The 57,671-nt window shown below is 57.2% G+C and carries 43 protein-coding genes and 4 tRNA genes (2 of these 47 cut by a window edge); 15 read left to right on the top strand and 32 right to left on the bottom strand.

Going from position 1 to position 57,671, the window contains the following annotated elements; translation table 11 throughout:
- The 6 genes from FCS96_RS17770 to FCS96_RS17795 all read right to left on the bottom strand — a co-directional run.
- Positions 1 to 1,537, bottom strand: partial view of an ABC transporter substrate-binding protein gene (locus FCS96_RS17770; protein ID WP_138441705.1) — the 5' portion only. Its footprint begins 206 nt before the window's first position; 1,537 of the gene's 1,743 nt are visible here — the first part of the coding sequence; its start codon is at positions 1,535 to 1,537; the stop codon falls past the left edge of the window.
- Positions 1,538 to 1,722: 185 nt separating this feature from the next.
- Positions 1,723 to 1,998: a DUF2160 domain-containing protein gene (locus FCS96_RS17775; RefSeq protein ID WP_138441706.1), complete on the bottom strand. Its 276-nt coding sequence runs from the start codon at positions 1,996 to 1,998 to the stop codon at positions 1,723 to 1,725.
- Positions 1,999 to 2,010: 12 nt separating this feature from the next.
- The gene (locus tag FCS96_RS17780) at positions 2,011 to 2,817 is read right to left on the bottom strand and encodes a carbohydrate ABC transporter permease (protein ID WP_138441707.1); all 807 of its coding nucleotides are present in this window, start codon (positions 2,815 to 2,817) and stop codon (positions 2,011 to 2,013) included.
- A 10-nt stretch (positions 2,818 to 2,827) separates the two neighbouring features.
- Complete coding sequence (locus FCS96_RS17785) at positions 2,828 to 3,694, bottom strand: carbohydrate ABC transporter permease (RefSeq protein WP_138441708.1); 867 nt, start codon at positions 3,692 to 3,694, stop codon at positions 2,828 to 2,830.
- Positions 3,694 to 4,794, bottom strand: a complete 1,101-nt coding sequence (locus FCS96_RS17790) for an ABC transporter ATP-binding protein (protein WP_138441709.1) — start codon at positions 4,792 to 4,794, stop codon at positions 3,694 to 3,696. The genes FCS96_RS17785 and FCS96_RS17790 overlap by 1 nt, the downstream gene beginning before the upstream one ends.
- Positions 4,794 to 5,888 (bottom strand): ABC transporter ATP-binding protein, encoded by a 1,095-nt coding sequence (locus FCS96_RS17795; protein WP_138441710.1) that lies wholly within the window; start codon positions 5,886 to 5,888, stop codon positions 4,794 to 4,796. Before FCS96_RS17795 ends, FCS96_RS17790 begins: the two co-directional genes overlap by 1 nt.
- Positions 5,889 to 6,221: 333 nt before the next feature.
- On the opposite strand from FCS96_RS17795, the gene FCS96_RS17800 reads away from it, so the two are divergent.
- Entirely contained in the window at positions 6,222 to 8,108 is a 1,887-nt protein-coding gene (locus tag FCS96_RS17800; protein WP_138441711.1) for a sigma-54-dependent Fis family transcriptional regulator, read from the top strand.
- Position 8,109: 1 nt separating this feature from the next.
- Here FCS96_RS17800 and glpK read toward each other — a convergent pair whose 3' ends face one another.
- Positions 8,110 to 9,582: a glycerol kinase GlpK gene (gene glpK / locus FCS96_RS17805; protein ID WP_138441712.1), complete on the bottom strand. Its 1,473-nt coding sequence runs from the start codon at positions 9,580 to 9,582 to the stop codon at positions 8,110 to 8,112.
- A 234-nt stretch (positions 9,583 to 9,816) separates the two neighbouring features.
- On the opposite strand from glpK, the gene FCS96_RS17810 reads away from it, so the two are divergent.
- A complete protein-coding gene (locus FCS96_RS17810; protein WP_138441713.1) occupies positions 9,817 to 10,575 on the top strand; it encodes a DeoR/GlpR family transcriptional regulator in 759 nt (252 codons plus the stop codon).
- A gap of 244 nt (positions 10,576 to 10,819) precedes the next feature.
- Positions 10,820 to 12,349 (top strand): glycerol-3-phosphate dehydrogenase, encoded by a 1,530-nt coding sequence (gene glpD, locus FCS96_RS17815; protein WP_138441714.1) that lies wholly within the window; start codon positions 10,820 to 10,822, stop codon positions 12,347 to 12,349.
- Positions 12,350 to 12,409: 60 nt separating this feature from the next.
- On the opposite strand, the gene FCS96_RS17820 is transcribed toward glpD, so the two are convergent.
- A complete protein-coding gene (locus tag FCS96_RS17820) occupies positions 12,410 to 13,003 on the bottom strand; it encodes a uracil-DNA glycosylase family protein (protein WP_138441715.1) in 594 nt (197 codons plus the stop codon).
- Between the two features lie 85 nt (positions 13,004 to 13,088).
- Here FCS96_RS17820 and FCS96_RS17825 point away from each other — a divergent pair, with 85 nt between their 5' ends.
- Positions 13,089 to 13,823 carry a nitroreductase family protein gene (locus tag FCS96_RS17825; protein WP_138441716.1) on the top strand — a complete coding sequence of 245 codons (735 nt, stop codon included), beginning with the start codon at positions 13,089 to 13,091 and terminating at the stop codon, positions 13,821 to 13,823.
- A gap of 20 nt (positions 13,824 to 13,843) precedes the next feature.
- On the opposite strand, the gene FCS96_RS17830 is transcribed toward FCS96_RS17825, so the two are convergent.
- Together FCS96_RS17830 and edd are read right to left on the bottom strand one after the other, a co-directional pair.
- Positions 13,844 to 14,815, bottom strand: a complete 972-nt coding sequence (locus FCS96_RS17830) for a glucokinase (RefSeq protein ID WP_138441717.1) — start codon at positions 14,813 to 14,815, stop codon at positions 13,844 to 13,846.
- A complete protein-coding gene (gene edd / locus FCS96_RS17835) occupies positions 14,812 to 16,632 on the bottom strand; it encodes a phosphogluconate dehydratase (protein ID WP_138441718.1) in 1,821 nt (606 codons plus the stop codon). The genes FCS96_RS17830 and edd overlap by 4 nt, the downstream gene beginning before the upstream one ends.
- A gap of 168 nt (positions 16,633 to 16,800) precedes the next feature.
- On the opposite strand from edd, the gene gap reads away from it, so the two are divergent.
- Positions 16,801 to 17,805 carry a type I glyceraldehyde-3-phosphate dehydrogenase gene (gap, locus tag FCS96_RS17840; RefSeq protein WP_138441719.1) on the top strand — a complete coding sequence of 335 codons (1,005 nt, stop codon included), beginning with the start codon at positions 16,801 to 16,803 and terminating at the stop codon, positions 17,803 to 17,805.
- 68 nt (positions 17,806 to 17,873) lie between these two features.
- Positions 17,874 to 19,322: a pyruvate kinase gene (pyk, locus tag FCS96_RS17845; RefSeq protein WP_138441720.1), complete on the top strand. Its 1,449-nt coding sequence runs from the start codon at positions 17,874 to 17,876 to the stop codon at positions 19,320 to 19,322.
- 108 nt (positions 19,323 to 19,430) lie between these two features.
- Here pyk and FCS96_RS17850 read toward each other — a convergent pair whose 3' ends face one another.
- The 3 genes from FCS96_RS17850 to zwf are packed head-to-tail and all read right to left on the bottom strand — an operon-like array spanning position 19,431 to position 22,294.
- Positions 19,431 to 20,078 carry a bifunctional 4-hydroxy-2-oxoglutarate aldolase/2-dehydro-3-deoxy-phosphogluconate aldolase gene (locus FCS96_RS17850; RefSeq protein ID WP_138441721.1) on the bottom strand — a complete coding sequence of 216 codons (648 nt, stop codon included), beginning with the start codon at positions 20,076 to 20,078 and terminating at the stop codon, positions 19,431 to 19,433.
- Between the two features lie 34 nt (positions 20,079 to 20,112).
- The gene (gene pgl / locus FCS96_RS17855) at positions 20,113 to 20,832 is read right to left on the bottom strand and encodes a 6-phosphogluconolactonase (RefSeq protein ID WP_138441722.1); all 720 of its coding nucleotides are present in this window, start codon (positions 20,830 to 20,832) and stop codon (positions 20,113 to 20,115) included.
- Complete coding sequence (gene zwf, locus FCS96_RS17860; RefSeq protein WP_138441723.1) at positions 20,819 to 22,294, bottom strand: glucose-6-phosphate dehydrogenase; 1,476 nt, start codon at positions 22,292 to 22,294, stop codon at positions 20,819 to 20,821. The genes pgl and zwf overlap by 14 nt, the downstream gene beginning before the upstream one ends.
- 227 nt (positions 22,295 to 22,521) lie before the next feature.
- On the opposite strand from zwf, the gene FCS96_RS17865 reads away from it, so the two are divergent.
- The 4 genes from FCS96_RS17865 (at position 22,522) to FCS96_RS17880 (ending at position 28,885) form a co-directional block, all read left to right on the top strand.
- Positions 22,522 to 23,394, top strand: a complete 873-nt coding sequence (locus FCS96_RS17865) for a MurR/RpiR family transcriptional regulator (protein ID WP_138441724.1) — start codon at positions 22,522 to 22,524, stop codon at positions 23,392 to 23,394.
- A gap of 280 nt (positions 23,395 to 23,674) precedes the next feature.
- The gene (gene lamB, locus FCS96_RS17870; protein ID WP_228264158.1) at positions 23,675 to 25,000 is read left to right on the top strand and encodes a maltoporin LamB; all 1,326 of its coding nucleotides are present in this window, start codon (positions 23,675 to 23,677) and stop codon (positions 24,998 to 25,000) included.
- Between the two features lie 224 nt (positions 25,001 to 25,224).
- On the top strand, positions 25,225 to 28,365 hold the full coding sequence (pulA, locus tag FCS96_RS17875) for a pullulanase-type alpha-1,6-glucosidase (RefSeq protein WP_138441725.1): 3,141 nt from the start codon (positions 25,225 to 25,227) through the stop codon (positions 28,363 to 28,365).
- An 88-nt stretch (positions 28,366 to 28,453) separates the two neighbouring features.
- Entirely contained in the window at positions 28,454 to 28,885 is a 432-nt protein-coding gene (locus tag FCS96_RS17880; protein WP_138441726.1) for a hypothetical protein, read from the top strand.
- A 75-nt stretch (positions 28,886 to 28,960) separates the two neighbouring features.
- Here FCS96_RS17880 and FCS96_RS17885 read toward each other — a convergent pair whose 3' ends face one another.
- The 6 genes from FCS96_RS17885 to tig all read right to left on the bottom strand — a co-directional run bounded on the left by FCS96_RS17885 (position 28,961) and on the right by tig (position 37,539).
- Complete coding sequence (locus tag FCS96_RS17885; RefSeq protein WP_138441727.1) at positions 28,961 to 30,814, bottom strand: SurA N-terminal domain-containing protein; 1,854 nt, start codon at positions 30,812 to 30,814, stop codon at positions 28,961 to 28,963.
- Positions 30,815 to 30,968: 154 nt separating this feature from the next.
- Positions 30,969 to 31,241, bottom strand: a complete 273-nt coding sequence (locus tag FCS96_RS17890) for an HU family DNA-binding protein (protein WP_138441728.1) — start codon at positions 31,239 to 31,241, stop codon at positions 30,969 to 30,971.
- A gap of 238 nt (positions 31,242 to 31,479) precedes the next feature.
- The gene (gene lon, locus FCS96_RS17895) at positions 31,480 to 33,897 is read right to left on the bottom strand and encodes an endopeptidase La (protein ID WP_138441729.1); all 2,418 of its coding nucleotides are present in this window, start codon (positions 33,895 to 33,897) and stop codon (positions 31,480 to 31,482) included.
- Positions 33,898 to 34,063: 166 nt separating this feature from the next.
- On the bottom strand, positions 34,064 to 35,347 hold the full coding sequence (gene clpX / locus FCS96_RS17900) for an ATP-dependent Clp protease ATP-binding subunit ClpX (RefSeq protein ID WP_138441730.1): 1,284 nt from the start codon (positions 35,345 to 35,347) through the stop codon (positions 34,064 to 34,066).
- A 76-nt stretch (positions 35,348 to 35,423) separates the two neighbouring features.
- Positions 35,424 to 36,059 (bottom strand): ATP-dependent Clp endopeptidase proteolytic subunit ClpP, encoded by a 636-nt coding sequence (gene clpP / locus FCS96_RS17905; RefSeq protein WP_041341765.1) that lies wholly within the window; start codon positions 36,057 to 36,059, stop codon positions 35,424 to 35,426.
- Positions 36,060 to 36,234: 175 nt separating this feature from the next.
- Entirely contained in the window at positions 36,235 to 37,539 is a 1,305-nt protein-coding gene (tig, locus tag FCS96_RS17910) for a trigger factor (protein WP_138441731.1), read from the bottom strand.
- 472 nt (positions 37,540 to 38,011) lie between these two features.
- Between tig and FCS96_RS17915 the strand changes: the two genes are divergently transcribed.
- Positions 38,012 to 40,942 carry a metallophosphoesterase gene (locus tag FCS96_RS17915; RefSeq protein ID WP_138441732.1) on the top strand — a complete coding sequence of 977 codons (2,931 nt, stop codon included), beginning with the start codon at positions 38,012 to 38,014 and terminating at the stop codon, positions 40,940 to 40,942.
- Between the two features lie 141 nt (positions 40,943 to 41,083).
- Here the strand turns inward: FCS96_RS17915 and FCS96_RS17920 are convergent.
- From FCS96_RS17920 to FCS96_RS17935, 4 genes are all read right to left on the bottom strand, one after another.
- Positions 41,084 to 41,168 (bottom strand) — tRNA-Leu (locus FCS96_RS17920).
- Between the two features lie 130 nt (positions 41,169 to 41,298).
- Positions 41,299 to 41,374: transfer RNA gene (locus FCS96_RS17925), tRNA-His, on the bottom strand.
- Positions 41,375 to 41,478: 104 nt separating this feature from the next.
- Positions 41,479 to 41,555: transfer RNA gene (locus FCS96_RS17930), tRNA-Arg, on the bottom strand.
- A gap of 33 nt (positions 41,556 to 41,588) precedes the next feature.
- Positions 41,589 to 41,665: transfer RNA gene (locus tag FCS96_RS17935), tRNA-Pro, on the bottom strand.
- Between the two features lie 231 nt (positions 41,666 to 41,896).
- On the opposite strand from FCS96_RS17935, the gene folD reads away from it, so the two are divergent.
- A complete protein-coding gene (gene folD / locus FCS96_RS17940; RefSeq protein WP_138441733.1) occupies positions 41,897 to 42,754 on the top strand; it encodes a bifunctional methylenetetrahydrofolate dehydrogenase/methenyltetrahydrofolate cyclohydrolase FolD in 858 nt (285 codons plus the stop codon).
- Positions 42,755 to 42,842: 88 nt separating this feature from the next.
- Here the strand turns inward: folD and FCS96_RS17945 are convergent, their stop codons facing one another.
- The 3 genes from FCS96_RS17945 to FCS96_RS17955 form a co-directional block, all read right to left on the bottom strand.
- Complete coding sequence (locus FCS96_RS17945; RefSeq protein ID WP_138441734.1) at positions 42,843 to 45,023, bottom strand: malate synthase G; 2,181 nt, start codon at positions 45,021 to 45,023, stop codon at positions 42,843 to 42,845.
- A gap of 145 nt (positions 45,024 to 45,168) precedes the next feature.
- Positions 45,169 to 46,557: a cysteine--tRNA ligase gene (gene cysS / locus FCS96_RS17950; RefSeq protein WP_138441735.1), complete on the bottom strand. Its 1,389-nt coding sequence runs from the start codon at positions 46,555 to 46,557 to the stop codon at positions 45,169 to 45,171.
- Positions 46,554 to 48,233 (bottom strand): glutamine--tRNA ligase/YqeY domain fusion protein, encoded by a 1,680-nt coding sequence (locus tag FCS96_RS17955; RefSeq protein ID WP_138441736.1) that lies wholly within the window; start codon positions 48,231 to 48,233, stop codon positions 46,554 to 46,556. The genes cysS and FCS96_RS17955 overlap by 4 nt, the downstream gene beginning before the upstream one ends.
- 149 nt (positions 48,234 to 48,382) lie before the next feature.
- On the opposite strand from FCS96_RS17955, the gene FCS96_RS17960 reads away from it, so the two are divergent.
- Both FCS96_RS17960 and lpxH read left to right on the top strand, forming a co-directional pair.
- Positions 48,383 to 48,892 (top strand): peptidylprolyl isomerase, encoded by a 510-nt coding sequence (locus FCS96_RS17960; RefSeq protein WP_138441737.1) that lies wholly within the window; start codon positions 48,383 to 48,385, stop codon positions 48,890 to 48,892.
- Entirely contained in the window at positions 48,889 to 49,614 is a 726-nt protein-coding gene (lpxH, locus tag FCS96_RS17965; RefSeq protein ID WP_138441738.1) for a UDP-2,3-diacylglucosamine diphosphatase, read from the top strand. Before FCS96_RS17960 ends, lpxH begins: the two co-directional genes overlap by 4 nt.
- Before the next feature lie 51 nt (positions 49,615 to 49,665).
- Here the strand turns inward: lpxH and FCS96_RS17970 are convergent, their stop codons facing one another.
- From FCS96_RS17970 to FCS96_RS17990, 5 genes are all read right to left on the bottom strand, one after another.
- Complete coding sequence (locus FCS96_RS17970) at positions 49,666 to 50,376, bottom strand: amino acid ABC transporter ATP-binding protein (protein ID WP_138441835.1); 711 nt, start codon at positions 50,374 to 50,376, stop codon at positions 49,666 to 49,668.
- Positions 50,377 to 50,474: 98 nt separating this feature from the next.
- A complete protein-coding gene (locus FCS96_RS17975) occupies positions 50,475 to 51,560 on the bottom strand; it encodes an amino acid ABC transporter permease (RefSeq protein WP_138441739.1) in 1,086 nt (361 codons plus the stop codon).
- Positions 51,560 to 52,747 carry an amino acid ABC transporter permease gene (locus FCS96_RS17980; RefSeq protein ID WP_138441740.1) on the bottom strand — a complete coding sequence of 396 codons (1,188 nt, stop codon included), beginning with the start codon at positions 52,745 to 52,747 and terminating at the stop codon, positions 51,560 to 51,562. The genes FCS96_RS17975 and FCS96_RS17980 overlap by 1 nt, the downstream gene beginning before the upstream one ends.
- Positions 52,748 to 52,836: 89 nt before the next feature.
- Positions 52,837 to 53,862, bottom strand: a complete 1,026-nt coding sequence (locus tag FCS96_RS17985; protein WP_138441741.1) for a transporter substrate-binding domain-containing protein — start codon at positions 53,860 to 53,862, stop codon at positions 52,837 to 52,839.
- 262 nt (positions 53,863 to 54,124) lie between these two features.
- Positions 54,125 to 55,009, bottom strand: coding sequence for a hypothetical protein (locus FCS96_RS17990; RefSeq protein WP_138441742.1), 885 nt, complete (start codon positions 55,007 to 55,009; stop codon positions 54,125 to 54,127).
- A 197-nt stretch (positions 55,010 to 55,206) separates the two neighbouring features.
- On the opposite strand from FCS96_RS17990, the gene FCS96_RS17995 reads away from it, so the two are divergent.
- Positions 55,207 to 56,259, top strand: coding sequence for a 2-dehydropantoate 2-reductase (locus FCS96_RS17995; protein WP_138441743.1), 1,053 nt, complete (start codon positions 55,207 to 55,209; stop codon positions 56,257 to 56,259).
- A 26-nt stretch (positions 56,260 to 56,285) separates the two neighbouring features.
- Here FCS96_RS17995 and FCS96_RS18000 read toward each other — a convergent pair whose 3' ends face one another.
- A protein-coding gene (locus tag FCS96_RS18000) for a PQQ-dependent sugar dehydrogenase (protein ID WP_228264159.1) crosses the window boundary here: on the bottom strand, positions 56,286 to 57,671 show its 3' portion. Its footprint extends 195 nt past the window's final position; the window shows 1,386 of its 1,581 coding nt (coding positions 196-1,581); its start codon lies off the right edge, out of view; its stop codon occupies positions 56,286 to 56,288.

The following is a 57,671-nucleotide window of genomic DNA, read 5'->3' on the forward strand; positions in this document are numbered from 1 at the left end:
GTCCGTCCAGTGCTTTCTGGGGAGTTGCCTCGCCACTTGCCGCCTGGGCGATATACTGCCACCACAGCTGCGCCAGCTTGGGATAGTCAGGCACGTTGGTACCGGTTGGAGACCATTGCACCCGAGCAGGGCTACGGTAGAACTCAACCAGACCACCCAGTTTGGGTGCCATTTCAGTCATCGCCTCTGACTCGATGTCAGACTCACGAATAGGCGTCAGACCCGCGATGGTCTTTTCCAGGGACACGGTCTTGGACACGGTAAACTGCGCGTAGAGCCACGCAGCCAGACGACGCTTCTCCGGGGTGGACTTCATGAAGGTCCAGGAACCCACGTCCTGATAACCCAGCTTCATGCCCTCTTCCCAGTAGGGTCCACGCGGAGACGGCGCCATCCGCCACTTGGGCGTGCCATCTTCGTTGACCACCGGCAGGCCGTCTTCGATCATGCTGGCCGTGAAGGCGGTGTACCAGAAAATCTGCTGGGCCACGCCACCCTGGGCCGGAACCGGACCGGCTTCCGAGAAGGTCATGCCCTGGGCTTCAGGCGGTGCAAATTCACGCAGCCAGTCGACGTACTTGGTGGTGGCAAAAACTGCGGCCGGGCCATTGGTAGCACCACCGCGGCTGACACTCGAACCTACCGGATGACACTCTTCAACCCGGATACCCCACTCATCAACAGGCAGACCGTTGGGCAGGCCCTTGTCGCCAGCACCCGCCATGGAGAACCAGGCGTCAGTGAAACGCCAGCCCAGTGACGGGTCTTTCTTGCCGTAGTCCATGTGACCGTAGACTTTTTCGCCGTCGATCTCTTTAACGTGGACCGAGAAGAACTCGGCGATATCCTCGTAGGCGGACCAGTTAACCGGTACACCCAGCTCATAACCGTAAATGTCCTGGAACTGTTTCTTCAGGTCATCACGCTCGAACCAGTCGGCGCGGAACCAGTACAGGTTGGCAAACTGCTGGTCTGGTAGCTGGTACAGCTTGCCATCAGGACCGGTGGTGAATTCGAGACCGATGAAGTCTTCAAGATCCAGAGTCGGCAAAGTCAGGTTCTTGCCTTCGCCGTTCATGATGTCCTCAACCGGCATTACCTTCCCGTAGCGGAAGTGCGTACCGATCAGGTCCGAGTCGTTTACCCAGCCGTCGTAGATATTCCGGCCAGACTGCATTTGCGTCTGCAGCTTCTCGATCACGTCACCTTCCTGAATCAGGGTATGAGTCAGGTTGATGCCCGTAATTTCAGAGAAGGCCTTGGCCAGAACGGTGGATTCGTACTCGTGGGTGGCGATGGTTTCCGAGACAACGTTGATGTCCATGCCGCGAAATTCCTTCGCGGCCTCGATGAACCACTTCATCTCCTGCATCTGCTGCTCTTTGGTCAGCGTTGATCGCTTGAAGGAGTTGTTCACCCACTTTTCGGCCGCGTCCAGATTCTCATTGGCACTGGCCTGCAGGCTCAAACCAAGCGCCGCAGCACCGATCGCGGCGCCCAGAAGCATGGTTCGGGGATATTTATTGTTCTTAAACATATCCGACCTCGTTCGTCCTTATTGAATGGAGCGGAACAGCCCCTGCCCCGCTTCCAGAGTCATAGCGCTCCTACGGCGCTATTCTTTCATGTCGAAACCGAAAACTGATCGATTCCGACCATGATCCAGAAATTAGTTCGTTTGCGAAATCTTTACAACCGGGCACCCAGTCTTTTCAGCCCCCGCTAGCCCCAGCGCAACAGCACCAGCAACCAAACCACCGACACCGCCAGCGCAACCAGCAGCGTGATATCACTGACCGCTAGAAAGGTCAGGTGGATATACGCCGCCGACAACAGACCGATAAACAGGCGGTCCCCCCGGGTCGTGGCAATGGGCAGAAAACCCTTGCGCTCGGCGCAGGGTGAAACAATTTCGTAAACGGTCATCACCGCCAGAATGGCTGCAATGACGGCGAAAAAAATGGCAACGGACGGAGTCCAGTTCATCCACGCAAGCATGTCTGTTCTCCTTTAAACGCGTCCAAGAGCGAAGCCAGTGGCAACGTGGTTGCGCACGAACCAGATCACCAGAATGCCGGGGATAATGGTCAGTACACCAGCCGCCGCCAGAACCCCCCAGTCGATCCCGCTCGCCCCCACCGTTCGGGTCATGATGGCGGCAATGGGCTGGGCATCTACCGATGTCAGCGTTCGCGCCAGCAGCAGCTCAACCCACGAGAACATGAAGGCAAAGAACGCGGTCACACCAATGCCGGAACGGATCATCGGCAAAAAGATCTTCACGAAGAACTTCGGGAAACTGTACCCATCAATGTAGGCCATTTCGTCGTACTCGCGCGGCACCCCGGACATAAAACCCTCCAGGATCCAGACCGCCAGCGGTACGTTAAACAGGCAGTGCGCCAGAGCGACCGCAATGTGGGTATCGAACAGGCCGATGGACGAATACAGCTGGAAGAACGGCAGCAGGAAAACCGCGGGGGGTGCCATCCGGTTACTCAGCAACCAGAAGAACAGATGCTTGTCGCCTACGAACTTGTAGCGGCTGAACGCGTAGGCGGCCGGCAGGGCCACCAGAAGCGTGATCACCACGTTGATCGAGACGTACAGCATGGAGTTCAGGTACCCGTTGTACCAGCTCGGATCAGTAAAAATGACCGCGTAGTTGGCGAAGGTGAAATTCTCCGGCCACAGGGTCAGCCCGCTCAGAATCTCCTGGTTAGTCTTGAACGACATGTTCAGCAACCAGTAGATCGGCGTCAGCAGCAGCACGATGTAGATGGTGATCCCGATGTTTTTGGAACGTGTCTGTTTCATCGCGCCCTCCTTATTTTTCTTTGTCGGCGTGAGTGATGGCGGTAAAGAACAGCCAGGAAATCAGCAATACGATCAGGAAGTAGATCAACGAGAACGCTGCCGCGCGGCCCAGGTCAAACTGACCGATGGCCATGGTGGTCAAGGTCTGGCTCAGGAACGTGGTTGAGCTCCCCGGGCCACCACCGGTCAGTACGAAGGGTTCGGTGTAGATCATGAAGCTGTCCATAAAGCGCAGCAGCACCGCGATGATCAGCACGTTCTTCAACCGTGGCAGCTGGATGTAACGGAACACCGCCCACTTCGAGGCGCGATCAATCTCCGCCGCCTGATAAAACGCCTCCGGGATTGCCCGCAACCCGGAGTAGCACAGCAGCGCCACCAGCGGCGTCCAGTGCCATACGTCCATCAACAGCACGGTAAACCAGGCATCGACAGTGTCGCCGGTATAGTTGTAATCAAAGCCCATGGAATTCAGTGCCCAGCCGAACAGGCCGATGTCACCGCGGCCGAAGATCTGCCAGATGGTGCCCACCACGTTCCAGGGAATCAGCAGCGGAATCGCCAGCAGAATCAGCACCAGCGATGCCTTCATACCGGATTTCGGCATCATCAGGGCGATACCGATACCCAGGGGAATCTGAATCATCAGCACGGCCCCGGAGAACAGGAATTGGCGCAGCAGTGAATCCTGCAACCGCTCATTGGTCAGCACCTCTTTGAACCATTCGGTGCCCACGTAGTAGGCCTGGCCCGGTCCGAAGATATCCTGAACCGAGTAGTTCACTACCGTCATCAACGGTACCAAGGCCGAAAAAGCGACCAGAAGGAAAACCGGCAGCACCAGCCACCAGGCACGGTTATTGGGTATTTTGGCCATCACTGCTGCTCCTTGATCAGAAACTCATCCACGTACAGCATCAGCCACTGTTTCGGGAAAAGAAGATGAACACCGGCGCCCACGTCGCTGCGAAAGTCTTCGCTCTGGCGCACTTTCAGCGTCTGGCCGCCCACCTCAACGGTGACGATCTTGTAGGTACCAAGGTCCTCCACGTCCAGAACTGTGGCCTCCAGAGAGTCATCGGATTGGCTCTCGGAAATCTCGATAAATTCCGGGCGGATGCCAATCTTCAGGTTATCGCTCTTCACCCTTTGCAGCAGGCTGTTCTGCCAAGCCTCAAGCGGCACGAACACGCCGTTGAACATGACCCCTTCAGGGCGCCGTTCAACGGGGATCAGGTTCATCCCCGGACTGCCAATGAAAAAACCCACAAAGGTGTGGTTTGGCCGCTCGAACAGTTCCGTTGGCGTGCCGAACTGAACAATCTGACCGCCGTACATCACCGCAATCTTGTCGGCAAAGGTGGACGCCTCAAGCTGGTCATGGGTGACGTACACCATGGTGATGTCGAACTTTTCATGGATCTGCTTGAGCTTGCGCCGCAACTTCCATTTCAGCTGCGGATCGATCACCGTCAGGGGCTCGTCAAACAGGATCGCCGAGACGTCTTCCCGCACCAGTCCACGCCCCATGGACACCTTCTGCTTTTCATCAGCGGTCAGGTTCTTCGCCTTCTTGTAAAGCTTGTCCCCGATTTCCAGAACTTCCGCGATCTCGTGGACCCGGGCCTTGATCTGGGAGGTGGGCACCTTGTTGTTCTTGAGCGGGAACGCCAGGTTATCGAACACGGTCATCGAGTCGTAGATCACCGGGAACTGGAACACCTGAGCGATGTTGCGCTCCCTGGGCGACAGTTCATTGACCCGGCGGCCATCGAACAGTACGTCTCCCTCGGAGGGTGCGAGCAGTCCGGATATGATGTTGAGCATGGTGCTCTTGCCACAGCCCGAGGGACCCAACAGCGCGTAGGCACCCCCCTTCTCCCAGACATGGTCAAGTTGGCGAATGGCGTAGTCTTCAGCACCAGCTGGCGTGGCACTGTAGCTGTGTGCCAGCGATTTCAATTGAATTTCGGCCATCAGGCAGCTCCTCCTGAAACCTGGGTCGGGGTGTGCACCAGCTGTTCGTCGCTGTCGAACACAAACAGCTTATTGATCGGCAGGTAGACCTTGACCGGCGCACCGGTGTGGTAGGAGTGAACGCCCATCAGCTGCAGCACCATTTCAAAATGGCTGTTCTCAACGTGCATGAAGGTTTCCGAACCACTGATTTCGCTCAGCTCCACCTCCATGGACATCTCGAGATCATCATCACTGGTCGGCACCAGGCCAATGTGACTGGGGCGAATACCGAACCAGTAATCGCCCGGCGTCAGCTTCGCCAGCCCCTGTGTCAGGGCGTGATGGGAGTACTCGTCGAAGGTGACTTCGGTGGCGGACACCCGGCCCCGAATCATGTTCATCGGTGGCTCGCTGAACAACTGGGCCGCCAGCGTACTGACCGGCGCCCGGTAAACATCCATTACCGGCCCGCTCTGCACCACCTTCCCCTCGTGCAACAAGGTGGTCGTGCCACCCAGGGCGAGTGCTTCGTTGGCTTCGGTCGTCGCATACACCGCAATGCACTGGCGCTCCCGGAACAGATGACGAAGTTCCGCCCGCAGTTCTTCCCGCAGTTTGTAGTCCAGGTTTACCAGGGGTTCATCAAACAGCACCAGGGTGGAATCCTTGACCAGGGCGCGGGCCATGGCCGTGCGCTGTTGCTGGCCACCGGACAACTCCAGGGGATGACGTTTCAACAACGGTTCGATTTGCAGCATCGACGCGGTTTCCTTCACCCGCCGATCAATCTCGCTCTCGGGTGTCTTGGCCAGGCGCAGGGGTGAGGCAATGTTTTCGTAGACAGTAAGGTTCGGGTAGTTGATGAACTGCTGGTAAATCATCGAAATGTTACGGCTCTGTACTGACTGGCCGGTTACGTCGGTGCCGTTGTAGATCAGGCGGCCGCGGGTCGGCTTATCAAGACCCGCCATCAGGCGCATCAGAGACGTTTTTCCGGCCAGGGTACGGCCAAGCAGGACATTGAAAGAACCCGCCTCAAAGGTGAGGTTGGCATCCCGGATGAAATCGACACCATCGACCTCATGGGAGAGATTCTCCAGTACTAAGGACATAGACCTTCCTTTTTGTTCTTTTACGAACGCTAAGCGGAGTGTGTTGGCGGACTCCGAACACTACAAGCTCGAAACGCCAACGCAATCGATGTACCACTTTTTTGCAGACTGTAAGTGAAAACACGTATTAATCTGTTTTTAAAGAATTTTTTTAAACACTGCCAGAAATCTTCTGCGAATGTTCAGATGTTCGTTTAACACTACTTTGTTCAGCTTGAACATTGACGAGCCGATCAATTGAACACATTATTGAACAACTCACACCACCAAACTGAACAGTTACGGCGCGCTTGGCGAACCAAAAAACTAAAGGCGACCACCGGGACCAGGGTTATGCGAAAAAACGAACGCGCAGAAGAACGACAGCTCGTAACCGACTCCTGGAACCGCTGCCTGGCCTGGGGCCTCAGCCACGATGACAAACCAGTAGCCCGAACCGCCGACCCGGCCTATCTAAAAGACGTCGAGCTGAAGCACACCGAACTGATGGCCAGCACCGCCGCCGAAGTGGTGCCCTATTACCGGAATGTCCTGTCCAGCAGCCGCTGCCTGATCCTGATGACGGACCCGGCCGCCACCATCCTCAAAAGCTGGGGCGACGAACGCGTCACCGACGTCCGCCTTCGACCCTGGCTCCAGCGCGGCGCCAATTGGCAGGAATCCCTTTGCGGCACCAACGCCATTGGCACCGCAATCGCCAACCAACTGCCGGTGCAGGTCCAGCGCAACGAACATTTTCTAAAGCAGTTCCGCAGCCTGATTGGTTCGGCCGCGCCTATCTTCGACACCCGGAAACAGCTCGCGGGCGTGCTCAGCGTGTTCAGCGACGCCTACCTGCCCCAGGCCCACACCCTGGGCATGGTGCGCCTGCTGTCTCAGTCGGTGGAGAACCGGTTGATCATCCGGCAATTTGAAGCCAGCCACGTCCAGATCACCCTGAATACCACCGCTGACAACTTCGACAGCCCCTGGTCCGGCATCCTGATGTGCGACAGTGCGGGCAAGATTGTGGCCAGCAACCAGCGCGCCGACCAACTGCTGGCCACCAGCACGGTCCAGCGTTACCTCGACGATCTGTTCACCAGCTCCCGCCAGCATATCCTGGGGCACCCTGACCACACCGCCATTCAGCTCGTCACCAAGGGCAAAGTACGACTGAGCGCCCGACTGAAGCGACCTTCTGAGCCCGCCCGGGCTACTACCACCACAACAGCTGGCGCCGGCAGCCACGAAAAAACACCGCCCCAGGATCTCTCCAGCCTTGAGTACGGTGACAACTCGGTGCGGCGCTGTGCCGATCAGGCGCTGAAAGTGCTCCAGCGTGGGGTACCGGTACTGATCACCGGCGAAACAGGGGTGGGCAAGGAGGTAATGGTAAAAGCCTTGCATCGTGCAAGCCCGCGCTGCGACGCCCCCCTGGTAGCGGTCAATTGCGCGGCCATCCCGCCTGAACTGGTGGAGTCGGAGCTGTTTGGTTACGAATCGGGTGCCTTTACCGGCGCACGGGCACAGGGCTCACTCGGTTTAATCCGGAAAGCCAACAAGGGCATCCTGTTTCTCGATGAAATTGGCGAAATGCCACTGGCAGCCCAATCCCGCCTGCTTAGGGTACTGCAGGAGCGGGTCGTCACGCCGGTTGGGTCGACCGAGAGTAAGCCCGTAGACATCCTGCTCGTCACAGCGACTAATAGGCCCCTGTCCTCCCGGATCGAGGCCGGCCAATTCAGGGCGGATCTGTTTTACCGGATCAACGGATTGTCGGTAAAGCTTCCGCCACTGCGCCAACGCACCGACAAGCGGGAGCTCATTCAGGATATTTACCGCCAACACCGGGACCCGGGCCAGCGAGAGGAATTAACCCCGCAAGTGCTGTCTGCGCTGGAAAATCATCCCTGGCCGGGCAATATTCGCCAGTTGGTCAATGTGCTGCGGGTCGCTATCGCAATTGCAGACGGCGAAGAAGTGGATATCTGGCACCTGCCGGAGGATTTTCTGGCTGAATACGACACTGTGTCACCCACCCGGCAGAGCCGACCGGATCGTGCCGCCCAAGCCAGCTCGAGCAGTCCGTTGCAAGAGCACGAGCCAACCACCGACCCACTGACCCAAACTCTGCAGGTGTACCGGGAGTGCACAGGTAATGTGTCGGAGACTGCGCGACAGTTGTCCATCAGCCGCAATACGCTCTACAAGCGGCTGCGCGAGCTGGGAATCCGCTGATTCAGAGCCGGCCGATCGCCTCAACCCAGCCCTGGTAGAGTCGGTCCCGGTGTTCCTTGGTCATCACCGGTTCAAAACGACGATCGCATCGCCATAGCCCGGTCAACTCCTCCAGTGAGCCATAAACCCCGGCCCTGAGTCCCGCCAGGTACGCGGCTCCCAATGCGGTTGTTTCGACCACCGATGGCCTGTCCACCCGCGCACCCAGGATATTGGCCAGGAATTGCAACACCCAGTTGTTCGCCACCATGCCGCCGTCGACCCGCAGGTTAATGGCACGGATACCGTCGTGCTCCATGGCCTTTTGCAAATCCTTGGTCTGGTAGCAAACCGATTGCAGACCCGCGGTGACAATTTCCTTGATACCCGTGTCGCGGGTGAGGCCGAAGATCGCACCTCGCGCGTTCGGATCCCAGTAGGGCGCACCCAGGCCGGTAAACGCGGGAACCAGATAGACACCATGATCCAAAGGGGTCTGCTCCGCCAAAGGCTCGGTTTCACAGGCATCCCCGATTAATTTCAAGCCATCCCTAAGCCACTGAATGGCAGCCCCGGCCACGAAGATGCTGCCCTCCAGGGCGTAGGTTGGCCTGCCATTGAGCCGATACGCCACCGTACTCAGCAAGCGGTGCTCTGATGCCAGAGCCTTGTCGCCAGTGTTGAGCATCAGGAAGCAGCCAGTGCCGTAGGTGCTTTTGGCCATGCCCACATCGAAGCAGGTCTGACCAAAAAGCGCGGCCTGCTGGTCCCCGGCAATACCCAGCACCGCCGAACCATTCAGTGCGCCACCCTCGCTGATCTCACCAAAGTCGTCGGAAGAGTCCATCACTTCCGGCAGCAGGGAGGCTGGAATTCCAAACAGGGCCAAGAGCTCCTCGTCCCAACATTGCCGATGAATGTCGAACAGCAGGGTACGGCTGGCATTCGTCGCATCGGTGCGGTGCGATTGTCCTCCGGTCAGGCGCCAGAGCAGGAAGCTATCGATGGTACCGAAGGCCAGTTCTCCCCGTTCAGCCCGCTCCCTAACCCCGTCAACATTGTCCAGAATCCAGCGAATCTTGGTGGCGGAAAAATAGGGATCGATCAGCAAGCCGGTTTTGCTCGCGACCAGAGCCTCCAGCCCTTCCTGCTTCAGGGATTCACAGTAGGCTGCGGTGCGGCGATCCTGCCAGACAATGGCGTTGTAGACCGGCTCGCCGGTTTTTCGGTCCCACAGAACCGTGGTTTCCCGCTGGTTGGTGATGCCCACAGCCAGCACCTGATCATCCCCACCACAGGCCTCCGCCATAACCTGATCGCAAGTTGCCCTGACCGATGCCCAGATCGCTTCCGGGTCATGCTCGACCCAGCCACTGGCAGGAAACTGCTGGGGAAACTCCTGCTGCCGGGTAGCGTGGATCTTTCCGTCAAGGCCAAACAGGATAGCGCGGGAACTGGTTGTTCCCTGATCAATCGAGAGAAGGTACTGGGTCATGGGCTGCTCGTCATCCGGATTCTTTTTATGAGGTTTTCTTGTGAGGTTCTATTTTTTTCGGATTTTTACCTTTTTGAACATAAATGCCAAGTGATTTTGCCAGTCGGGTCTGGCCCAAACGAGACAAGCTATTAAAAAGGCTGCACAAACTGACCTTAAGCACTAAACTTCGAGAATGTTTTCAGACGCTCACTATTTCGCAACAGCAAAAAAGATCACGCGGAGGTAATTGCCATGGCACAGCGGCGCCGACAGGATTTGATCATGGAGCTGATCCAACAGAACGGGTTTGTCACCACCGAGCAACTCGTTGATCAATTCAAGGTGACGCCCCAGACCATCCGCCGGGACTTGAACGAGCTTGCCGAGCAGAACAAGCTTCGCCGTCACCATGGCGGTGCCGGCATCGACTCCAGCACCACCAACACCGCATACCAGGCCCGCAAGATCATGGACCTGGAGGCCAAGGAACGGATCGCGGCCGCTATGGTCAAGATGATTCCGGACAACTCCTCCATGTTCATCAACATCGGCACCACCACCGAGACCATCGCCAAGGCCCTGCTGGAGCGGAAAAACCTGCAGATAGTCACCAATAACCTGCACGTTGCCTCCATCCTCGCTGCGAAAGAGGATTTTCACGTGATCATCGCCGGCGGTGAAGTTCGTAATCGCGATGGCGGCATTGTGGGAGAGGCCACCCGGGACTTCATCAATCAGTTCAAGATGGACTTCGGCATCATTGGCATCAGCGGAATCCACAGCGACGGTTCGCTGCTGGATTTCGATTACCGCGAGGTGCGCGTGGCCCAGGCCATCATCGCCAATTCCAATCAGGTTCTGCTGGCAGCCGACCACACCAAATTTGGCCGCAACGCCATGGTGCGCCTGGGTAACATCACCCAGGCAGACCACGTATTCACCGACAAGCAGCCACCCGCCGAGATCAGCCAATCCCTGGCCGAACACAACGTTGAACTGCACATCGTTTAAAGCATTCCGCACGACGAAGTAGCCTCCAGAAACGGCTCTCCAGAACGCCATTCGCCTGCCCGGGCATCGGTCAGAACCAACCTGAGACTGCGGCTATTTTTTTCGTTTTTTTTCTCTATTTTCCTTTACGAATATGTTCCGCTTTCGCATAATGATCGTATCGTTAAATCTGGTCGAAAAGTGCGCAGGCAGGGAGCGACTTTTCTGGCGCTGACTTTTTGGCTCAGGCAGGAGATAGGCAGCAATGGCTAATGAACACGAACACTATGACGTTGTCGTCGTCGGCGGCGGGGTCAACGGCACCGGTATCGCCATGGATGCGGCAGGCCGGGGCCTGAAGGTACTGCTGTGTGAAATGAACGATCTTGCATCGGCAACCTCCTCCAGCAGCAGCAAGCTGATTCACGGCGGCCTGCGCTACCTGGAGCATTACGAATTCCGCCTGGTGCGGGAAGCCCTGGCCGAGCGCGAGTCACTGCTGCGCAATTCGCCCCACATCATGTGGCCCATGCGCTTCCGACTGCCCCACCGCCCTCACCTGCGTCCGGCCTGGATGATCCGCACCGGCCTGTTCCTGTATGACCACCTGGCCAAACGGGAATTGTTGCCGAGCTCTCGCTCGATCAAGTTCGACAGCTCCGATCCTCTCAAGCCGGAAATTACCAAGGGTTTTGAATACTCGGATGGCTGGGTGGACGATGCTCGCCTGGTAATCCTGACCGCCAAGAAAGCCGAGCAGTCCGGTGCCCGAATCCTGACCCGCACCAAGTGCGTGAAGGCCGAACGCGGCTCCGCCGATTGGAAGGTGACGCTCCGGAACATGGCTGACAACTCAGAAGAGACCGTAACCACCCGGCTGATCGTCAACGCCTCCGGCCCCTGGGTCAGTAGCCTGTTTGGCGAAACCCTGTCGATGCCGGCGCCCAAGATGATCCGCATGGTGAAAGGCAGCCACATTGTCATTCCCAGAATGAACAAGGGCACCGAGGCCTACATCCTTCAGAACGAGGATGAGCGCATCGTTTTTGTGATCCCCTACGAGGATGAATTTTCCCTGGTCGGCACCACTGACGTGGATTACGAGGGCGATCCCAGGAAAGCGAAGATTTCTCCTGAGGAGACGGAGTACCTACTCGATATCGTCAACGCCCATTTCAAGCGGCAGCTGACGGCCGAGGATGTGGTCTGGTCGTACTCCGGCGTGCGTCCGTTGATGGATGACGAGCAGGAGAACGCCCAGAAGGCTTCCCGGGACTACTCGTTTGAGGTCAGTGCCGAGGACGGCAAGGCGCCGCTGATTTCGGTCTTTGGCGGCAAGATCACCACCTACCGGAAACTGGCGGAAGCGGCCACCGACAAACTGTGCCAGTTCTTCCCGAATGCCCGCGGCCGCTGGACCAAGACCGCCACCCTACCGGGCGGTGATTTCGACAATCACGACAGCCTGGAAATCAAAATGACGGCCGATTTCCCATGGCTGGACAAGGCCGTCATCAGCCGCTACGTGCGAACCTACGGCACCAGCTCCTACGAAATCCTGAAACAATGCAGCAGCATGGCGGATTTGGGCATTCATTTTGCCGGCACGCTCTATCAGGCCGAAGTGGAGTACCTGGTGGCTCAGGAATGGGCGCACACCTCCGACGATATCCTCTGGCGACGGACCAAACAGGGGCTCTATGCGAGCGAGGATAATGTCCAGGCGCTGGAGCAGTTCCTGACAGAGCACGCCACCGGCGACAATGGCAGCGGCCCGTTGCACCAACACGCCTGAGGCTTAACCGAACACATCGCTCCGGCCGGATGAACTTCCGCCCGGAGCTTTTTTTGGCGATTATTCTTTCAGCAACTCGGCCACCCTCTCCTGCACGGCCGGCACCACGTCCTGCTCAAACCAGGGGTTTCGGCGTAGCCAGAGGTTGTTGCGAGGGCTTGGATGCGGCATCGGGACCGCCGAAGGCCAATAGTCCTGCCAGTGACGGACCTGCTCGGTGACCGAGCGGGATTTTCCTCCAAGATGCCAGGCGTGGGCATACTGACCAATGACCAGAGTCAAACCGATGTTAGGCAACCGCCTGAGCAGCTCCGAGCGCCAGGCCGGCGCGCATTCCGGCCGCGGCGGTAAATCGCCGGATTTGCCGGTGCCCGGATAGCAGAAGCCCATGGGCAGAATGGCCAGTTTTTGCTCGTCGTAAAACGTATCCCGGGTCACCCCCATCCACTCCCGCAGCCGGTCACCACTGGGATCATTGAACGGCAACCCGGTCTCATGAACACGCCGCCCGGGAGCCTGACCCACGACTAAGATCCGAGACGATTCGGATAGCTGAATCACCGGCCTTGGGCCCAGGGGCAAGAACTCGGCACACAAGGTACACGCCCGCACCCGCGCCACTAACTCTGCAAACGATAACTCGCTCAATTCCATAGGCTTTGCAAAACAGCCTCCTGATCATTGCGTACGAACGGCTTTCGCCTGACTATAGGCTCTTCAGTGTATAGGAGAAAACCCGATGACCTCCACGGCCAGCGCCCTGCCAGACATCGATGTTGAGGAATTTCGGAAAGTGGTCCGCAGCCGCCGTTCCATCCGCCGTTTCAAGCCAGACCCGGTCCCGAGGGACATCCTGAGTGAATGCCTGGAACTGGCGATGTTGGCGCCAAACTCCAGCAATTTGCAGCCGTGGGAGTTTTTTGTGGTGGAATCGGCGAATCTGAGGGCCAAGCTGGCAACAGCCTGCCTGGGACAAAATGCGGCCAAAACCGCACCGGTGCTGATTGCCATCGTCGCCCGCACCGACACCTGGCGCAAACACGCGCGCCAGGCCCTGGACGAATGGCCGGAAGCCTCACTGCCGCCCATTGTCGAGAAATACTACCGCACCGTTGCCCCCATTCATTACAACCAGGGCCCGCTGGGTGTTTTTGGTCTGACCAAGAAAGCCGCTGGCATGGCCCTGGGCGTGCTGCGCCCGGTTCCCCGCGGCCCATCCTCAATCAGTGACATGAAAGTCTGGGCGACAAAATCAACCGCGCTGGCAGCCCAGAACCTGATGCTGGCTCTGCGTGCCCACGGCTACGATTCCTGCCCGATGGAAGGCTTTGACGAGTGCAGAGTGAAGTCGCTACTGAGGATTCACCGAAAAGGCCTGGTCACGATGGTACTGGCAGCGGGTAAACGCGCTGACAACGGCGTTTACAACCGCCAATACCGGTTCGACCATGACCAACTGGTGCATTACCTGTAACAGGCAGCCCCGATCGCCGGTCACACTTCGGGGTTGGCCAGTGCCTCGGCAGCACCCAGTAACCCGGTGTAAGGCTCGGTCACCACGAACACTGGTGTGAACTCCAGCAGTGGTCGCATCCGACCTTTGTCTTCAAACCCCTTCTGGAAGGGACTCTCCAGAAAAAAATCGAGGAACCGGGGCAGAATGCCGCCACACAGGTAGACACCACCCGTACCACCGACCGTCAACACGCCGTTGCCCGCAACCCGCCCCAATATTTCACAGAAGTGGCGAAGGGTGTGACGAGCCAGGGAATCAGCCTGCTCGAGAGCTGCCGCAGTGATCTTTTCCGGCGCATCAAGAGGTGCAGCAACACCCTGGATCTCGGCATGGGCCTGATAGAGATTCAGCAACCCCTGGCCACAGAGGATCCGCTCAACGGACACCCGCCCGAACCGGGCTTTCAGAATCCGCAGGATGGCCATTTCGGTGTCATCGGTGGGGGCAAAATCCACATGCCCGCCCTCGGTCATCAATGGCACCCAACCGTGCTGCAAGGGCACCAACCCGGAGACGCCCAGCCCGGTCCCCGGACCAATGACGAGCCGCGCACGGCGGGGATCGCCCGGTCCGCCACACACCCGCACCAGGTGCTCTTCCGGCACATGGGGTACCCCCAGCGCCATGGCGGTGAAATCATTGATGACCTTGAATGCCCGCCAGCCAAATTGCGCCCGAACCTCTTGGGTATCAAAGCGCCAATGGTTGTTAGTCATTCGGATCTGGGTGCCTCGCACCGGTGAGGCAACTGCAAAACACGCCTCATTCACTTCGCCCATCCCTACCCGAGCAAGGTAGTCCGTCACTGCGCTGTCGATATTGTCGTAGTCACCGCAGCGGAGCACCTCAATGGCCTCTGGGCGAACCTCGCCCTGCTTCACCAAAGCGAAGCGGGCGTTCGTGCCACCAATGTCACCGACCAGTGAATACTGTGTGCCTGTGTCCGTCATGCCTCATGGTTCCAGAAGAAGCTAGCGCCTTGTTCCGGGGTGCTAGCGGAGCGACGCATCCAACCAAACAATTCCCGACCGTAGCCATGATGATACGCGCTCAGGTCCGGCTTGACAGACTCGCGCTTGGCCAATTCCGTATCGTCGATATCGATGCGCAGAGATCCGGCTTTTGCATCAACGCAAATCCAGTCACCGTCTTTGACCCTGGCAAGCGGGCCGCCATCCAATGCCTCCGGATAGACATGAATGGCCGCTGGCACCTTACCAGATGCGCCAGACATCCGACCATCGGTAACCAACGCCACCTTGAAACCACGATCCTGCAACACACCCAAATAGGGGGTGAGCTTATGCAACTCAGGCATCCCGTTCGCCTTCGGCCCCTGGAATCGGACCACTACCACGCAGTCTTTATCCAGGTCACCGGCGTCGAATGCAGCCTTCAGGTCGTTCTGGTCATTCAACACCACTGCCGGTGCCTCCACGATCTGGTGTTCTTCTGCCACAGCGGAAACCTTGATCACACCACGCCCAAGATTGCCATCAAGCACCCGCATGCCGCCATCGGGCGCGAAGGGCTCAGAGGCCGAACTCAGGACATCCGGACGCAGACTCTTTTCCGGCGCAGGCTTCCATACCAGCTTGTCGCCTTCCAGCTCCGGCTGTTGGGTATAACGCTCCAGGCCATGGCCCATCACCGTTTCCACGTCGTTGTGCAGATAGCCCCCGTTGAGCAACTCACGAATCAGGAATGGTGTTCCGCCCGCCTCGTGGAAGGCATTTACATCTTCCTGACCATTTGGGTAGATACGGGTCATGGAAGGCACTACGGAGGACAGCTCAGCGTAGTCGTTCCAGTCAATGATAATGCCGGCCGCCCGCGCAATGGCAATCCAGTGAATGGTGTGATTGGTGGAGCCACCGGTTACCAGTAGTGCAACCAAAGCATTCACGATGTTCTTTTCATCCACCATGTCACCCAGGCCCAAGTTACCACCGTGGGGTTTCGACAATTTGATGACCTGCTCCGTCGCCGCCTGGGTGAGACGGTCCCGCAGTGGGGTGTTCGGATTAACAAAGGCCGATCCGGGCAGATGCAGGCCCATTACCTCCACCAACAACTGGTTGCTGTTTGCGGTGCCATAGAAGGTGCAGGTGCCCGGGCTGTGGTACGACTTGCTCTCAGCTTCCAGCAGTTCTTCCTTGCCAATCTTGCCTTCGGCATAAAGCTGCCGGATACGTTGCTTTTCCTTATTAGGCAGCCCCGAGGGCATCGGCCCCGCAGGCACGAGAACGGTCGGCAGGTAGCCAAAACTCAAAGAGCCAATCAACAACCCCGGTACGATCTTGTCGCAGATACCGAGCAAGAGCGTGGCATCAAACATGTTGTGGCTCATGGCCACGGCGGTGCTCATGGCAATAGTGTCGCGGGAGAACAAACTCAGTTCCATACCCGGCTGGCCCTGGGTAACACCGTCGCACATCGCCGGAGTGCCTCCGGCAAACTGCGCCACCGAGCCCATGTCGTGGGCCGCCTTGCGGATCATGTCAGGGAACTTTTCATACGGTTGGTGGGCCGAAAGCATATCGTTGTATGCCGACACGATGGCGACGTTGGCCTTATTCATGAACTTCAGGGTGTCTTTGTCGCCCTGGCTGCAGGCAGCAAAACCATGGGCAAGATTGCCACAGGAGAGACTGCTCCTATGGGGGGACTGAGCCTTCAACTGATCCATCCGGTCGAGATAGTCCTGCCGGCTGGATCGACTGCGCTCGATGATTCGCTGGGTAACCTTGTCAACAGTGGGATGCATGATGGGGCTCCATTGGTCGTGTAGAAGTCTTGTTAGGTTGAGCGTAATTTTACGTTCTTTTTTGACATCTTTCACCCAAATATCGTTCAAAATTTCTTTTTTTGTTGTTATATTTACTACATTGCACCAAACAAACGTACAAAAAACACCCAATTTAGGAGTCGTAAGATGACTATTCGCATCGCAATTAACGGTTTTGGCCGGATCGGTCGCAACATTCTTCGGGCACTTTATGAAAATAACTACCGCAAACAGGTTCAGGTTGTCGCCATTAATGATCTGGGTGACGCCGAAACCAACGCCCACCTTCTGAAATACGACAGCGTCCACGGTCGTTTCGATGGTGTGGTTGGTCATGATGCGGAATCCCTGACAGTCAACGGCGACCGCATTGCCATCTCCGCCATCCGTTCGCCAGAGGAACTGCCCTGGCGAGATCTGCATGTGGACGTCGTGTTTGAATGCACGGGCCTGTTCACCAAAAGAGACGCAGCTGCCGCACACCTCAAAGCAGGTGCCCGAAAAGTCATTATCTCCGCGCCGTCGCCCGACGCCGACGCCACTGTGGTCTATGGCGTCAATCACCAGAGTCTGACCGGTGAACACGACGTTATCTCCAACGCCTCCTGCACGACCAACTGCCTGGCGCCGATTGTTGAAGCCTTGCACGAAAGTGTTGGCATCGAAAGTGGATTGATGACCACCATTCACTCCTACACCAACGATCAGAAACTTAGCGATGTTTACCACACTGACCTGTACCGGGCCCGGTCAGCTACCCAGTCAATGATCCCGACCAAAACCGGGGCCGCTGCCGCCATTGGCAAGGTGATCCCGGCACTGGATGGCAAGCTCGACGGCCTGGCCGTCCGGGTACCCACCATTAACGTGTCACTGGTAGACTTCGGCTTTATCGCCGGTCGCGATACCACCGTGGAAGAAATCAACACCGCCATTAAAGTGGCAGCCGAAGCTAATCCGGTTCTGGGCTTCAACATCGAGAAGCTGGTCAGTGTAGACTTCAACCACAACGCCCTTTCAAGCGTTTTCGATGCCAATCACACCCGCGTTCTCGGCCGTCACGTGAAAGTCATGGCCTGGTACGACAATGAATGGGGCTTCTCCAACCGAATGCTCGACAACGCAATTGCCCTGATTAAGGCCGGCCAGTAATTCTGGCCGCCTGGCGCAATTCCACTATTTTTAAAGAGACGCACCCGATTAACCATAGGACACCAACCATGCTCAGGCGCACCAAGATTGTCGCCACACTCGGTCCCGCGACCGACTCTCCCGAAGCCCTCGCCGCCATTATCGGCGCCGGCGTCGACGTTACCCGACTGAACTTTTCCCACGGCAGTGCGGAAGACCACATCCAGCGTGCCCGCCAGGTACGCGAAGCGGCTGCCGCGCAGGGCCGGTTCGTTGCCCTGCTGGCCGACCTGCAGGGCCCGAAACTGCGGATTGCCCGTTTCGCCAACCACAAGGTTACCCTGACAGCCGGCCAGAGCTTTGTGCTCGACGCCAACATGGACAAGGAAGCCGGTACCGAAACCCACGTCGGCATCGATTACGAGCAATTGATCGAGGATGTACATCCGGGCGATATCCTGGTTTTGGACGACGGCCGAATCGAGATGGAAGTGCAGTCTGTGGACGACCACAGCATCACCTCCACTGTCCTGATTGGCGGCCCCCTCTCCAACAACAAGGGCCTGAACAAACGCGGCGGCGGCCTGTCGGCGGATGCCCTGACCGAGAAAGACAAACAGGATATCGTGACGGCTGCCCGGCTTAACGCCGACTATGTAGCGGTATCCTTCGTGCGGACCGCCGAGGACATGCACACGGCTCGCCGACTACTTAAAGAAGCAGGCTCCGACGCCGGCCTGGTTGCCAAGATCGAACGGGCCGAACTCGCCCACGACGTGGAAGCCCTGGACGCCGTTATCGAAGCCTCCGATGCGGTCATGGTGGCCCGTGGTGATCTCGCCGTTGAAATCGGCGACGCGGAACTGGTCGGCGTTCAGAAGCACATCATCCAGCGGGCGCGGGTACTGAACCGTGCGGTCATTACCGCCACCCAGATGATGGAATCCATGATCACCAGTCCAATGCCCACCCGCGCCGAGGTGTCAGATGTCGCAAACGCGGTCATGGACTACACCGATGCCGTAATGCTGTCAGCTGAAACCGCAGTCGGTGATTATCCGAAGGAAGCCGTTGAGGCGATGGTTCGCATCTGCCTGGGCGCTGAGAAGCACCCGTCAATGCACCAGTCCAAGCACCGGATTCACGAGAGCATGGAGCGCGTCGACGAGGCTATTGCGCTGTCGTCAATGTACGCGGCCAACCACCTGGAAGGTGTCGCTGCCATCATCTGCATGACCGAAACCGGAGCTACGCCGCGACTGATGTCTCGCATCAAGTCCAGCCTGCCGATTTTTGCCTTCTCCCGTCATCATTCAACTCAGCACCGGGTAGTCATGTTCCGGGGCGTCCAGACCATACCGTTCGACTCTGCCAAGATTCCGAACGAGCAAACCAATGCCCTGGCCGTGTCAGAACTGGTTAATCGTGAGGTTGTTAGCGAGGGGGATCTGGTGGTGATTACCAAGGGCGACTACGTGAATGCCCAGGGTGGTACCAACACCATGAAGATCGTAAAGGTGGGTTCAGAAATCCGCTAATACGGGGATCGATGACCTGTGTTCACACTTCGAACAGAACACTTTGAACGGAGCGTGAACAAACCTTGCGGCCAGCGTTGTTATTGGCGCTGGCCGCAAGGGCACTTCTTACAAGTCCGCGAGACTGTCTCGCGCAATCTTAGTGATCTGCGCCCAATCTTTGGCAGCAACCACATCCGCAGGTGTCAGCCACGAACCGCCCACCGCCTTCACGTTCTTCAGCGCCAGGTAGTCTTTCGCCGTATCGCGACGAATACCGCCAGTCGGGCAGAAAACCACATCACTAAATGGCCCGCTAAACGCCTTCAGCGCAGGCACACCGCCTGACACTTCCGCCGGGAAGAATTTGAACTCGCGGTAACCCAGGGCATAGCCCATCATCAGTTCCGACACGGTTGAAATGCCGGGCAGCAACGGAGCTTCCGAGGTTACGCCAAACTCAAGAATGGCTTCAGTCACACCAGGGGTAATGACAAACTGCGCTCCCGCCGCCTCGACCTGGCGATACTCGGCCACACTGGTGACCGTGCCGGCGCCAACCCAGGCATCAGGAATGGCTTCGCGCACGGCTTTGATCGCGGCGACACCGTGCTCGGTCCTGAGGGTGATCTCAAGCACGTTGATACCACCGTCAACCAGCGCCTGGCACAGCGGAACAGCGTCTTCCAGTTTATTGATCGCGATAACCGGCACCAGGGGCGAGGCCGCCAACACGGCCTGAACGCGCTCGCGCTGGAATTCAGAAAGTTGGGTCATGGGTTTTTACTCCAAAAAATCATTAAAAGCAGACTCAGGGACTCCAGAACACATTGAGTCCAGGCTGAAGAAAAGCGCGCACTGGCATCGCCATCACGTCACTCGGATTGGCAAGTGCCTGCTCCAGAGTCTTGAGCTTGTCCTGGCCCTTCAGGTGCAGAGCGGTAAACCGCGCATCCTTCAGTGCCGGCCAGGTCAGTGTGATTCGTTGCTGGGATTGGGACGGGGGGGTGGCCGCAGCCACCCGGTCCGGGCAGTCAGCACTAATCGCCGTAGCCAGCTCCGGTGCATCCGGGAACAGAGATGCGGTGTGACCGTCGTTCCCCATACCGAGAATCAGAACATCCAGGGGCAGCGCCAAATCGGCCAATTCCGCCTTCACCGCCTCCAGGCCCTCAAGCGGGGTCGCGCCCTGTTGTTTGAGCGACAGGTAGTTGGCCGCTGCAGCCTTGCCCTGCAACAGATGCGCCTTCACCAGCTGGGTATTGCTGGCCGGATCATCCTCGGGAACCCAGCGCTCATCCGCCAACAGCACATCAACCCGCTGCCAGTCGAGCGCCTTCTCAGACAGAGCCTTGAAAAATGGCAGCGGTGTTGAGCCACCGGAAACCACCAGACTGGCGCGGGCAGCCTGCGCCAGACGCGATTCAAGAACCTCGGCGACAGCATCGGCGAGCGCCACTGCTACCTGCTCTGGGGTTTCCCCGGAGCGCGGCTGCATACCCTCAGGCAATTGAATATCAGGCGTCTTCATACCAGCTCCTTCCGTCCCGAGTGATCATGGCGATGGACGCCACCGGGCCCCAGGTACCCGCGGCATAGCGCTTGGGAGGAGCACCACTGTCGCGCCAGTTCTGGATAACCTGGTCAACCCAGCGCCAGGCGTGTTCAACCTCGTCCCGACGGACAAACAGGTACTGATTGCCTTTCATCACCTCCCACAGCAGGCGCTCGTAGGCGTCTGGAATCCGGTCGGTATCAAAGGTCTCCGAGAAGGTCAGCTCCAGCGGGCCCTGGCGCAGTCGCATCCCCTTATCCAGTCCCTGATCCTTGGTCAGGATCTTCAGCGACATGCCCTCATCCGGCTGCAACCGGATAATCAGCTTGTTGTTGGCCAGGTGCTTCTGATCCGGATCGAAGATGTAGTGAGGCGCAGGCTTGAAATGAATGATGATCTGGGAAAGCTTCTCCGGCAGCCGCTTTCCAGTGCGGATGTAAAACGGCACACCGGACCAGCGCCAGTTGTCGATTTCAGCCTTCAGCGCCACAAAGGTCTCGGTATCGCTGCCCTTGTTGGCCCCCTCTTCCTCAAGGTAACCGGGGACCGGCTTGCCATTGCTGGTACCCGCAGTGTACTGGCCACGAACCACGTGGCTTTCCATCATGTCCGGAGTTACCCGCTTCAGCGCCTTAAGCACCTTCACCTTCTCATCACGAATACTGTCCGCAGACAGATCCGACGGTGGATCCATGGCAATGAGGCACAGCAGCTGGAGCAAGTGGTTCTGGATCATGTCCCGGATCTGGCCGGCCTGATCAAAATAGCCCCACCGGCCCTCAATACCCACACTCTCCGCAACGCTGATTTCAACATGGGAAATGTGGTTCTGATCCCACTGAGATGCGAACAGGTTGTTGGCAAAACGCAGGGCGATCAGATTCTGTACCGTTTCCTTACCCAGATAGTGATCGATGCGGAACAGCTGGTTCTCATTGAACACCTCGCCCAGCTCGTCGTTGATCACCTTGGAGGACTCAAGATCGTGACCAATGGGTTTTTCTACCACTACCCTGGTGTTCTGGTTGCAGCAGTTTGCCGCTCGCATGTTACGGGCAATCACACCGTACATGGACGGCGGAGTTGCCATGTACGCGATCAGCTCGTTATGGGTATCATCTCGCCAGTCGTTGAGAACGCTGAAGCCCTCGGGATCACTGAAATCGAGAATCTGATAATCGACCCGCTGCAAAAACTTGTCGGCAACCCCGGCATCAAATTCTTCCGGTTTGACGTGTTGCTTCAGTTTTTCGAGCAATTGCTGCCGAACGCTGTCGGTGTCCGCTTCCGTGCGCGCTACGGCGAGAATGCGGCTGCCGTCAGCAAGCAGCCTGGCCCTCTCCAGTTGGTACAGTGCAGGAAACAGCTTACGCTGAGCGAGATCGCCCAGTGCGCCAAACAGCATAAGGTCACAACGGGTATTGCTTTTATTGGCCATTGGATCCTTCTCTCCGGTGGGTAAGGCGATCACAACGCCAGTCGGCTCGCCTTTGGATGTCGTCGTTCAATGTAGTAATTTTATGCAAATAATGACATCAGGGAACGGGTTTTCCAAGGAAAAAATGCACTAAATGACATTTTTACTACCCAAAAACAAAAAGAAACGCGGTATAATCAGCGCCGTCGAACAACAACGAACGCCAAAGAGTCAGGGAGTACTTTTTAATGGCCGCGAATCAGGCGCACCGTGATGAAAACCTGCTTACCGACATTCAGTCCCGACTGGACAGTCTCAACAAATCCGAGCGCAAAGTAGCAGAAGCCATTCTTCGGGATCCCAGCGCCGCAACTCGCTACAGCATAGCTGCGCTTGCTCGGGCCGCCAACGTCAGCGAACCCACCGTCAACCGGTTCTGCCGCGGCTTTTCCGCCACCGGCTTCCCGGACTTCAAGATTCGGCTGGCGCAGAGCATCGCAACCGGTACCCCCTATGTTGGCCAGAACGTCGAGGCAAACGATACGGTCTCGGAATTTGCCGACAAGATCATGCTCAGCACCATTGCCAGTCTCGACAAGGCCCGCCAGGCGCTGGACCCAAAGGCCCTGGCCTCTGCCATCGATTACCTGATCCAGGCCAAGCAGATCAATTTCTTTGGTATGGGCGGCTCCGCTTCGGTCGCGCTGGATGCCCAGCACAAGTTCTTCCGCTTCAATATTCCGGTGATGTCCTACGATGACGCGTTAATGCAGCGCATGGTGGCAGCCGGTGCCAACGTGGGAGACGTCATCGTTCTCATCTCCTACACCGGGCGCACTCGTGAAACTGTGGATATTGCCCAGGTGGCCCGCGCCAATGGCGCAACCGTGATTGGTATCACCAACCCCGACTCGCCCCTGGCCGCAGTCTGCAGCGTGGTCGTAGGAGTCACCGCACCCGAGGACACGGAGGTATACATGCCCATGTCGTCCCGGATCATTCACCTGACCGTGATTGATATCCTGGCAACGGGTGTCACCCTTAAACGAGGCGCCGATTTTCTTGGCCATCTGAAGAAGATCAAGGAAAGCCTCAAGCCCACCCGACTGCCGTCCGAATAACCCCGCCAACGGGCCTCACGTGTCGATTCAACCGACAGACACGTGAGGCTTACAGATCTACGCCCCTCCTCCCCCTCAAGTCTACCCCCCCAAATTCTTTTGGGCGGAGGATGTACTAACCCCTACGTTACAACACTATGAAATCCGGTTTCCCAATGTCTGATTGGCAGGAGCTGCAATCGCGGGAACCGGAGGCACGGTCTGGCCACGGCTATTCATAGTCTTCACCTGATCATCCGCTTCCCAGACATTTAAAAATGACAAAAAGCACAGGACTCAGATGATGCAGAACAATAAGCGCTTCTCTATTAACAAGCTTCCTCTGGCTGCCGCGGTAACAGCTGCCGTTATGGCCACCCCAGCCATTGCAGTCGACTTTCACGGCTATGCCCGTGCAGGCGCCTCCACCAACCTGAACAGTGGTGGTGAGCAAACTTGCTTTGGTAATGGCGCCGTTGGCCACTACGTTGGTCGACTGGCCGACGAATGCGACACCTACGCCGAAATCGGTCTGGGCGACGAGTTGTTCAGCCAGGACGGAGCCACCTTCCGCTTCGACTCAATGATTGCATACAGCACCAACCAGCAGGGTAACGACTACCAGGCCCTGGACGGCGCCAACAATATCAGTGGCATCGACTTTGCCACCGAAGAAGTTACGCGGAACAGCTCCAACCCTTACGGCGGTGGCGATCTCGCTCTGCGTCAGCTTTACGTATCCGCCAACAACGTCATCGAATCCCTGCCGGGCGCCACACTGTGGGCCGGCAAGCGCTTTTACCAGCGTAAAGACATTCACCAGCTCGACCTGTTCTACGTCAGCAACTCCGGCTACGGTGCCGGTGTCGAGAACATCAAAGCAGGCGCCGGCCGGCTGTCCGTTGCCTACACCAACTCTGACAACAGCGAAAATGACGACATCGTTCAGAACAACAAGATCGATGTTCGCTACTCATTCCCGCTGGCCGGTGGCAACAACCTCGAACTGATCGGCATCTACGCCATGGCGGACCTGACCGACCAGCAAGAAGACGCCGGTTTTGATGACCAGGACGGTTACTTTTTCACCGCTGAGCTGTCGTCAGGCGTGATGGGTGGCTTCAACAAATTTGCTGTCCAGTACGGCGCCGATTCCATGGGCTTTACCAACGCGGAAAACGCCAGTGGTGGTCGCGTGGCCAATAACAACGCCGGCTACTTTGAATCCAGCTGGCGTGTACTGAACCACGGTGTCATCAAGCTGGGTAGCGGCTGGGACCTGGGCCACTCTGTGGTTTATGAGCGCGCCGAGCCCCATGACGCCTCCGCTGACGACGGTGAGCGCCTGAGCATTGTTGCGCGCCCGGTCTACAACTGGACCAATGTTATGAGTACCGCTATCGAGGTGGGTTACAGCGAAACCGACCGTCCATGGTTTGACGATTCCCAGGATCTCGGCAAGTTCGCCATCGCCCAACAGTGGCAGGCCGGCCCCGGCTACTGGGCACGCCCGGTCATCCGCGCCTACGCAGCCACCTTCTTCGGTGACGAAGCAGAAGCCGCCCGCGGCGGCGAAGGCGTCGACGGCGACGTTCAGATCGGCGCCCAGATCGAAGCCTGGTGGTAAGTCTCTAGAAATCTTTTAGCGTTGTTGGACCTCTTGGGCCGGCTTTATGCCGGCCTTTTTTGTGGCCGACCATCCCTCTACGTATTTCTACTACCCCTACCGCAATCCCCCTACGCCCTAAAAAAAAGTTGGCCGAAGGATGTCCTGGCCGACGCACCGCGCAACCATGACCTTGGCCCCTCTGGGCTGCACAAACAACAACAAGGGAAAAAAGGACATTCTCCATGCCTGATCAAAAACTGATGGCGGGTAGCTTTGCACTGACTATGGTGCTTGCGCTCACCGGCTGCAAAAAAGACGAGGGCGAACAGCCCGCTGAAGCCCTGCTTGAACCGGGTGTCAACGAAGCCCTGCTGTATTACAAGCGGCCCGACGAAAACTACACCGGCTGGGGCCTGCACCTGTGGAACAACGCCGCCGCAGGCTGCGATGGCCTGGCCGAAAACGTACCCACTGACTGGAACACCCCCCGCCTTCCGGACGGCATCAGCGATACCTACGGTGCCTACTACTTCATTCCCATGCGCGAAGCCGGCAACTGCCTGAACTTCATCGTCCACAAAGGCGACGAAAAAGACATTGGCGGCACCGATCACCGCTGGCATTTTGACGATCTCGGCAACCGTATTTTTACCCTGAGTGGCAAGCAGGAGCTTTCCCAAACACCGATAGAAGCGGACAAAATCACCATTGCAGGTGCCCAGGCACACTGGGTGAATGACACCACCCTGGTCTTTAAAGGCACCGAAGCACTGAACCGCATGGAACTCAGGTACGACACCAAGGCCCGGATCAAGATAGACGACCGGAGCAAGGACCTGACCGGCGGCAAGGTGATTGAGCTGCGAGCGACCACTTTGACCCAGTCCCTGAAAGACAAATTTCCGCACCTGAGCGGCTGGCCCGCCTATGAGGTAATCGCGGACAACGCCACCATCCGGAAGGCACTGAGCGGGCAACTCGTAGCAGCCGCCTATACCGATAGCGACAAACTTCTGATCGCCACCCAGGTACAGATTCCAGGCGCACTCGATGCGCTCTACGCCTACGATGGCGCGCTGGGTGCGGTGGTTAACGGCGGCGAGGTGGATTTTGCTGTCTGGGCGCCCACCGCCCAAAACGTTCGCCTGCACCTGCTCGACGACGCCGGCCAGTTACTTGACACCCATTCGATGACCAACGCCGGCACCGACGGCGTGTGGCGCCACACCGGCTCCAGCAGCGAGCTACTCGGGCAATACTATCAGTATGAGGTGACCGTCTATCATCCGCGGACGAGTGCCATTGAAACCACCATGGTGTCTGACCCTTACGCCCTGAGCCTGTCAGCCAATGGTCAGTATGCCCAGATTGTTGACCTGACCGACCCGGCCCTGGCTCCAACCGGCTGGAGCAGTACCAACCCACCGGCCCTGGCTGCCCCCGAAGACGTGGTGGTCTATGAGACCCACATCCGTGATTTCAGTGCCACCGATGAAACCGTCGCCACCGCATTACGCGGCAAGTACAAGGCGTTCAGCCAACCCGCCGATGGGTCGGTCGACAGTGTCGCCCACCTCAAAGCCATGGCCGATGCTGGCGTAAGCCATTTGCACCTGCTGCCGGCATTCGACATCGCCACCGTCAACGAAAATCCAGCCCAGGTGGTTGATATCGACGACGACTTCTCCCGCCTGTGCGAGCAGTCACCACAGGCGGCCAACGACTACGCGGCCCACTGCAGCGGTGGCAACAGCATTCGCTCGGTGCTCGAATCGTTCGATCCGAAAACCGGCGACGCCCAAGCCCTGTATAACACCCTGCGCGGCCTGGACAGCTTCAACTGGGGCTACGATCCGGTCCACTACACCGTCCCCGAGGGCAGCTACGCAACCGACGCCAACGGTAGCCAGCGCATTGTGGAATTTCGTGAGATGGTCCAATCCGCCACTAACCTGGGCCTGAACGTGGTGATGGACGTGGTCTACAACCACACCAACTCCTCCGGGCTGGCAGCCAACTCGGTACTGGACAAGCTGGTGCCCGGTTATTACCACCGCCAGAACCCGGAAACCGGCCAGGTCGAGAATTCCACTTGCTGTGAGAACACCGCGTCTGAGCACGCCATGATGGAAAAGCTGATGATCGACTCCCTGGTGACCTGGGCCGAGCATTACAAGATCTCCGGCTTTCGGTTCGACCTCATGGGCCATCATATGCTGACCAACATGACCAAGGCGTTGACCGCCGTTCAGGCGGTCGACCCAGACACCTACTTCTATGGTGAAGGCTGGAACTTTGGCGAAGTCGCCAATAACGCCCGCGGTGAGAACGCCATCCAGGCCAATATGGCCGGCACCGGCATTGGGTCCTTTAACGACCGTCTTCGGGATGCCGTGCGTGGCGGTGGCCCGTTCGACAGCGAGGACGGCATCCGTGCCAACCAGGGCTTCAGTAATGGCCTGTTCACCAACCCCAACAACCTCTCCTCCGGCGCCCAGTCGGAAAAGGATGCGCTCCTGCAACGCAGTGACTGGATTCGCGTGGGCATTGCCGGCAGCCTCGCCGACTATCGGTTTGTTGCTGCTGATGGCACTGAGAAAACCGGTGGCGAGATCGACTACAACGGCCAGAACGCCGGATACACCGCCGACCCACAGGAAATCATCAACTACGTGTCCAAGCACGACAACCAGACTCTGTGGGACAACAACCAGTACAAGGCGCCCTACGCGGCAACCGTGATGGAACGCGCCCAGATGCAGGTGGTTGGCTTGTCCACTCCCATCCTGAGCCAGGGCATCCCCTTCCTGCACATGGGATCGGAGCTGCTCCGCTCAAAATCCATGGAACGTGACAGCTACGATTCCGGCGACTGGTACAACGAGGTGGACTTCAGCTATCAAACATCGGCCTGGAACCGTGGCCTGCCACGGCAGGACAAGGACGGCGCCAACTGGCCGCTGATTCTCCGGGTAATCGAAGGGGCCGGCAGCAATGCCAACCCGACCCCGGGCGCCATCGCCTACACCAACGAACAGGTACAGATGCTGCTGGCAGCTCGTGCAAGCAGCCCGCTATTCCGACTGCAAACCGCCGAGGACGTCCAGCAGCGTCTGCACTTTCTCAATACCGGCCCGGCTCAGATCCCCGGCTTGATCGCCTACCGTTTACTCGACGACGGCAGTAACGGTCTGAGTGACCTGGATGCCGGCAATGACGAACTGGTGGTTCTGATCAACGGCAGCAACAGCGCCCAAACCCTGAGCACCACTCTTACCGGCAGCTTTACCGTCTCTGCGGATACCTCCCCGACCAACGGCGCCGGTGCCAGCAATGGCGACTTTACCGTGCCCGCACTGTCTGTGGCGGTTTTTGCAAAGTGACCCAACCGATTACTTTCCCTTTGTGAGAAGTGGAGAGCCAGGCCGCCGGCATCGTGTCGGCGGCCTTCTATCAACCAGGAGTACGGATATGAACAACAAACTGAAAACCCTGGCGCTGGCGTCAGTAATGGCCTTGTCTGCAGGCTGTGCAACGACAGGCGGCGAACGTGACTACAGTGATTCCCTGTACCTGCGAGGCCAGTTTGCCTGGTGGGATGCCCTGCCGGAGTACAAAGTGAAAAAAGTGGAAGCCGGTCTGTACCGTACCGAAGTCAAGCTGAAGGCCGATGGCCAGCCTTATGAATTCAAATTCGGCGATGCCAACTGGAGCTCCGGCACCAACTGCGGTTACCTGTCAGAGAAGGAAGACGAAAACGTACAACTGGACCAACCAGTCAATGCCAATTGCTCGGCGGTCTTTGAGAACTTCCGCTTCATGCCACCTGAAACCGGCATTTACGGTTTTTACTTTGATACCCGCGGCGAGATCCCGCAAGTGTTCATCAACAAGGCTAACTAACAAGAAAGCCCGGGAAAATCCCGGGCTTTTTAGTGGACTGCAGCGCGCTCTCAGTCGAGCGTTCTGACGACTCGCTTACGGCCGTTCAACTTCCGCACGATTGCGCAGGAACTGCTGGTAGGCGCCGTATTCACGCTGCCCCTCGAGAGACGCCAGGAATTCTTCCAGCTGTCCGAACTCAGCTGAGGTTTCATCCACGGCGCCCTCGTTGACGCCATCGAGCGCTACCACAGCAGCACTGCTGCCACTGACCGACTGGCCATAGCTGACCTCACCTTCGGCAGGACGGGACAGCGAGAATACTGCCCGCATGACAGCCGCTCCGGCATCCTGATCATTACGGGATTTCGCTTCGTAGCGGACCCAGTCGCCGGCACCCAGCTCTGACAGTGACTGGCCTGACTCAAGGCCTGCGATGATCTCTTCAGCACGCTTACTCAAGGCGGCACGAGTTTCCTGAGCTTTCAGAGAGGCACGCACGTCCGCGGCAACCTCTTCCAGGGCCAACTGCTGGGCGTCGCGGTATTCGCGCACACGAGCCACCACAGACACGTTGTCGCCAACATCGATCAGCTCAGTGTTGTAGCCATCTTCAACCACGTCAGTGGAGAACAGCTGGCGCACCAGGCCTTCGTGATCAAAGGGCGCGGTTCCGCCATTACGGGTAATACCTTTGGCTTCGCGCACTTCCAGGCCAAGTTCCTCGGCCGGGCCGGCAAGATCATCGGCGGCGTAAGCGGAATCCGCCAGCTGGGTCCGAATCTCGGCAAAGCGTTCTTCGGCGCGCTCGCGGGCCAGTTCACTGCGAAGCTGACCTTCAATCTCAGACAGCGGTGGTACATCCGAACGGCGCACGTCTTCCAGTTTGATGAGGTGTACCCCGAAGCTGGTTTCGACCGGCTCGGAGACTTCCCCCTCTTCCAGGGCGAACAGAGCCTCCTCAAACGCCCCGTTGTATACGCCACGGCCGGCATAGCCAAGATCACCGCCTTCTTCGGCAGAAACGGTATCAATCGAATATTCCTGAGCCAGATCCGCGAACGAAGCTCCGTCGGCAAGCTTCTGCTGCAGAGTTGCCATGGTCTGGTCAGCGTCCTCGCCATCCTCAATCAGGATGTGCGCTGCACGGCGCTCTTCCCGGGCCAGATCATCAGCACGCGTTTCATAATACGCCTGAAGCTCGTCTTCGCTGATTTCGATGGATTCTGCCAAGGCACCCAGGGACAAGGTGATATAGGCGGCATCGACCTGCTCAGGCTGTTTGAAGGCGCTGCTGTTCTCGTCGTAGAACGCCTGCACTTCGTCTTCAGTTATTTCCACCTGATCGGCGACAGCGCTCTCAGGCACCGTCACAACACGGAAATCCCGGGTCTGGTTCTGGATACGCAGCAAATGGCTGACGTTCTCGTTCGCCGCCACGCCGCTTTGCACAATACCGGCGCGGATTTGGTTGACCACGTATTGCTTACGCATAGCTTCGCGGAATTCCGCCACGCCCATCCCCATATTGCGAACGGTCGAGACAAAGCGGTCACGGTTAAACTGGCCTTCAACCTGGAACTGGGGCATCTGAGTGATCAGCGCGTCGATATCGGCATCGGTCAGGGCCAGGCCCTGGCTGTCGGCGTCCTGGATTAGCACCTGCTGCTGAATCAACGACTCCAGAACGTCTTTGCGAATCTGATCTTCATTCAGTAGAGACGGATCCGGGCTGTCCATGCGGGATAGTCGACGCTGACTTTCCATCTGGACCAGACGGAGAAACTCGCGTTCTGTGATGTCTTCACCGTTTACCGTTGCCACTTCCGGCTCACCGGAGAAGCCGCCGATGATGGCGTCCATTCCCCAAATGGATAGGGACACGATCAGCAAACCGATAATGATTTTGGCAATGGTGCCTTGGGCGTTTTCCCGAATATCTTGAAGCATGTTTCTCCCGAATCCCTGTTCAAGGTCGTGCAGTTTTCAGCGTTTGGCGATAAGCGTAGGGGCACTGAACGTAAAAAGGCGCACCCTATTCGGAATGCGCCTTGAATTCTTGCTGAGCAGCTCCCTGCGACAGGAGCTGCCAGAGAAAGAACCGTTACTTAACGGCGTCTTTCAGGGCCTTGCCTGCTTTGAACCCAGGCACTTTGGAGGCCGCAATCTTGATCTCGGCACCAGTCTGCGGGTTACGACCGGTACGAGCAGCACGCTCTTTTACAGAGAAAGTACCAAAACCGATCAGAGTTACCTGATCACCCTTCTTCAGGGCACCGGTGATGGAGTTGGTCATTGCATCCAGAGCACGACCAGCGGCTGCTTTGGAAATATCTGAGGATTCTGCAATTGCATCAATAAGTTCGGACTTGTTCACACTAAACCCCTTCGATTTCAGGTTGAAGATGTTATAGGTTGGATTGTTTTTTCTAGGACGCTCTCGACTATCGCATAGGCGGTCGGAGAATTCCATTCTTCACTTTTCTTATTCCTTGCGGTTGTTAACCGGTGCTTGGAATAGGCACTTAATGCGCGGGAGCCCTTGGTATTGGCTGCTTCACGGCGAAACAGTTATACCAACGGGCTCTCTGGCATGTCAACAACTCATCAAGGCTTTAATGTGTATTTATGCGCTCTGCAGCGTCGCCTTCTTCGTCACGAGGCTTGCCTGAGCCAGCTTCTGAAGACTCATCTGCAGTGCGCGGCTCCGGCGGGTACGCCAGGGCAATGTCCAACACTTCGTCGATCCATTTGACCGGACGGATCTCCAAAGATTCCTTGATATTGTCCGGTATCTCTTTGAGATCTCGAATATTTTCATCGGGAATCAAGACAGTCTTGATTCCGCCGCGGTGGGCCGCGAGGAGCTTTTCCTTGAGTCCGCCAATGGCCAGAACCCGACCCCGAAGGGTGATCTCACCAGTCATAGCGACATCCGCACGGACCGGAATTTTGGTCAATGAAGAAACCAGCGCGGTGCACATACCAATACCGGCACTTGGACCGTCTTTCGGGGTTGCCCCTTCGGGAACGTGGACGTGCAGATCGTGTTTCTCATGGAAATCGTCCGCAATTCCGAGCCCGGGCGCGCGACTGCGAACCACGGTCAGAGCCGTTTGGATGGACTCCTGCATGACGTCACCGAGGGAACCGGTCTTGACCACCCGTCCCTTGCCCGGTGTCAGCGCACACTCGATGGTCAGCAGTTCACCACCCACCTGGGTCCAGGCCAGGCCGGTAACCTGGCCAATCTGGTTTTTCTCTTCCGCCAAACCGTACTTGAACTTCTTCACACCGGAGTAATCCTCCAGCATGTCCGGCTGAAGTGTCACAGAGGCCTTGTCGTTGGCCTCAACGTGCTCCCGCACCACCTTACGGCAGATCTTCGCGATCTCGCGCTCAAGGCCACGTACGCCCGCCTCACGGGTGTAGTAACGAATCAGGTCCCGAAGAGTTTCCTCAGAAATCACCAGCTCATCCTTGCGCAGGCCGTTGGCCTTGATCTGCTTGGGCAGCAGGTAACGCAACGCGATGTTGACCTTCTCCTCCTCGGTGTAACCCGGGATACGGATAATTTCCATCCGGTCCAGCAGGGCCGGCGGAATATCCATGGAGTTGGAGGTGCACACGAACATCACGTCGGAGAGGTCGTAATCGACCTCCAGGTAATGGTCGTTAAAGGTGTGGTTCTGCTCCGGATCCAGCACTTCCAGTAATGCGGACGCCGGATCACCACGGTGGTCCATGCCCATCTTGTCGATTTCATCGAACAGGAACAGCGGGTTTTTTACGCCCACCTTGGACAGCTTCTGCAGGAGCTTGCCCGGCAGTGCACCAATGTAGGTTTTGCGGTGGCCGCGAATCTCTGCTTCGTCGCGCACGCCACCAAGTGCCATCCGGGTGTACTTCCGGTTGGTGGCCCGGGCGATGGACTGACCCAGCGAGGTCTTACCAACACCAGGAGGGCCTACCAGGCACAACACCGGACCCTTCACTTTCTTGACCCGGCTCTGTACCGCCAGGTACTCAAGGATACGTTTCTTGACCTCGTCCAGGCCGTAATGATCCCGGTCAAGAATCTCGCGCGCCTTTTCGATGTCGTGACGAACCCGGCTGCGCTTCTTCCAGGGAATGGCCAGCATCCAGTCTATGTAGCCACGAACCACCGTGGCCTCGGCCGACATCGGCGACATCATCTTGAGCTTGTTCAGTTCAGCTTCGGTCTTCTTGCGGGCTTCCTCGGGCAGACCGGCTTCTTCAAGCTTCTGCTCCAGCTCTTCAAAATCGTTGTTGCCCTCACCGAGCTGGCCCATTTCTTTCTGAATGGCCTTCATCTGCTCGTTCAGGTAGTACTCGCGCTGGCTGCGCTCCATCTGTTTCTTGACGCGACCACGAATACGCTTCTCGACTTCAATCAAGTCGATTTCACCGTCCAGCTTGCCCAGCAGCAGGTCAACCCGCTTGCGCACATCCAGGGCTTCCAGCAGTTCCTGCTTTTCCGGGATCCGCATTTCCAGGTGCGCAGCCATAGTGTCGGCCAGACGTTCCAGATCTTCGATGCCGGTGAGCGCATTGGATACTTCCGAAGGCACTTTTTTGGAGAGTTTTACGTACTTTTCAAACTCATCCATCAGGGTCTTGATGAGCACGTCCTGTTCACGCTCAGGCAACCCTTCCTCATCCATCAGGGTTGCGCCACCGGACAGGTATTCGCCTTCGGTGATATCACTGATGGTGGCCCGGGCGTTACCTTCGACCAGGACCTTTACGGTGCCATCTGGCAGCCGGAGCATCTGCAGGACCGTTGCCAACGTCCCCATATCAAACACATCAGCGGGGCCCGGCTCGTCGGTCGAGGCGTCGCGCTGGGCAACCAGGAGGATTTCCTTACTGCCTTCCATCGCGGCTTCGAGGGCCTGGATGGATTTCTCGCGGCCCACAAACAGCGGGACCACCATGTGCGGGAACACCACCACATCACGCAACGGCAGCAACGGGTAGTCTTGCACAGTATGTTCAGGTATCCGGGTCATAGGGAATCCTCTGACGGTGTTTCTTTGAGCTTACCACCCTTCATTGGGGCGACCGTAAAAATTGCAATCTCTTTACCATACGAAACAGACTGGAAAAACGGGGATACAAAACGCGAAAAGGGGCGTTTCCGCCCCTTTTCGTTTTAACTTCCGACCAAACGCCGGATCAATCTTCCGGCACTGCCTTGGCGTGGTCATTACTCGCGTAGATCTTGAAGGGTTCGGAATCCCCGTCGATCACACTTTCATCGATGACCACCTTGGCGACGTCATGCTCAGAAGGAATCTGGTACATGGTATCCAGAAGCGTGGCTTCCATGATCGAACGCAGACCACGTGCGCCGGTTTTGCGCTCCATGGCTTTGCGTGCAACCGCGCGCAAGGCGTCTTCACGGAAGTCGAGTTCAACCCCTTCCATATCAAACAGCTTTTGATACTGCTTGGTGAGCGCGTTCTTGGGCTCGGTCAGGATCTGCACCAGCGCGGGCTCGTCCAGCTCGGTCAGTGTCGCCACCACCGGCAGACGACCTACAAACTCGGGAATCAGGCCGAATTTGACCAGATCCTCGGTTTCAACATCCTTGATGATGTCGCCAGTGCTCTTGGTGTCTTCCTGGCTGACCACAGAGGCCGAGAAGCCAATGGAACTGCGCTCGGAACGCTCCTGAATCACCTTATCCAGACCCGCAAAAGCGCCGCCACAGATAAACAGAATGTTGCCGGTGTCCACCTGCAGAAATTCCTGCTGCGGATGCTTGCGCCCACCCTGAGGCGGAACCGAGGCCACGGTACCCTCAATAAGCTTCAGCAATGCCTGCTGCACACCTTCGCCGGAGACGTCCCGGGTAATTGACGGGTTATCTGACTTCCGGGAAATCTTATCGATCTCATCGATATAGACAATACCGCGCTGGGCCTTGTCGACATCGTAATCGCACTTCTGCAGCAGCTTCTGGATGATGTTCTCAACGTCCTCACCCACGTAGCCCGCTTCGGTCAGCGTGGTTGCATCGGCGATGGTGAACGGAACGTTCAGCATCCGCGCCAGGGTCTCGGCCAGCAAGGTCTTACCACTACCGGTCGGACCGATCAGCAGGATGTTGCTCTTGCCAAGCTCAACATCCGCCTTGCCTTCACCGTAACGCAGGCGCTTGTAGTGGTTGTAAACCGCTACCGACAGCACAACCTTGGCGCGATCCTGGCCGATGACGTATTCGTTCAGCGTGTCGCGTATCTCTGCGGGAGTCGGGAGCCGGTCGCTGGCCTCTTCCTGAGAATTCTCCTGAATTTCCTCACGAATGATGTCATTGCACAGGTCAACACACTCGTCGCAGATGAACACCGAGGGCCCTGCAATGAGCTTGCGGACTTCATGCTGGCTCTTTCCGCAAAACGAGCAGTAGAGCAACTTGCCGTTATCGTCGCCTCTGCCGTTTCTTTCATCTGCCATTGAAATACCTCTGATCTTGGTTAGCCGGCGTTACTGGCTATTACGCCGGCCAAGAATGATGCGATTGCTTCCAGTATTATTTATTCGGGACGCGCTTATCAAGTATAGAATCAATCAGCCCATACTCTTTCGCCTGTGCCGGATCCATGAAATTGTCACGGTCCGTGTCCTTGGCGATGGTGTCCAGATCCTGGCCGGTGTGGTGCGCCAGGATTGAGTTCAGGGTATGACGGATCTTGAGGATCTCACGGGTATGGATCTCAATATCGGTCGCCTGACCCTGGTAGCCACCCAGCGGCTGGTGAATCATCACCCGAGAATTCGGCAGGCAGGCACGCTTGCCTTCAGCGCCACCGGCCAGCAAAAACGCACCCATGCTGGCAGCCTGGCCAACACACAGGGTCGCTACGTCCGGCTTAATAAACTGCATAGTGTCGTAGATCGACATACCAGCTGTTACCGAGCCACCTGGGCTGTTGATGTACAGGTGAATATCCTTGTCCGGATTTTCGGACTCCAGGAACAGCAGTTGGGCGACGATCAGATTGGCCATGTGATCTTCAACCGGGCCAACCAGGAAGATCACCCGCTCTTTGAGCAGACGGGAATAGATATCGAAGGAGCGCTCGCCCCTCGCGGTCTGTTCAATAACGATCGGCACCAGGCCGGAATTGGTTACCATTGCGGGACCGTCAATTGGTTTCTGCGTCATGTGCGCCTGAACTCCTTATGGACAATGGGACGTGGACTCGGGCCACGGTGTTCATCACAGGTGTTTTTGCACTTCTTACTTTGCCAGCAGCTGCCCCAGATGAAAACAGCCGGACAAGCCGGCTGTTCTCTGGGGTCGACCAACAGGGCCGGAACCAGCTCCGACCCTGACCGGATCAGCGCTGCTGCTGTCCAGCCTGAACGGCCTCTTCGTACTTAACCTTCTTCTCTTTAACCTTGGCCTTTTCGAGTACCAGGTCAACGACAGCATCTTCCAGCACAGAAGACTCGATCTGCGACTTCTGCTCCGGGTTGCTGTTGAAGTGGGCAACAACTTCCTCAGGCTGTTCATACGTAGACGCGATCTCTTGGATCTTTTCATCGACCTTGGCCGGATCCGCCTTCAGGTCATTCTGTTTGACTACTTCCTGGAACAACAGACCGGTCTTAACGCGACGCTCCGCCTGCTCCTGGAAAATTTCCTTCGGCAGCTGCTGGAAATCTACCTGGCCGCCGAAACGCTGTACCGCGTCCTGACGCAGGCGATCGATTTCCTGGTCGACCAGTGCAGTCGGCACGTCCAGCTCGGTGCTTTCCAGCAGGCCATCAACAACGTCATTCTTGACCTTGTTGGAAACCGCCTGCTTCAGCTCCCGCTCCATGTTCTTCTTCACTTCCTCACGGAACGCGGCTTCGTCTTCAGCCTCGATGCCGAACTTCTTGAAGAATTCGGCATCCAGCTCTGGCAGCTGCGGCTCTTCAACCTTGTGGATCTTGATCTCGAACTTGGCCGGCTTACCCGCCAGTTCTTCGTTGTGGTAATCCTCGGGGAAGGTCACTTCAATTTCCATGTCCTCGCCAGCTTTACCACCCTGAACGGCTTTCTCGAAGCCAGGGATCATCTGGCCGGAGCCCAGAGTCAGCCGGTGACCTTCAGCGGCACCGCCCTCGAATTCTTCACCGTCGATAGTGCCTTTGAAATCAATGGTCAGCACGTCCTTGTTCTTGGACTTGCGCTTGACTTCTTTCATGGTGGCCTGCTGACGACGCAGGTTATCGATCATGTTGTCGACATCTTTGTCAGCGATGTCAGAAGTCAGCTTTTCGACAGAGATTGTGCTCAGGTCGCCCAGCTCGATTTCCGGCAGCACTTCGAAGATGGCAACGAACTCGAGGTCCTTGCCTTCTTCCATGGTCTTCGGCTCAAACTTCGGCCAGCCCGCAGGGTTAATGTCCTGCTCCTGCAGTGCCTTGACGTACTGGTCGCGCATAACCTCACCAACCACTTCCTGGCGGACGCTGTCACCGAAACGACGCTTAACCACCTTCATGGGCACCTTGCCCGGGCGGAAACCATTTAGGCGTACGGTACGCGCAGTTTCCTGCAGGCGCTTCTGAACCGCCTGGTCAATTTCCTGGGCGGGCACACCAATCGTCATGCGACGTTCGATGTTGGAGGTCGTTTCAACAGACACTTGCATGGAAGATCCTCAAATTACAGGTTCAGTATGTGAATGAAATCAAACTCGAAAACCGGTTTTCAGGCTCTTGCTGAAAACAGGCCGAAAATTAAAAGGCGATAGTTTATCACGGTTTGCCCCGGTGAGAGAATCACCCATCTCACGCTTGACTAGCCACATGACACGGACAAACGAACTGTCTTTGGCTGAACTATGGGGACAAAAGATGAAAAAGAAAGGGCCCTACGGGAGGATATTCATTGACGAACACCTCACAGGGTCTTGAAACATAAAATCAGTGGGCGGGACAGCGTTCGAGTTACCAACATCTCTTGCTCACTCGAAAATAGTGTCAGCCCTGTTTACACCCACAGCCACTCAAACCGGCAACCGACTCAAATCCCCCTCTCAAATCATAAAGCTGTGACAGTGGCATTATCTATGCTGCTTTTCTGATCCTGGATAATTCCAAAAACAAGGGAGGGCCTCACTCATGGCGACAGCTGATCACTCCGCTCCCCCCGATTTCAGGCTCATTTCTTTGGCCCCGGTTTTTAGCCTATGGCTGGCCAAGTTTTTCCTGGCAATTGCTGTAGCCACTCTTTCAGTCAACGCTGCTGCGTCCGAGATACTAGTCTCTTCAATTGCCGACAGGTCTGCTCCACAGTCGCTGGAAACCCAGAGCCTCAAAGATGCCGCGTATATCTTTGTCGCTGGAGCTGATGATGCCAACCAGGTTCGTTTTTATCTTGACGGCAACAGGATTCAGACAGAAAACCGCTTTCCCTGGGATGCTGCGGGGACCGCGCCAAACGGTCTTGCCCAGCCGCTTGATACCCGAAACTTTTCCGATGGCAGCTACATCCTGAGAGTAGAAATCCAACCGTCAGAAGGTCCGCTAGAAACGGTGGAAGCGGACCTTCAAATTGTTAACCAGTCACCCCCGGAAGAGGGGTCTGACGCTGCTCAGTTGCATCTGGGCTGGAAAGAAAGCCCAGCCCACTCGTTCAGCATAATGTGGTTCTCCCCGGCATCATCAGAGGCTTCAGTAAAATTCAGACTCACAGGCGAGCAGGCTTGGCAAGTCGCGACCGGCGGGCTAAATCATCAAACCGCAGACGGTCATTATCTGAGCGTTGATGTAAACGGCCTGCTCGCAAACGCCCAATACGAATTTCAGGTATCGCTGGCCCCACAGATCTGGAGCCGATCGTATCGGGCGTCCACCATGCCCGCCTCCGGCCCTCAGAGCTTCACTGCGGGCTTTGTCGCGGATACTGGCCTGAAAGGAAGGCTAGATGGCCTGGCATCTGGCACTCAAGGCGTTATCGATGAATTACAGGCACTGGATCCCGACTTCATAATGCTAGGGGGAGACTACGCTTATTTTGACACCGACAAACGCTTCGGCACTCTTGAGCGCTCGATCTCGGCGTGGTTTGACCAAATGGCTCCGATCGCCCACTCAAAGGTGATGATGCCGGTATACGGCAACCATGAGGTTTTACTTGGCGAAAGTTTTGATGTGTGGTCGCGCTACTTTGCAACCCCCGAGGGCTGGAACGCACGAAGGATGTACAGTTTTGATATCGGGGATGTGCACTTCGTTGCAATTTACGGCCTGGACGAATTTCAAACACTTCCCCAGGACGCTCTCGATTGGATTTCCAGTGACTTACAGCAGGCTTCTCTTCAGGGACAGCGCTGGCTAATCCCATTTTTTCATGCAGCACCTTTCTCAGACGGTAGAAACCACCCATCCGCCAGCTCACTAAGAGCACAGCTCGGGCCAATCTTCGAGGCCGCAGGTGTGAAAGTGGTACTGACCGCGCACGACCAATCTTACGAACGTACCTATCCGCTGACAGATGTGCCAAACAACAATTCGCCCACGTCTGAAAAACGACACTGCTACACCCTGGCTGACGGTGTAAGCTGGCTCAAAGTGGCACCAGGAGGAAAACTAAGCAATATCTCAAAAGGGTTCTCCCCTTGGGCGTCGCCGACACCCCCCTCCTGGACGGTTGCTCGCAATAACTCCCTCCATCACTTTGCCTATATTTCTGTAAATTCAGACGGAATATTGGACGTGGACATCCACGGCCTGGAAGCCACCGGTGCCGCTTCACTTCGCATTGACCGGGTCCGCTATACAACACAGGCGTGCGAGGAGGAAATCAGCGCACTACCGTCCGAGATGTCTTTTGTCCTGGAGCCAGGAGCATCCGAGCAACGTGGTTTGGCCGTTACATCAGGACAAGAAGCCACAAACTTCCGAATTACCCAAATTCCAAGCTGGCTGTCTTTGTCAGCAGTGGCGGGAATAACCCCCACAGAATTAACCGTAACTGCCGACACCAAAGACCTATCCTATGGGCTTCATCGAGGAGTGCTGGAAGTCGCCAGCGATACTGGTACCGCAACCTGGATCCCAATCGCACTCAGGGTTGGCGCCTCAGACTATCAATTGCTGGTTTCCAGCAACGCCCAACGGAGTGCCGCCGTTCCACTTGAAGGCGCAGTACTTCAGAACGACAGCTACATTTTTGTCAGCCCGGAGTCAGATATCACCCGAGTGCGCTTCTATCTTAATGATCCAGAAGCTTTGGGGGCCGTGACCAAAACAGAAAACGTTGCTCCTTTTGATTTGGGCGGCACAGCCTCAAACGACAATGCCCTACCCTTCAACACCCAGTCATTGGCTGATGGCGCCCACACACTCGGTGCTCGCGTGTCGCTCTCGGGCATGCCAGAACTGCTACTGAATTCCAGCTTCCAGGTCGCTAACGACGCCCCAAGACTATCTGCCACACCCAATAGCCTGGCTTTTCGACTAACAACACCCGAGACCGTCGCAGAGCAAAGCGTCCTAGTCCAAATGACGAATGGGCTTACTCCAGCCTACACGGCTCAGACCAACTCAGCGTGGTTAAGTGTAAGCCCACCTGACGGCACCGCACCCGAAACCTTAACCGTGGGCATAAACGCTGCTGGAATTGGGCTGGGATCCTACTCTGGAGAGATAAGCCTGACCGCCGAAACCGGCGAGACGGAATCTATCGTTGTTAGTCTCGAATACGCTGAGCCATCATCGTTGTCCCTGAAAGCAAGCACAACGCCCGACCGAAGCTCACCGTTTAACCTAGAAGGATCGGTACTCTCTGGTGACACATACATTTTTGTGCCAGAAGAATTCGGTGTGACCGAGGTTCAATTCTATCTTGACGACCCCGAGCGTCAAAACTCACCGATACAGGTTGAGAAAAGAGCGCCATGGGATATGGCAGGCACACAATCAACAGCGCCACGCAACGCGCATCCCTTCGATTTATCCGGCCTGACCGGCGAACACCAGGTGACTGCAGTCGTAACAGTGGAGCAAAGCACCCAGGTGCTTCATGCACGCTTCCAAGTGACACCATGAATTCAGATACACAACTGAAGCCGAGAAAAACCCTTCTCGACTTATTTCATCTGGGCGGCAATCCAACATTCGAGCGTTTCCAACACGCCCTACCAGCCATAAAAAAAGCCTCTTAGATTATCTCTAAGAGGCTTTTAAAGTTGGTGCGGGTGGAGGGACTTGAACCCCCACTCCTCTCGGAACCAGAACCTAAATCTGGCGCGTCTACCAGTTCCGCCACACCCGCATAACTTTTAAAACTCTGCACGCTCAGTGCTTTCGCAGCTTGCGCGACTCACTTCTCGCTTTTAAGCCCACCCGTGATAGCAGCAGCTGCCAAGGAGACTCTCATTAAAGCGGGAAACAAAAAAGAAAATTGGGGTGGACGAAGGGGATCGAACCCTCGACCGCAGGAGTCACAATCCTGAGCTCTACCAACTGAGCTACGCCCACCACAAAAGGACTTACTTTCTAGAAACTTCCAGCGCTAGAGATCAGCGACCAGATAGTCAACTTTGCTGCTTACGGTCGCTCCGGCGCGGACCACCAAGATATAATGGCGCGCCCGGCAGGACTCGAACCTGCGACCACCCGCTTAGAAGGCGGGTGCTCTATCCAGCTGAGCTACGGGCGCTTAACCGTTCGCCCACCTGAACATCCAGAAAAGTGGTCGGGGTAGAGAGATTCGAACTCCCGACATCCTGCTCCCAAAGCAGGCGCGCTACCAGACTGCGCTATACCCCGTCTGAACTGAACAACAAGTGCATCAGCAAAGTTGGCGCGCATATTACCGGCGCCAATCGACTCCGTCAACACGGTTTTTAAAATTCGTCAAAATATCATTTTTGGTAAAGACCTTACGGCGCCTGAAAAGTTCCGAAAACCGCCGCCTACGCCCCGTCAATTGGAGTTCTGCCGGAAGCATGAGACAATGCTCGGCCTTCATTTCTCAACGCCCAAGCGACAAGACAAAACATGAGCGCCAAACTGATTAACGGAAAAGAAATCGCCGCCGGTGTCAGGCAGCAGGTTGCCGCCGGTGTAGAAGCTCGAACACAGCAGGGGCTTCGCGCGCCCGGTCTGGCCGTGGTCCTGGTCGGCGAAGATCCGGCCTCCCACGTCTATGTAGGCAACAAGCGCAAAGCCTGCGATCAGGCCGGCATCCTCTCGCTGTCCTACGATCTGCCCGCAGACACCTCCCAGGAAGCCCTCGAAGCACTCATTGATGAGCTGAACGAAAACCCGACGGTGGATGGCATTCTGGTGCAGCTTCCGCTGCCAGAGCATCTGGATGCCGACCCGATCCTGGTCAAGATCCGCCCGGACAAAGACGTGGACGGCTTTCACCCGTACAACATCGGCCGCTTAATGCAGCGCAAACCCTCGCTCAGGCCCTGTACGCCCGCAGGCATCATTACCCTACTGGATAGCATCAACACCCCTTACAAGGGCCAGCACGCGGTCATAGTAGGCGCCTCCAACATCGTCGGCCGCCCCATGAGCATGGAACTGCTACTGAAAGGCGCCACCACCACTGTTTGTCACCGCTTTACCCCAAACCTGGAAAAATTCGTTGGTGAAGCAGACATTCTGATCGCCGCTGCCGGTAAACCCAACCTGATCAACGGGGAATGGGTAAAGCCCGGCGCAACGGTCATCGACGTGGGCATCAACCGAATGGACGATGGCAAACTGCGCGGCGACGTCGACTTCAACGCGGCGGCTGAACGTGCGGCCTACATTACCCCAGTACCGGGCGGTGTGGGGCCGATGACCATCGCCACCCTGCTCCAGAACACGCTGTATGCAGCCAACGTGCTGCACAAGAACTGAGCACTCAGACGCTTAGACCAATGCGCCGCACCACAAGCAGCCACAAAAAACCCCGCACCAGGCGGGGTTTTTTGTGGCTGCTCAGTACTTATGCACCGTACTTGGCTTTTGCCTTCAGACGGTATGCGTGCAGGAGCGGCTCGGTGTAGCCATTTGGCTGCTCACGACCCTTGAGGATCAGATCCATCGCTGCCTGGAAGGCAACACTGTCGTCAAAGTTCGGCGCCATGGCGCGATAGGACGCATCACCGGCGTTCTGCTTATCGACGACCGCGGCCATGCGCTTCATGGTCTCGTCGATCTGCGCCTCGGTGCAAACACCGTGGTACAGCCAGTTGGTCAGCAGCTGCGAGGATATCCGCAGAGTGGCGCGGTCTTCCATCAGCCCGACGTTATTGATGTCCGGCACTTTGGAGCAACCAACACCCTGCTCAACCCAACGCACGACGTAGCCCAGAATACCCTGCGCGTTGTTATCCAGCTCCTGCTGGATCTCCTCGGCAGACAGTGCACCCGGATCGGCCATAACCGGCACGGTCAGGATGTCATCGATGTTCGCACGAGCGCGGCTTTCGATGTCTTTCTGAACGTCGCTCACACTGATCTGGTGGTAATGGGTTGCGTGCAGTGTTGCCGCAGTCGGTGATGGAACCCAGGCGGTGTTCGCGCCGGATTTCGGGTGACCGATCTTGGCTTCGAGCATGCCAGCCATCAAATCCGGCATGGCCCACATGCCCTTACCAATCTGAGCGACACCACGGAAACCAGTCTCAAGACCGATATCCACGTTCCACTGCTCGTAGGCGTTGATCCAGGCTGCCTGCTTCATTTCGCCCTTACGAATGAACGGTCCCAGCTCCATGGAAGTGTGCATCTCGTCACCGGTGCGGTCCAGGAAGCCAGTGTTGATGAATACCGCACGCTCTTTGGCTGCGTGGATACAGGCTTTCAGGTTGACGGTGGTGCGACGCTCTTCGTCCATGATCCCTACCTTCAGGGTGAACTGCGGCAGACCCAGGGCATCTTCTACCCGACCGAAGAATTCGTTGGTGAACGCAACTTCTTCCGGACCATGCATCTTGGGCTTAACGATGTACATGGAGCCCTTGGTGCTGTTCTGGAGACTACCGCCACCTTTCAGGTCGTGGATCGCAATCAGCGACGTGATCAGACCATCCATCAGGCCTTCCGGCACTTCCTGGCCATCGCTCAGCAACACGGCCGGGTTGGTCATCAGGTGACCAACGTTACGGATGAACATCAGGCTGCGGCCTTTCAGGCTCAACTCGCCACCGGCAGGCGCGGTGTAGGTGCGGTCAGGATTCATCTTCCGGGTCAGCTGTTTGCCGCCCTTCTCGAAGGTTTCCTGCAGATCGCCCTTCATCAGGCCGAGCCAGTTGCGATAAGCCAGGGCCTTATCGTCTGCGTCAACGGCGGCAACGGAATCTTCACAGTCCATGATGGTGGTCAGGGCCGACTCCATCAGCACGTCCTTGACGTGGGCGCCGTCGTCTTTGCCAATCGGATGAGTGGCATCGATCTGAATTTCGAAGTGCATGCCGTTCTTCACCAGCAGCACACCGGTCGGCGCATCGGCAGCGCCGGTGTAACCAACAAAGCCAGACTCGTCTTTCAGGCCCGTGGACTCACCGTTCTGCAGTTTGACGACCAGCTTGCCGCCCTCTACAGAGTACTTGGCGGCGTCCTTGTGGCTTCCGGATGCCAGCGGAGCCGAGCTGTCCAGCAGCTTGCGAGCCCACTCAATAACCTTGGCACCGCGCACCGGGTTGTAGCCAGCACCTTTGTCGGCACCGCCCTCTTCGGAGATGGCGTCGGTACCGTACAGCGCATCGTACAAGCTCCCCCAACGGGCGTTGGCGGCGTTCAGCGCAAAACGGGCGTTCATGATCGGCACAACCAGCTGCGGACCCGCCATGGTGGCGACTTCCGGGTCAACGTTGGAGGTGGAGATCTTGAAATCCGCCGGCTCTTCGACCAGGTAGCCAATGTCCTTCAGGAAGGATTTGTACTCGGCCATGTCCAGCTCCTGACCTTTATGGTCGCGGTTCCAGCTGTCCATTTTTTCCTGAATCGCATCACGCTTGGCTAGCAACTCGCGGTTACGCGGGGCCAGTTCGTTCACGATTTTGTCGAAGGCGGCCCAGAATTTATCTGCGTCGACACCGGTTCCCGGGATCGCTTCGTTGTTTACGAAATCATACAGATTCTTCGCGACCTGAATGCCGCCGACTTGTACGCGTTCTGTCATCGTTGTCTGCCTCAGTGGGTTACGTTTCCCGACTCCCCCTTCGTTGAGGGGGCATTCTAATTTGAGCGCCGCATTGTACGGGAAAATGCGTATCAGGTCATTCCCACTTCTACAATGCAGCTTTTGTTTTAGCTTACTGAAAAACTCAGCCCCGCCGCCAGGTTGTGCCTTCGCGGGAATCGTCCAGGATGATGCCTTTGTCCGCCAACTCATCGCGGAGGCGATCGGCTTCGGCAAAATCCCGGGCTTTGCGGGCGTCGTTGCGGGCCTGAATCATTTGTTCAATATCCTCGGCACTGAGTTCGCCGCCGATGTCGGCCTGGAAAAATGCCTCCGGATCCTGCTGCAGCAGCCCCAGAATAGAACCCAGACGGACCAGGACCGCGGCACTCTGCTTGGCTTCCTGTTCGCGCCCGTCACGACGATGCTGATTGATGTCGTTGGCCACTGCATGCAGCACCGCAATGGCACCGGCGGTGTTGAAATCATCGTCCATCACTTCCATGAAACGGCGATCGTGCTCGGTTTCACCCACGTCCGCCGCCTTGGCCGGCACGATACCGCGCAGCGAATTGTATAGCTTGGTCAGGGTGCGACCGGCTTCGGCCAGGTTATCCTCGGAATAATCGACCTGGCTGCGGTAATGGCTGGAAACCAGGAAATACCGGACCACTTCCGCCGGATAGGTTTCGAGAATTTCGCGGATCGTGAAAAAGTTGCCCAGGGACTTGGACATTTTTTCCTTGTTCACCCGGATCGCACCCGCGTGCATCCAGGCCCGGGCAAATTCGTGGCCGGTAGCGCATTCGGATTGGGCGATTTCATTCTCGTGGTGGGGGAACAACAGATCCGGACCACCGCCATGGATATCAAAGGTATCGCCCAGGCACTCGGTCGACATCGCCGAACACTCGATATGCCAACCCGGGCGACCATCGCCCCAGGGTGACGGCCAGCTGACCTCGCCCTCACCTGCGGCTTTCCAGAGCGCAAAGTCCGCTGGGCTGCGCTTGGCTTCCCGGACATCGATGCGAGCACCGGCAACCAGATCTTCGAGCTTCTTTTTGCTCAACTTGCCATAGCCGGTAAATGAATCGACGGCGAAATAGACATCGCCGTTGTCGGCGGCGTAAGCGTGATTACTGGCAATGAGTTTATGGATCATCGCCACAATCTCATCGATATAGCTGGTCGCCCTCGGCTCTTTGGTGGGCGGTAGAACGCCCAACCGGGCCTCGTCCTCGTGCATGGCGCGAATCATGCGATCAGTCAGATCGGTGAAGGCTTCGCCATTTTCCTCCGCCCGACGCAGGATCTTGTCATCAATGTCGGTGATGTTGCGCACGTAGTTCACGGCGTAACCCCGATGCCTCAGGTATCGGGTGATGACATCGAATGCTACCAGCACCCGAGCATGGCCAAGGTGGCAGTAGTCGTAAACGGTCATGCCGCAGACGTACATCCGCACCTTACCCGGTTCAATAGGCTTAAACTCTTCCTTGCGCTGCGAGAGCGTGTTGTAAATGCGGATCACTTGCCCCCCTTACCCCAGGAATCACGAAGCGTAACGGTTCGATTGAAGACCGGCCGGCCGGCGTTCTGCGACAGCAGCTCGTCGAAGAAGAAATAGCCCTCGCGCTCAAACTGGTACGGCAGATCTGTGCGCGGCTGCACCAGGCCCCTTTCAACCCGCGCGCCGTGCAACACAACCAGGGATTCCGGGTTCAGGTGGTCGGTAAAATCGCCATCTTTGTCACTGTCCGGGGACTCGTGATTGAACAGACGGTCGTACTGGTTGATGTCGGCCTCGACGCTGTCAGTCGCCGATACCCAGTGCACCACACCATTGGGCTTGTAGCCTTCCGGATTCACACCCAGGGTGTTCGGATCGTATTCACATTTGAGCTCGACGATCTCGCCACTGGCGTCACGAATGATCTCACGGCAGGTCATCACATACCCGCCGCGCAGCCGCACCGCCTGGTCCGGAGCAAGGCGCTTCCATTTGCGCGGCGGCTCCTCGGCGAAGTCCTCACGATCGATGAACAGGGTCTGGCTCCAGGTGACCTCACGCTCCCCCATCTCCTGATTCTGGGGATGAACCGGCAGCACCAGCGTTTCGGTCTGGTCGGCGGGGTAGTTGGTCAGGGTGACCTTGAGCGGACGCATCACGCACATGGCGCGGGGTGCGCGGGTATTCAGGTCTTCCCGGATGGCGTGCTCTAGCATGCCCACGTCGACAGTACCGCCAGCCTTGTTAACTCCCACCATGTCGCAGAAGGTGCGGATCGATTCGGGCGTGTAACCACGGCGACGCATGCCGGAAATAGTCGGCATCCGCGGGTCGTTCCAGCCTTCCACAAAATTCTCATCCACCAGGCGCTTGAGTTTGCGCTTGCTGGTGATGGTGTAGTTCAGGTTCAGCCGGGCAAATTCAATCTGGCGCGGATGGCAAGGGCCAGAAATGTTGTCCAACACCCAATCATAGAGCGGACGGTGATCCTCGAATTCCAGGGTACACAGGGAGTGGGTGATGTTTTCGATCGCATCCGAGATCGGATGGGTGAAATCGTACATCGGGTAGATGCACCAGTTGTCCCCGGTCTGGTGATGGTCGGCGTAACGGACGCGATAGAGAATCGGGTCCCGCAGGTTGATGTTGGGAGACGCCATGTCGATCTTCGCCCGCAACACCAACTCGCCGTTCTGGTATTTACCGTCGCGCATGTCGCGGAACAGCTGGAGGTTTTCCTCCACTGGACGATCCCGGTACGGACTGTTCTTGCCCGGCTCCTTCAGGCTGCCACGGTACTCCGCCATCTGATCAGCCGAGAGCGCACAGACATAGGCCTTGCCATTCTCGATCAACTCCTCGGCAAAGGCGTACAGCGAGTCAAAGTAGTCCGATGCGTGACGAACCTCGCCCGCCCATTGGTAACCAAGCCAGGACACGTCCGCCTTGATGGCATCGATGTACTCCTGGTTTTCCTTTTCCGGATTGGTGTCGTCAAATCGCAGGTTACATTCGCCGCCAAAGGTCTCCGCAATGCCGAAGTTCAGGCAAATGGATTTGGCGTGACCAATGTGCAGGTAGCCATTCGGCTCCGGCGGAAAGCGGGTTACCACCTTACCGGTGTGCTCGCCCTTGGCGATGGCGTCTTCGATCAGGCTCTGAATAAAATTGTGGGCTTTCTTCGATTCGGCGCTCATACGTTCTCTGTAGAAAAGGGTGGGTCAGAAACCGCCTATTATACTCACAAATCTGAGCCGGACTCATGCATAGCGCGAAACTCTTGCGTACAATGAGCCCTTTAGCCCAACCAATTCTTTTGACCAATTATTCTAAACAGGAACGCCCGATGATTCTGCTGCAAACCAACCTCGGTGACATCAAACTCGAGCTGGACCACGACAAGGCTCCCGAGACCGCCAAAAACTTCGAACAGTACGTTCGTGACGGTTTCTACGACGGCCTGGTTTTCCACCGGGTGATCAGCAACTTTATGATTCAGGGTGGTGGCTTCGAGCCTGGCATGACGCCCCGCAAAACCCGCGACCCGATCCAGAATGAAGCGGATAACGGCCTGAGCAACATGCAAGGTACAGTGGCCATGGCCCGCACCATGGACCCGCACTCCGCCACCGCGCAATTCTTCATCAATGTCGAGAACAACGGCTTCCTCGATCACAGCGCCAAAAACGCGGAAGGCTGGGGATACTGTGTTTTCGGCAAGGTGGTTGAGGGCATGGACACGGTCAACCAGATTCGTGCTGTTCGCACGACCATCAAGGCTGGCCACCAGGACGTCCCGGCAGAAGACGTCATCATCATTTCCGCCAAGGTGCTTGAGGAGGGAGGTGCAGCGTGACCACGCTGTTTATCTCGGATCTCCACCTGGAGGAATCCCGGCCGGACATTACCGATGCGTTTCTCGGTTTCCTGCAGGAAAAGGCCCACGGTGTAGAAAAGCTCTACATCCTGGGCGACTTCTTTGAGGCCTGGATCGGCGATGACGAGCGCACGCCGCTGCAGGAACAGATTGCTGCAGCGCTTCGCGCCGTCAGTGAAAGCGGCACCGAGATCTTCCTGATGCACGGCAACCGCGACTTCCTGATTGGTCACGACTTCTGTGACCGGGCGGGGGCAACGCTGCTTGATGACCCAACCGTCGTTGATCTGTACGGCACCGCTACGCTGCTGATGCACGGTGACAGCCTGTGTACCGCCGATGTGGAGTACCAGAAGTTCCGCGCCAACATGCGTAATCCCCAGTGGCAGCAGATGATCCTGCAGCGCCCGCTGGCTGATCGTCAGCAGATGGCGCGCCAACTGCGGGAAATCAGCATGGCCAAGAACCAGGGCAAGGCGGAAACCATCATGGACGTCACGCCGGAAGAAGTGGTCAAGGACATGGAGGCGCACGGCGTTCAGCGCCTGATCCATGGCCACACTCACCGGCCGGCCGAGCATCATCTGCAGGCCAATGGTCAGCCGGCAAAGCGTATTGTGCTGGGTGACTGGGATACGCACGTTTGGTGGCTAGAGGTGCAGCCCGGCCAAGAGCCGGTGCTGGATAAAAAACCGCTGTAACGAGAAAGGCCGGGCACATGCCCGGCCTTTCTGTTTCTGGCGCTGGGTTTTTTAGTGCGCCAGGATTTGCTTGAGGAACTGCTGCGTGCGCGGCTCCTGCGGGTTGCTGAAGAAGTCGTGAGGCGGCGCCTCCTCGACAATCTCCCCGCCATCCATAAAGATCACGCGGTCTGCCACGGTCTTGGCAAAGCCCATCTCGTGGGTGACGCAGAGCATGGTCATGCCGCTGCCGGCCAGTTCGATCATGACGTCCAGCACTTCCTTGATCATCTCGGGATCCAGTGCCGACGTTGGCTCGTCAAACAGCATGATTTTCGGCTTCATGCAGAGCGCCCGGGCAATGGCTACCCGCTGCTGCTGACCGCCAGAGAGCTGACCCGGGAACTTATGGGCCTGATCCGGAATTTTCACCCGCTCGAGGTATTCCATGGCCGAGGCCTCCGCCTCCTTCCGTGGAATCTTGCGAACCCAGATTGGCGATAGGCAGCAGTTCTCCAACACTGTTAAGTGCGGAAACAGATTAAAGTGCTGGAACACCATGCCAACTTCCCGACGCACGTTATCGATGTGCCGAATATCGTCCGTCAACTCGACATTATCGACAATGATTTTGCCCTGCTGGTGTTCTTCCAGCCGGTTAATGCATCGGATAAATGTCGACTTGCCGGAACCGGACGGGCCACAGATAACAATCCGCTCGCCCTGCTTAATCGTGAGATTCAGGTCCTTGAGGACGTGAAAATCGCCGTACCATTTGTGCATCCCTTCAACCCGGATAATGCCCGGATTCTTCCCCGTCTCGCCCTGAGCGGAGGACTGTACTTCAGAAGTTTGGGTTTGTTCTGTCATTGGGTTACCCATCAGGTTTTGTGACCGGTGTCGAGTTTGCGTTCGAGGTTCTGGCTGTAACGGGAAATGCCGAAACAGAATATCCAGAAACAGAAGGCCACGAAAACATAGCCCTCCACGGCGACGTTCTGCCAGGCCGGGTCCGTAACGGTTGACTGAACGGTGCCGAGAACATCGAACAGACCGATAATCAGGACCAGCGTGGTGTCTTTGAACAGTGCAATAAAGGTGTTCACGATGCCGGGTATAACCAGCTTCAAGGCTTGCGGCAGCACCACAAGCCCCATCTTGCGCCAATAACCCAGACCAAGTGCGTCGGCTGCTTCGTATTGCCCTCTCGGGATGGCCTGCAAGCCACCGCGAATAACTTCAGCCATGTAGGCAGACTGCCAAAGCGTGATACCAATCAGCGCTCGCATCAGCTTCTCAAAGTTCATTCCCTCGGGCAGGAACAGTGGCAGCATGACCGACGCCATAAACAGCACGGTAATCAGCGGCACCGCTCGCCAGACTTCAATGAACACCACGCTGAGACCGCGAATGATCGGCATCTCCGAGCGACGCCCAAGCGCCAGCAAAATACCAATGGGCAACGATGCCAGGATCCCGATATAGGCCAGGATCAAGGTCAGCATCAAGCCGCCCCATTTGGTGCTTTCTACGGCTTCAAGGCCGAAGAGGCCGCCTGGAATCAGGAAGTAGCCAATCACTGGCAGGCCGGTCATGCCGAAGATGCCAAACCATTTACGGGCGGGGAACCGCTCGATGAACTGGGGCACGAAGGCCACTGCCAGCAGCAGGAACATCAGGTCCACACGCCACTGCAGCTCGTCCGGGTAGAACCCGTAAATGAAGAAGTTCAGACGCTGGTCAATGAACAACCAGCAGGCACCCGCACCGGAACAGTCGCTGGCATCAGCGCCCAGGAAGTCTGCATCGAACAGAGCCCAGTTCAGGATCGGTCCAACGCTGGTCACAACCAGGTAGCCGACGACAACCGTGAGCAAGGCGTTGTACCAGGTAGAGAACAGATGCTCGCGCATCCATTTCACAGGCGTGAGGGCCTTTTTAGGTGGTTTCATGGTGGACTCAGTCATCATCGCTCCTTAATCGCCACGGCCCGGTTGTAGATGTTCATGAACAGCGAGATCGACAGACTGATGGTCAGATAAACCGCCATGGTAATGGCGACCACCTCAACCGCTTGCCCTGTCTGGTTCAGGGTCGTGCCCATGAACACGGCCACCAGGTCGGGATAACCAATGGCGGTCGCGAGCGAGGAGTTCTTGGCAAGGTTCAGATACTGACTGGTCAATGGTGGGATGATGACCCGCATGGCCTGGGGAATCACGACCAACCGCAGGGTCAGCCCATTCGACAACCCAAGCGCCTTGGACGCCTCGGTCTGTCCCTTACTCACCGACAGGATACCGGACCGAACAATCTCGGCGATAAAACTGGCCGTGTACAGCGAGAGCGCCAGCCACAGCGCCGCGAGTTCCGGAATGATGGTGATACCACCGCCAAAATTGAAACCTTTCAGTGCCGGAACCTCCCACTCCAGCGGACTACCCGCTACGAAGTAGGCCAGTACTGGCAGGAGCACCAGAATGGCAACACCAACTTTGAAGGTCGGGAAAATCTGGCCCGTCGCCAGTTGCCGTTTCTTGGCCCAGATACGGATGCAAACCACCGCAGCAATGGCGACCAGAAGTGCACCCCAGACCAACCCGAACCCGTCCTGAGTCAGCGGCTCCGGAACGTACAGGCCACGATTGTTGAGGAACATCGTGCCACCCACCTCGATACTCTGTCGTGGTGACGGCAAGGCACCCAAGACTGCGAAATACCAGAAGAAGATCTGCAGCAGCAAGGGAATGTTTCGGATCACTTCGATGTAGAAAAGCGAGACCTTGGCTACCAGCCAGTTACTCGACAGGCGCGCCACACCGATGAGGAAGCCAAGCAGGGTTGCCGCGATAATACCCATGACTGAGACGAGCAAGGTGTTGGTAAGACCAACCCAGAAAGTCCGTCCGTAGGACATGGTGGCATCGTACGGCACCAGGCTCATGATGATGCCGAATCCGGCGGTTTCCTCGAGGAAGCCGAAACCGGTGCTTATACCCCTGCTCTCCATATTTGAAAGCGTATTTTCTACCAGAGTCCAGCCAGCCCAGAACACCGCTGCAATGGCCACGACTTGGAAGAACAAAGAACGTACCCGGGGGTCATACCAGGGCTTTGGCCCCGCAGGCTTTGAGTCAACTGTTTGTTTTTTCATGAAAATTCCCGGAAAGCTTCCCTGCATTTTACTTCGTCAGAGACAACAGCGGGTGCTCAATCTAGAGCACCCGCTTCGGCTTTCAGGTCTTATCGAACCGGCGGTGCATACATGATGCCGCCTTCAGTCCAGAGCGCGTTGATGCCGCGATCGAGACCGAGCGGGGTGTCCGGACCCACGTTGCGATCGTACATTTCGCCGTAGTTACCAACCAACTTCACAACCTTGTGGCCGAAATCAGCTGGCAAGCCAAGCTTGGCGCCCATGTCACCGTCGGTACCCAGCAGACGCTGAATGTTCGGGTTATCGGATTTCAGCATGTCGTCGGCATTGGCGCTGGTCACACCCAGCTCTTCGGCGTTGATCTGCACCGACAGTACCCACTTCACGATGTTGAACCACTGATCGTCGCCCTGACGAACCACCGGGCCCAGAGGCTCTTTGGAGATGGTGTTAGGCAGGATCTTGGCCGACTCCGGATCAGCCAGCTTGGAGCGCAGGGCCGCCAGCTGGGAGCGGTCGGACGTCAGAACGTCGCAGCGACCGGCGGAGAAGCCCTGAACGGTCTGCTCAGAGGTATCAAATACGATCGGTTTGAATTCCATGCCCTTGGCACGGAAATAGTCGGACAGGTTCAGCTCAGTGGTGGTACCTGACTGGATACACACGGTAGCGCCGTCCAGCTGGGTAGCGTCATCAACACCAATGTCCTTGTTGATCAGGAAGCCCTGGCCGTCGTAATAGTTCACGCCGGCAAAGTTCAGACCCAGTGAGGCGTCACGGGTGAGCGTCCAGGTGGTGTTGCGGGAAAGCATGTCGATTTCACCTGACTGCAAGGCAGTAAAGCGCTCTTTCGCAGTCAGCGGTGTGAATTCAACGGCCTTGGGATCGCCAAAGACAGCGGCGGCAACGGCACGACAGGTATCGACATCGATGCCGGTCCAGTTACCTTTCTCATCAGGCTGGGAGAACCCGGGCAGACCACTGGTAACGCCGCACTGAAGATGCCCCTTTTCCTTCACATTTTCCAACGTCGTTGCAGCCATCGCACTGCTGGCCGCAAACGCGCCAGATACCAGTGCCATTCCCAGGACAATCGATTTCGTCTTATTCATTATCGGATCTCCGAACTTCGGTTGGTTGCTTCGCGATGGGTTCAGCAAATTGTGAGCCATGCAAGCTATGTTATTGATATATTGTATTTATTTTCATTTTTACCAGCCTAACCTTCCCGGCCGGTCAATGAGAGCGACCAGATTGGGACCAGCGTGGTGCACCAACTCTAATAGGTCGCCCTATTCCGAGGCAAGATTTAAGGGCCGTCCCCCTATAAAGTAGAACAAAGTTCGAGAAATCAACTAGTTTTTAGAGAAAAATTTATGCGGATGTTTCCATCTGGGCAGGCTCACGATAGGTCTCGAGACGCTTCAGCCAGCCGCTCAGCCAACGCTCCTTTTCGATGGGATTCTCGGCATTTTCGGCTCGACGGGTTAACACCCGAGCAGCAGCCTCTCGAAAACTCATCAGCGCCGACCGCTCGGCCGTTTCCTGCTCCATTTCCAGCAGCACCTGCAGCAAGCCCCAGCCCTGTCCGTTGTAACGCTCCATACGGGACACACCCTCGCCCTTGAAGTTAACGTAATCCATCAGCGCATAGATACCACCCGGTGTGGCTGCCAACGCCTTGAGCCTCTTGCGTACCAACGGCTGCTGGGCTTCGGAGACCTCCGCAACGACTTTCTCCAGGGATTCTTTGGCCCGACGCACGATGAACTCCGCCTGCAGTCCCTGGGAGCCGGCGAGGAATGCCTGCAATTCGGCGATCTCTACCGAGTCTTCCGCCGCCAGGAACGCCTCCCGGTTCGGCCAGGGCGCATCCATCGGATCGAGCTTCCGCAGCCACTCTGGCACTGCTAACTGGCGCTGGGTCATGTACTGGATCAGCGCCGGAAAGCTCTCAACGAATCTGCCTTCAACGCCCTTCGGATACCAGATGAAGTGACCGATGCCCAGAGACGGGAAATCTTCACCCTCGTTCCAGTGCACCAGGCATTCCAGCTTCCCGGCACACTCATTACGAAAGATCTGAGCCCCAACCCATTCCATCTGTCCAGGCTCCAGGGTTATGGAGAGATCAGGCTCATCGGTTTCCCCCACTGCTTCTTCTTTCATGCCCGCAGTCTCGTCGGACTGGTTCTCCGGAGCATCGCAGGCGGTCAGAAACAGTACGACGGCCATCAATATCCACACGTTCTTGATCATAGTTTCGTTAACACCTCGGTCTTTGACTGGAGGGGAAATGCCAACCTGCTTCCCGATCCGGTTTGCTTCGACTCATTATGGAACAGAGCCGATTCTGCCGTGACAAAAACCGCCTTACGATATGGAAATAAACCACATTGACTTCTCACGAACGGCCAGACAGTCTTCTCACTATCCTAAAAACAAACGGACTTCCCATGCCCAGCACCAACTCCCCTGCCTCTTCCAGCACCTCGCCTCGCATCGTTATTTTCGGTGCCGGCAGCGTGGGCTGCTACGTGGGTGGGCGCCTGCTGTCAGGGGGCGCAAACGTGGTCATGGTGGGCCGTCCGCGCCTGCGTCAGATCTTCAATGACCACCCGCTGGTACTGACCGACTATCAGGGATTTTCATTCGAGACGCGGCTCACACCGAATCAGTTCACCGACGATGCCTCGGCGGCGGCCAACGCCGATCTGGTTTTGATCACCGTGAAGTCGGCTGCCACAGCCGAAGTAGCAGACATCCTTGCCAGGGTTCTGCCCAAAGGAACGCCGGTGGTGAGTCTTCAGAACGGTATTTCAAATGCCGAAGAATTACGGGCGCGACTGCCAAACGCCCGGGTGTGCGCCGGTATGATTCCCTTCAACGTGCTGCAGAAAAGCCCCGGTCATTTCCACCACGGCACCGAAGGGCACCTGATGGCAGCCCGGGACGACAGTCTGCAGCCGAGCCTGCCGGCTTTCGAGCAGTGCGGGTTGCCGCTGGAGCTACGGGACGACATGACCTCGGTGATGTGGTCCAAGCTGCTGCTGAACCTGAACAACCCGATCAACGCACTTTCCAATGTACCGTTGCTGGAAGAGCTGTCTGATCGCAATTACCGTCGTTGCCTCGCCATGGCCCAGCGCGAGACGCTGGAGTTGATGAGCCAGGCGGGTATTGAGGCAGTACAACTTACCCCTGTGCCCATGCACCTGGTGCCATCAGTGATGGGACTGCCAAATTGGCTGTTCACTCGGCTAGCGAAACGGATGCTGGAGATTGACCCCATCGCCCGCTCTTCTATGTGGGAAGATCTTGAGGCCGGCCGTGCCACAGAAGTGGACTGGATCAATGGCGAAGTTGTTCGTCTTGCCGAGTCCATGAACCAGTCAGCGCCAGTCAACCAACGCCTGACCAAACTGGTACACGATTGCGAAAACACCCGACGACGCTGGGCGGGTGACGAACTGCTGGAAGAATTGCAGGCTGCCCGAGCCTCGCGATAACAACTAAAGCGAAAGGCAGCCCGCCTTCATCGCTTTGGCGACACCCGCAGCACACGGCCATCGGACTCATCGGTTAGCAGGTAAAGTGCCCCGTCCGGTCCGGTAATGACATCCCGGATACGGGCCTTCAGCTCCTTGAAGAGAGTCTCCACATCCTCGGCCTCGCCATCCACAAACTCAACGCGGCGGACACTGCGGTCGGCAAGCGCACCCACGAACAGATCCCCCCGCCATTCGGGAAACAGCTCACCTCGGTATCGGGTCATGCCGGAGGGCGCGATCGAGGGCGTCCACTGCAGCAGCGGCTGTTCCATATTCGGGTATTCGGTAAACGGGGTAATCCGCGCACCGGTGTAATCCAGCCCGTAGGTGATCACCGGCCAGCCATAGTTCTGCCCCGGCCGCAGCACGTTGATTTCATCCCCGCCGCGCGGGCCATGCTCGTGACTGATCAGCAGTTGCTCGACCGGGTCGTATACCAACCCCTGCACGTTGCGGTGACCATAGCTGAACACTTCCGGCCGGGCGTCTGGTGAATCAATGAACGGATTGTCCTCCGGCGCCACCCCGTCGGTGCCAATGCGAACAATACTACCGAGATGATTGCCAAGGATCTGGGCCTGCTCCCGGTAGTCAAAGCCATCGCCGAGGGTAATGATGAGCGATGCGTCTGGCAGCTGGGCCATGCGACCGCCGTAATGGGCATCCCCTTTTTTGCCCGGCAGGGCTCGAAAGATCTCTTCGACATTCTCCAGCCTATCCTCACCCAGCTTCGCCCTGGCCACGCACAGGTGATTAGCGGACTCCACACCACAGGCATAACTGAGGAACACCAGACCGCTTGAGGCAAAATCCTCCGAGATCAGCACCTCAAACAGGCCCGCCTGTCCGGAACTGAACACCTTGGGCAGGCCCGACACTTCCCCGGGCACCAATTCACCCGCGGCCGTTATCCGGCGCAGCCGACCTGGGCGCTCAGTCACCAGGGCACCGCCGTCCGGCAGGAACGCCAGCGACCAGGGATGCTCAAGACCCGCAACCACTTCCTGTACTTGATAGCTCGCTGCGGGTTGTGCCCGCAGCTCGTCAACCGGCACGGCAAGGCCGGTGACCAGTGCCAACGCGGCGAAGGTGTTGTAGCCGGCGCGCGGCAGCCCTCTCAACGCAGTCAGCCTGGCATAGAGACCGCCGGCGCACGCGGCCGTCATCAGCAAGGCACCCACGCCAGCCAGAGTTCGGGTTGCCGCGATCAATGTCGGCGGCGGCGTCAGGGCATCAACCAGGGTAAAGGTTACCCACAGCGCCACAGCGGCGCCGAAGGCATGAAACAGAGCCCGATGGCCCAGACCAAGCACCTTTAGCAGTAGCCCGGTGACCAGGGTCGACAGCATAAAGCTGACGCCAAACACGGC

Source organism: Marinobacter alexandrii (genome assembly GCF_005871205.1).
GTDB lineage: Bacteria > Pseudomonadota > Gammaproteobacteria > Pseudomonadales > Oleiphilaceae > Marinobacter > Marinobacter alexandrii.

Bases quoted from the DNA above. Each gene is read 5' to 3' on its own strand.
- FCS96_RS17820 (WP_138441715.1), bottom strand. From the start codon at position 13,003: ATGGAATTGAGCGAGTTATCGTTTGCAGAGTTAGTGGCGCGGGTGCGG.
- clpX (WP_138441730.1), bottom strand. From the start codon at position 35,347: ATGGCAGATGAAAGAAACGGCAGAGGCGACGATAACGGCAAGTTGCTC.
- FCS96_RS17865 (WP_138441724.1), top strand. From the start codon at position 22,522: ATGGCCGCGAATCAGGCGCACCGTGATGAAAACCTGCTTACCGACATT.
- pgl (WP_138441722.1), bottom strand. From the start codon at position 20,832: ATGAAGACGCCTGATATTCAATTGCCTGAGGGTATGCAGCCGCGCTCC.
- FCS96_RS17945 (WP_138441734.1), bottom strand. From the start codon at position 45,023: ATGACAGAACGCGTACAAGTCGGCGGCATTCAGGTCGCGAAGAATCTG.
- lon (WP_138441729.1), bottom strand. From the start codon at position 33,897: ATGACCCGGATACCTGAACATACTGTGCAAGACTACCCGTTGCTGCCG.
- FCS96_RS17775 (WP_138441706.1), bottom strand. From the start codon at position 1,998: ATGCTTGCGTGGATGAACTGGACTCCGTCCGTTGCCATTTTTTTCGCC.
- clpP (WP_041341765.1), bottom strand. From the start codon at position 36,059: ATGACGCAGAAACCAATTGACGGTCCCGCAATGGTAACCAATTCCGGC.
- FCS96_RS17955 (WP_138441736.1), bottom strand. From the start codon at position 48,233: ATGAGCGCCGAATCGAAGAAAGCCCACAATTTTATTCAGAGCCTGATC.
- FCS96_RS17915 (WP_138441732.1), top strand. From the start codon at position 38,012: ATGGCGACAGCTGATCACTCCGCTCCCCCCGATTTCAGGCTCATTTCT.
- FCS96_RS17810 (WP_138441713.1), top strand. From the start codon at position 9,817: ATGGCACAGCGGCGCCGACAGGATTTGATCATGGAGCTGATCCAACAG.
- FCS96_RS17880 (WP_138441726.1), top strand. From the start codon at position 28,454: ATGAACAACAAACTGAAAACCCTGGCGCTGGCGTCAGTAATGGCCTTG.
- glpD (WP_138441714.1), top strand. From the start codon at position 10,820: ATGGCTAATGAACACGAACACTATGACGTTGTCGTCGTCGGCGGCGGG.
- FCS96_RS17985 (WP_138441741.1), bottom strand. From the start codon at position 53,862: ATGAATAAGACGAAATCGATTGTCCTGGGAATGGCACTGGTATCTGGC.
- FCS96_RS17990 (WP_138441742.1), bottom strand. From the start codon at position 55,009: ATGATCAAGAACGTGTGGATATTGATGGCCGTCGTACTGTTTCTGACC.
- tig (WP_138441731.1), bottom strand. From the start codon at position 37,539: ATGCAAGTGTCTGTTGAAACGACCTCCAACATCGAACGTCGCATGACG.
- FCS96_RS17980 (WP_138441740.1), bottom strand. From the start codon at position 52,747: ATGAAAAAACAAACAGTTGACTCAAAGCCTGCGGGGCCAAAGCCCTGG.
- FCS96_RS17885 (WP_138441727.1), bottom strand. From the start codon at position 30,814: ATGCTTCAAGATATTCGGGAAAACGCCCAAGGCACCATTGCCAAAATC.
- FCS96_RS17785 (WP_138441708.1), bottom strand. From the start codon at position 3,694: ATGGCCAAAATACCCAATAACCGTGCCTGGTGGCTGGTGCTGCCGGTT.
- lamB (WP_228264158.1), top strand. From the start codon at position 23,675: ATGATGCAGAACAATAAGCGCTTCTCTATTAACAAGCTTCCTCTGGCT.
- glpK (WP_138441712.1), bottom strand. From the start codon at position 9,582: ATGACCCAGTACCTTCTCTCGATTGATCAGGGAACAACCAGTTCCCGC.
- FCS96_RS17975 (WP_138441739.1), bottom strand. From the start codon at position 51,560: ATGACTGAGTCCACCATGAAACCACCTAAAAAGGCCCTCACGCCTGTG.
- zwf (WP_138441723.1), bottom strand. From the start codon at position 22,294: ATGGCCAATAAAAGCAATACCCGTTGTGACCTTATGCTGTTTGGCGCA.
- edd (WP_138441718.1), bottom strand. From the start codon at position 16,632: ATGCATCCCACTGTTGACAAGGTTACCCAGCGAATCATCGAGCGCAGT.
- FCS96_RS17825 (WP_138441716.1), top strand. From the start codon at position 13,089: ATGACCTCCACGGCCAGCGCCCTGCCAGACATCGATGTTGAGGAATTT.
- pulA (WP_138441725.1), top strand. From the start codon at position 25,225: ATGCCTGATCAAAAACTGATGGCGGGTAGCTTTGCACTGACTATGGTG.
- gap (WP_138441719.1), top strand. From the start codon at position 16,801: ATGACTATTCGCATCGCAATTAACGGTTTTGGCCGGATCGGTCGCAAC.
- pyk (WP_138441720.1), top strand. From the start codon at position 17,874: ATGCTCAGGCGCACCAAGATTGTCGCCACACTCGGTCCCGCGACCGAC.
- FCS96_RS17795 (WP_138441710.1), bottom strand. From the start codon at position 5,888: ATGTCCTTAGTACTGGAGAATCTCTCCCATGAGGTCGATGGTGTCGAT.
- FCS96_RS17850 (WP_138441721.1), bottom strand. From the start codon at position 20,078: ATGACCCAACTTTCTGAATTCCAGCGCGAGCGCGTTCAGGCCGTGTTG.
- FCS96_RS17790 (WP_138441709.1), bottom strand. From the start codon at position 4,794: ATGGCCGAAATTCAATTGAAATCGCTGGCACACAGCTACAGTGCCACG.
- folD (WP_138441733.1), top strand. From the start codon at position 41,897: ATGAGCGCCAAACTGATTAACGGAAAAGAAATCGCCGCCGGTGTCAGG.
- FCS96_RS17970 (WP_138441835.1), bottom strand. From the start codon at position 50,376: ATGCACAAATGGTACGGCGATTTTCACGTCCTCAAGGACCTGAATCTC.
- FCS96_RS17995 (WP_138441743.1), top strand. From the start codon at position 55,207: ATGCCCAGCACCAACTCCCCTGCCTCTTCCAGCACCTCGCCTCGCATC.
- FCS96_RS17800 (WP_138441711.1), top strand. From the start codon at position 6,222: ATGCGAAAAAACGAACGCGCAGAAGAACGACAGCTCGTAACCGACTCC.
- FCS96_RS17960 (WP_138441737.1), top strand. From the start codon at position 48,383: ATGATTCTGCTGCAAACCAACCTCGGTGACATCAAACTCGAGCTGGAC.
- FCS96_RS17780 (WP_138441707.1), bottom strand. From the start codon at position 2,817: ATGAAACAGACACGTTCCAAAAACATCGGGATCACCATCTACATCGTG.
- FCS96_RS17830 (WP_138441717.1), bottom strand. From the start codon at position 14,815: ATGACGGACACAGGCACACAGTATTCACTGGTCGGTGACATTGGTGGC.